General features: G+C 34.0%; 57 protein-coding genes, 4 tRNA genes, 2 other RNA genes and 6 pseudogenes (1 of these 69 running past the window's edge). 41 read left to right on the top strand and 28 right to left on the bottom strand.

Annotated elements, in window-relative coordinates; translation table 11 throughout:
- On the bottom strand, positions 1 to 995 hold the 5' end (the start) of the coding sequence (locus EJB00_RS00360; protein ID WP_135352777.1) for a response regulator. 1486 nt of this gene lie to the left of the window's left edge; the window shows 995 of its 2481 coding nt (coding positions 1–995); it begins with the start codon at positions 993 to 995; the stop codon falls past the left edge of the window.
- Between the two features lie 159 nt (positions 996 to 1154).
- On the opposite strand from EJB00_RS00360, the gene hemF reads away from it, so the two are divergent.
- The 9 genes from hemF (at position 1155) to sucD (ending at position 6739) form a co-directional block, all read left to right on the top strand.
- The gene (gene hemF, locus EJB00_RS00355; RefSeq protein WP_015588132.1) at positions 1155 to 1979 is read left to right on the top strand and encodes an oxygen-dependent coproporphyrinogen oxidase; all 825 of its coding nucleotides are present in this window, start codon (positions 1155 to 1157) and stop codon (positions 1977 to 1979) included.
- Positions 1980 to 2061: 82 nt separating this feature from the next.
- Positions 2062 to 2805 (top strand): hypothetical protein, encoded by a 744-nt coding sequence (locus EJB00_RS00345; RefSeq protein ID WP_225416280.1) that lies wholly within the window; start codon positions 2062 to 2064, stop codon positions 2803 to 2805.
- Between the two features lie 110 nt (positions 2806 to 2915).
- Positions 2916 to 3200 carry a hypothetical protein gene (locus EJB00_RS06255; protein ID WP_225416279.1) on the top strand — a complete coding sequence of 95 codons (285 nt, stop codon included), beginning with the start codon at positions 2916 to 2918 and terminating at the stop codon, positions 3198 to 3200.
- Positions 3201 to 3268: 68 nt separating this feature from the next.
- Positions 3269 to 3340 (top strand) — tRNA-Glu (locus EJB00_RS00340).
- Positions 3341 to 3372: 32 nt separating this feature from the next.
- Complete coding sequence (locus EJB00_RS00335) at positions 3373 to 4068, top strand: 16S rRNA (uracil(1498)-N(3))-methyltransferase (RefSeq protein WP_015588133.1); 696 nt, start codon at positions 3373 to 3375, stop codon at positions 4066 to 4068.
- Between the two features lie 122 nt (positions 4069 to 4190).
- Positions 4191 to 4264, top strand: a tRNA-Pro gene (locus tag EJB00_RS00330).
- A 198-nt stretch (positions 4265 to 4462) separates the two neighbouring features.
- Positions 4463 to 4663, top strand: coding sequence for a 30S ribosomal protein S21 (gene rpsU / locus EJB00_RS00325; protein WP_015588134.1), 201 nt, complete (start codon positions 4463 to 4465; stop codon positions 4661 to 4663).
- Positions 4664 to 4693: 30 nt separating this feature from the next.
- Positions 4694 to 5854 (top strand): ADP-forming succinate--CoA ligase subunit beta, encoded by a 1161-nt coding sequence (sucC, locus tag EJB00_RS00320; RefSeq protein ID WP_015588135.1) that lies wholly within the window; start codon positions 4694 to 4696, stop codon positions 5852 to 5854.
- 3 nt (positions 5855 to 5857) lie between these two features.
- Positions 5858 to 6739, top strand: a complete 882-nt coding sequence (gene sucD / locus EJB00_RS00315) for a succinate--CoA ligase subunit alpha (protein ID WP_015588136.1) — start codon at positions 5858 to 5860, stop codon at positions 6737 to 6739.
- Positions 6740 to 6745: 6 nt separating this feature from the next.
- Here sucD and dapF read toward each other — a convergent pair whose 3' ends face one another.
- Positions 6746 to 7540, bottom strand: coding sequence for a diaminopimelate epimerase (gene dapF / locus EJB00_RS00310; protein ID WP_010403976.1), 795 nt, complete (start codon positions 7538 to 7540; stop codon positions 6746 to 6748).
- Between the two features lie 105 nt (positions 7541 to 7645).
- Here dapF and EJB00_RS00305 point away from each other — a divergent pair, with 105 nt between their 5' ends.
- Positions 7646 to 8758, top strand: coding sequence for a glycoside hydrolase family 5 protein (locus EJB00_RS00305; RefSeq protein ID WP_135352776.1), 1113 nt, complete (start codon positions 7646 to 7648; stop codon positions 8756 to 8758).
- Here the strand turns inward: EJB00_RS00305 and EJB00_RS00300 are convergent.
- Positions 8734 to 9306, bottom strand: a complete 573-nt coding sequence (locus EJB00_RS00300) for a nitroreductase family protein (protein ID WP_015588138.1) — start codon at positions 9304 to 9306, stop codon at positions 8734 to 8736. The two genes, EJB00_RS00305 and EJB00_RS00300, sit on opposite strands and share 25 nt — an antisense overlap.
- A 96-nt stretch (positions 9307 to 9402) precedes the next feature.
- On the opposite strand from EJB00_RS00300, the gene EJB00_RS00295 reads away from it, so the two are divergent.
- From EJB00_RS00295 to petA, 6 genes are all read left to right on the top strand, one after another.
- On the top strand, positions 9403 to 9930 hold the full coding sequence (locus tag EJB00_RS00295; RefSeq protein ID WP_015588139.1) for a biotin transporter BioY: 528 nt from the start codon (positions 9403 to 9405) through the stop codon (positions 9928 to 9930).
- Positions 9927 to 10325, top strand: coding sequence for a DUF1284 domain-containing protein (locus EJB00_RS00290; protein ID WP_015588140.1), 399 nt, complete (start codon positions 9927 to 9929; stop codon positions 10323 to 10325). The genes EJB00_RS00295 and EJB00_RS00290 overlap by 4 nt, the downstream gene beginning before the upstream one ends.
- 68 nt (positions 10326 to 10393) lie before the next feature.
- Positions 10394 to 11260 carry a tetratricopeptide repeat protein gene (locus EJB00_RS00285; RefSeq protein ID WP_135352775.1) on the top strand — a complete coding sequence of 289 codons (867 nt, stop codon included), beginning with the start codon at positions 10394 to 10396 and terminating at the stop codon, positions 11258 to 11260.
- A gap of 64 nt (positions 11261 to 11324) precedes the next feature.
- Positions 11325 to 11397 (top strand) — tRNA-Val (locus tag EJB00_RS00280).
- A 51-nt stretch (positions 11398 to 11448) separates the two neighbouring features.
- Positions 11449 to 14151, top strand: a complete 2703-nt coding sequence (gene gyrA / locus EJB00_RS00275; protein ID WP_135352774.1) for a DNA topoisomerase (ATP-hydrolyzing) subunit A — start codon at positions 11449 to 11451, stop codon at positions 14149 to 14151.
- 94 nt (positions 14152 to 14245) lie between these two features.
- Positions 14246 to 14845, top strand: coding sequence for a ubiquinol-cytochrome c reductase iron-sulfur subunit (gene petA, locus EJB00_RS00270; protein ID WP_015588143.1), 600 nt, complete (start codon positions 14246 to 14248; stop codon positions 14843 to 14845).
- A 470-nt stretch (positions 14846 to 15315) separates the two neighbouring features.
- Here the strand turns inward: petA and EJB00_RS06645 are convergent.
- Positions 15316 to 16231, bottom strand: a pseudogene (locus tag EJB00_RS06645) (IS5 family transposase).
- Between the two features lie 647 nt (positions 16232 to 16878).
- Positions 16879 to 18309: a metalloprotease TldD gene (tldD, locus tag EJB00_RS00255; protein ID WP_015588144.1), complete on the bottom strand. Its 1431-nt coding sequence runs from the start codon at positions 18307 to 18309 to the stop codon at positions 16879 to 16881.
- 62 nt (positions 18310 to 18371) lie between these two features.
- On the opposite strand from tldD, the gene EJB00_RS00250 reads away from it, so the two are divergent.
- The 3 genes from EJB00_RS00250 (at position 18372) to EJB00_RS00235 (ending at position 20696) form a co-directional block, all read left to right on the top strand.
- Positions 18372 to 18456, top strand: a tRNA-Leu gene (locus tag EJB00_RS00250).
- A gap of 61 nt (positions 18457 to 18517) precedes the next feature.
- A complete protein-coding gene (locus tag EJB00_RS00245) occupies positions 18518 to 18991 on the top strand; it encodes a hypothetical protein (RefSeq protein ID WP_015588145.1) in 474 nt (157 codons plus the stop codon).
- A gap of 784 nt (positions 18992 to 19775) precedes the next feature.
- Positions 19776 to 20696, top strand: coding sequence for a molecular chaperone DnaJ (locus EJB00_RS00235; RefSeq protein ID WP_135352771.1), 921 nt, complete (start codon positions 19776 to 19778; stop codon positions 20694 to 20696).
- On the opposite strand, the gene EJB00_RS00230 is transcribed toward EJB00_RS00235, so the two are convergent.
- Together EJB00_RS00230 and EJB00_RS00225 are read right to left on the bottom strand one after the other, a co-directional pair.
- A complete protein-coding gene (locus tag EJB00_RS00230; RefSeq protein WP_015588147.1) occupies positions 20684 to 21982 on the bottom strand; it encodes a bifunctional folylpolyglutamate synthase/dihydrofolate synthase in 1299 nt (432 codons plus the stop codon). The two genes, EJB00_RS00235 and EJB00_RS00230, sit on opposite strands and share 13 nt — an antisense overlap.
- Positions 21979 to 22563, bottom strand: a complete 585-nt coding sequence (locus tag EJB00_RS00225; RefSeq protein ID WP_015588148.1) for an MlaC/ttg2D family ABC transporter substrate-binding protein — start codon at positions 22561 to 22563, stop codon at positions 21979 to 21981. Before EJB00_RS00225 ends, EJB00_RS00230 begins: the two co-directional genes overlap by 4 nt.
- Before the next feature lie 115 nt (positions 22564 to 22678).
- On the opposite strand from EJB00_RS00225, the gene ssrS reads away from it, so the two are divergent.
- From ssrS to EJB00_RS00210, 3 genes are all read left to right on the top strand, one after another.
- A non-coding RNA gene (ssrS, locus tag EJB00_RS00220) (6S RNA) lies at positions 22679 to 22840 on the top strand.
- 17 nt (positions 22841 to 22857) lie between these two features.
- A complete protein-coding gene (locus EJB00_RS00215; RefSeq protein WP_135352770.1) occupies positions 22858 to 23319 on the top strand; it encodes a type II toxin-antitoxin system RatA family toxin in 462 nt (153 codons plus the stop codon).
- A 53-nt stretch (positions 23320 to 23372) separates the two neighbouring features.
- Positions 23373 to 24065 carry a thioredoxin domain-containing protein gene (locus EJB00_RS00210; RefSeq protein WP_015588150.1) on the top strand — a complete coding sequence of 231 codons (693 nt, stop codon included), beginning with the start codon at positions 23373 to 23375 and terminating at the stop codon, positions 24063 to 24065.
- Between the two features lie 28 nt (positions 24066 to 24093).
- Here the strand turns inward: EJB00_RS00210 and EJB00_RS00205 are convergent, their stop codons facing one another.
- The gene (locus tag EJB00_RS00205; protein WP_015588151.1) at positions 24094 to 24372 is read right to left on the bottom strand and encodes a DUF2671 domain-containing protein; all 279 of its coding nucleotides are present in this window, start codon (positions 24370 to 24372) and stop codon (positions 24094 to 24096) included.
- Between the two features lie 250 nt (positions 24373 to 24622).
- Between EJB00_RS00205 and EJB00_RS00200 the strand changes: the two genes are divergently transcribed.
- On the top strand, positions 24623 to 25300 hold the full coding sequence (locus EJB00_RS00200; protein WP_006013497.1) for an O-methyltransferase: 678 nt from the start codon (positions 24623 to 24625) through the stop codon (positions 25298 to 25300).
- On the opposite strand, the gene EJB00_RS00195 is transcribed toward EJB00_RS00200, so the two are convergent.
- Both EJB00_RS00195 and EJB00_RS06580 read right to left on the bottom strand, forming a co-directional pair.
- Positions 25272 to 25925 carry a glutathione S-transferase family protein gene (locus EJB00_RS00195; protein ID WP_015588152.1) on the bottom strand — a complete coding sequence of 218 codons (654 nt, stop codon included), beginning with the start codon at positions 25923 to 25925 and terminating at the stop codon, positions 25272 to 25274. The two genes, EJB00_RS00200 and EJB00_RS00195, sit on opposite strands and share 29 nt — an antisense overlap.
- Before the next feature lie 203 nt (positions 25926 to 26128).
- Positions 26129 to 26251: pseudogene (locus tag EJB00_RS06580) on the bottom strand (WPE palindromic element domain-containing protein); the annotation flags it as partial.
- 109 nt (positions 26252 to 26360) lie between these two features.
- Between EJB00_RS06580 and ffs the strand changes: the two are divergent.
- The 7 genes from ffs (at position 26361) to dnaN (ending at position 32359) form a co-directional block, all read left to right on the top strand.
- An RNA gene (gene ffs, locus EJB00_RS00185) (signal recognition particle sRNA small type) lies at positions 26361 to 26459 on the top strand.
- A 15-nt stretch (positions 26460 to 26474) separates the two neighbouring features.
- Positions 26475 to 28058 carry a DNA polymerase III subunit gamma/tau gene (gene dnaX / locus EJB00_RS00180; protein WP_015588154.1) on the top strand — a complete coding sequence of 528 codons (1584 nt, stop codon included), beginning with the start codon at positions 26475 to 26477 and terminating at the stop codon, positions 28056 to 28058.
- Positions 28059 to 28079: 21 nt separating this feature from the next.
- Positions 28080 to 28394: a YbaB/EbfC family nucleoid-associated protein gene (locus tag EJB00_RS00175; RefSeq protein WP_006013488.1), complete on the top strand. Its 315-nt coding sequence runs from the start codon at positions 28080 to 28082 to the stop codon at positions 28392 to 28394.
- Between the two features lie 336 nt (positions 28395 to 28730).
- Entirely contained in the window at positions 28731 to 29417 is a 687-nt protein-coding gene (locus EJB00_RS00170) for a P44/Msp2 family outer membrane protein (protein WP_135352769.1), read from the top strand.
- Between the two features lie 283 nt (positions 29418 to 29700).
- Positions 29701 to 30594, top strand: coding sequence for an RNA polymerase factor sigma-32 (locus EJB00_RS00165; protein WP_015588157.1), 894 nt, complete (start codon positions 29701 to 29703; stop codon positions 30592 to 30594).
- Positions 30587 to 31084 carry an invasion associated locus B family protein gene (locus tag EJB00_RS00160; RefSeq protein WP_015588158.1) on the top strand — a complete coding sequence of 166 codons (498 nt, stop codon included), beginning with the start codon at positions 30587 to 30589 and terminating at the stop codon, positions 31082 to 31084. Before EJB00_RS00165 ends, EJB00_RS00160 begins: the two co-directional genes overlap by 8 nt.
- 111 nt (positions 31085 to 31195) lie before the next feature.
- Entirely contained in the window at positions 31196 to 32359 is a 1164-nt protein-coding gene (dnaN, locus tag EJB00_RS00155; protein ID WP_135352768.1) for a DNA polymerase III subunit beta, read from the top strand.
- 1 nt (position 32360) lies between these two features.
- On the opposite strand, the gene truA is transcribed toward dnaN, so the two are convergent.
- The gene (truA, locus tag EJB00_RS00150; RefSeq protein WP_015588160.1) at positions 32361 to 33098 is read right to left on the bottom strand and encodes a tRNA pseudouridine(38-40) synthase TruA; all 738 of its coding nucleotides are present in this window, start codon (positions 33096 to 33098) and stop codon (positions 32361 to 32363) included.
- Between the two features lie 119 nt (positions 33099 to 33217).
- Here truA and recA point away from each other — a divergent pair, with 119 nt between their 5' ends.
- Positions 33218 to 34285 (top strand): recombinase RecA, encoded by a 1068-nt coding sequence (gene recA / locus EJB00_RS00145; protein ID WP_015588161.1) that lies wholly within the window; start codon positions 33218 to 33220, stop codon positions 34283 to 34285.
- Positions 34286 to 34319: 34 nt separating this feature from the next.
- Here recA and pth read toward each other — a convergent pair whose 3' ends face one another.
- Together pth and EJB00_RS00135 are read right to left on the bottom strand one after the other, a co-directional pair.
- Positions 34320 to 34883, bottom strand: a complete 564-nt coding sequence (gene pth / locus EJB00_RS00140) for an aminoacyl-tRNA hydrolase (RefSeq protein WP_015588162.1) — start codon at positions 34881 to 34883, stop codon at positions 34320 to 34322.
- Positions 34883 to 35494 carry a 50S ribosomal protein L25/general stress protein Ctc gene (locus EJB00_RS00135; RefSeq protein ID WP_015588163.1) on the bottom strand — a complete coding sequence of 204 codons (612 nt, stop codon included), beginning with the start codon at positions 35492 to 35494 and terminating at the stop codon, positions 34883 to 34885. Before EJB00_RS00135 ends, pth begins: the two co-directional genes overlap by 1 nt.
- 142 nt (positions 35495 to 35636) lie before the next feature.
- Here EJB00_RS00135 and EJB00_RS00130 point away from each other — a divergent pair, with 142 nt between their 5' ends.
- Positions 35637 to 35936, top strand: a complete 300-nt coding sequence (locus EJB00_RS00130) for an ETC complex I subunit (protein WP_135352767.1) — start codon at positions 35637 to 35639, stop codon at positions 35934 to 35936.
- Positions 35937 to 36928: 992 nt separating this feature from the next.
- On the opposite strand, the gene rsmH is transcribed toward EJB00_RS00130, so the two are convergent.
- Positions 36929 to 37867, bottom strand: coding sequence for a 16S rRNA (cytosine(1402)-N(4))-methyltransferase RsmH (gene rsmH, locus EJB00_RS00120; RefSeq protein ID WP_135352766.1), 939 nt, complete (start codon positions 37865 to 37867; stop codon positions 36929 to 36931).
- Positions 37868 to 38072: 205 nt separating this feature from the next.
- On the opposite strand from rsmH, the gene EJB00_RS00115 reads away from it, so the two are divergent.
- A complete protein-coding gene (locus EJB00_RS00115; RefSeq protein ID WP_135352765.1) occupies positions 38073 to 39284 on the top strand; it encodes an MFS transporter in 1212 nt (403 codons plus the stop codon).
- Between the two features lie 30 nt (positions 39285 to 39314).
- On the opposite strand, the pseudogene map reads toward EJB00_RS00115, so the two are convergent.
- Positions 39315 to 40112, bottom strand: a pseudogene (gene map, locus EJB00_RS00110) (type I methionyl aminopeptidase); the annotation flags it as partial.
- 103 nt (positions 40113 to 40215) lie between these two features.
- Entirely contained in the window at positions 40216 to 41454 is a 1239-nt protein-coding gene (gene ftsA / locus EJB00_RS00105) for a cell division protein FtsA (protein ID WP_015588168.1), read from the bottom strand.
- 130 nt (positions 41455 to 41584) lie between these two features.
- On the opposite strand from ftsA, the gene def reads away from it, so the two are divergent.
- The 3 genes from def to EJB00_RS00090 all read left to right on the top strand — a co-directional run bounded on the left by def (position 41585) and on the right by EJB00_RS00090 (position 43870).
- Complete coding sequence (gene def, locus EJB00_RS00100; RefSeq protein ID WP_135352763.1) at positions 41585 to 42124, top strand: peptide deformylase; 540 nt, start codon at positions 41585 to 41587, stop codon at positions 42122 to 42124.
- Positions 42114 to 42896, top strand: coding sequence for a uracil-DNA glycosylase (locus EJB00_RS00095; protein ID WP_135352762.1), 783 nt, complete (start codon positions 42114 to 42116; stop codon positions 42894 to 42896). Before def ends, EJB00_RS00095 begins: the two co-directional genes overlap by 11 nt.
- Before the next feature lie 446 nt (positions 42897 to 43342).
- Entirely contained in the window at positions 43343 to 43870 is a 528-nt protein-coding gene (locus EJB00_RS00090) for a demethoxyubiquinone hydroxylase family protein (protein ID WP_015588171.1), read from the top strand.
- Positions 43871 to 44001: 131 nt separating this feature from the next.
- Here EJB00_RS00090 and EJB00_RS00085 read toward each other — a convergent pair whose 3' ends face one another.
- From EJB00_RS00085 to EJB00_RS00070, 4 genes and pseudogenes are all read right to left on the bottom strand, one after another.
- Complete coding sequence (locus EJB00_RS00085) at positions 44002 to 44232, bottom strand: hypothetical protein (protein WP_041581332.1); 231 nt, start codon at positions 44230 to 44232, stop codon at positions 44002 to 44004.
- A gap of 42 nt (positions 44233 to 44274) precedes the next feature.
- Positions 44275 to 45294 carry an IS110 family RNA-guided transposase gene (locus EJB00_RS00080; RefSeq protein WP_135352712.1) on the bottom strand — a complete coding sequence of 340 codons (1020 nt, stop codon included), beginning with the start codon at positions 45292 to 45294 and terminating at the stop codon, positions 44275 to 44277.
- A 268-nt stretch (positions 45295 to 45562) separates the two neighbouring features.
- Positions 45563 to 45802 (bottom strand): annotated as a pseudogene (locus tag EJB00_RS00075) (helix-turn-helix domain-containing protein); the annotation flags it as partial.
- A 116-nt stretch (positions 45803 to 45918) separates the two neighbouring features.
- A pseudogene (locus EJB00_RS00070) lies at positions 45919 to 46647 on the bottom strand (hypothetical protein); the annotation flags it as partial.
- 217 nt (positions 46648 to 46864) lie between these two features.
- Between EJB00_RS00070 and EJB00_RS00060 the strand changes: the two are divergent.
- On the top strand, positions 46865 to 47830 hold the full coding sequence (locus tag EJB00_RS00060) for an IS110 family RNA-guided transposase (protein ID WP_135352759.1): 966 nt from the start codon (positions 46865 to 46867) through the stop codon (positions 47828 to 47830).
- A gap of 134 nt (positions 47831 to 47964) precedes the next feature.
- Here the strand turns inward: EJB00_RS00060 and EJB00_RS06245 are convergent, their stop codons facing one another.
- From EJB00_RS06245 to EJB00_RS00040, 5 genes are all read right to left on the bottom strand, one after another.
- Complete coding sequence (locus EJB00_RS06245; RefSeq protein ID WP_179943657.1) at positions 47965 to 48135, bottom strand: hypothetical protein; 171 nt, start codon at positions 48133 to 48135, stop codon at positions 47965 to 47967.
- A 34-nt stretch (positions 48136 to 48169) separates the two neighbouring features.
- Positions 48170 to 48298 carry a hypothetical protein gene (locus EJB00_RS06505; RefSeq protein ID WP_255324778.1) on the bottom strand — a complete coding sequence of 43 codons (129 nt, stop codon included), beginning with the start codon at positions 48296 to 48298 and terminating at the stop codon, positions 48170 to 48172.
- Positions 48299 to 48543: 245 nt separating this feature from the next.
- On the bottom strand, positions 48544 to 48906 hold the full coding sequence (locus EJB00_RS00050) for a helix-turn-helix domain-containing protein (RefSeq protein ID WP_135353032.1): 363 nt from the start codon (positions 48904 to 48906) through the stop codon (positions 48544 to 48546).
- A 22-nt stretch (positions 48907 to 48928) separates the two neighbouring features.
- Positions 48929 to 49258: a helix-turn-helix domain-containing protein gene (locus EJB00_RS00045; RefSeq protein ID WP_015588088.1), complete on the bottom strand. Its 330-nt coding sequence runs from the start codon at positions 49256 to 49258 to the stop codon at positions 48929 to 48931.
- Between the two features lie 102 nt (positions 49259 to 49360).
- Entirely contained in the window at positions 49361 to 50020 is a 660-nt protein-coding gene (locus tag EJB00_RS00040) for a JAB domain-containing protein (protein WP_015588087.1), read from the bottom strand.
- A gap of 331 nt (positions 50021 to 50351) precedes the next feature.
- Between EJB00_RS00040 and EJB00_RS00035 the strand changes: the two genes are divergently transcribed.
- The gene (locus tag EJB00_RS00035) at positions 50352 to 51593 is read left to right on the top strand and encodes an IscS subfamily cysteine desulfurase (protein ID WP_015588086.1); all 1242 of its coding nucleotides are present in this window, start codon (positions 50352 to 50354) and stop codon (positions 51591 to 51593) included.
- 48 nt (positions 51594 to 51641) lie between these two features.
- Here EJB00_RS00035 and rodA read toward each other — a convergent pair whose 3' ends face one another.
- Positions 51642 to 52745 (bottom strand): rod shape-determining protein RodA, encoded by a 1104-nt coding sequence (rodA, locus tag EJB00_RS00030; protein ID WP_015588085.1) that lies wholly within the window; start codon positions 52743 to 52745, stop codon positions 51642 to 51644.
- A gap of 45 nt (positions 52746 to 52790) precedes the next feature.
- Entirely contained in the window at positions 52791 to 54239 is a 1449-nt protein-coding gene (locus EJB00_RS00025; RefSeq protein ID WP_015588084.1) for a proton-conducting transporter transmembrane domain-containing protein, read from the bottom strand.
- A gap of 64 nt (positions 54240 to 54303) precedes the next feature.
- Here EJB00_RS00025 and EJB00_RS00020 point away from each other — a divergent pair, with 64 nt between their 5' ends.
- From EJB00_RS00020 to EJB00_RS00010, 3 genes and pseudogenes are all read left to right on the top strand, one after another.
- Complete coding sequence (locus EJB00_RS00020) at positions 54304 to 54609, top strand: NADH-ubiquinone oxidoreductase subunit NDUFA12 family protein (protein ID WP_135353033.1); 306 nt, start codon at positions 54304 to 54306, stop codon at positions 54607 to 54609.
- 2 nt (positions 54610 to 54611) lie between these two features.
- Positions 54612 to 55067 (top strand): outer membrane lipid asymmetry maintenance protein MlaD, encoded by a 456-nt coding sequence (mlaD, locus tag EJB00_RS00015; RefSeq protein WP_135353034.1) that lies wholly within the window; start codon positions 54612 to 54614, stop codon positions 55065 to 55067.
- Positions 55068 to 55336: 269 nt separating this feature from the next.
- Positions 55337 to 56617 (top strand): annotated as a pseudogene (locus EJB00_RS00010) (IS4 family transposase).
- Positions 56618 to 56852: 235 nt separating this feature from the next.
- Here the strand turns inward: EJB00_RS00010 and EJB00_RS00005 are convergent.
- Positions 56853 to 57671 (bottom strand): transporter associated domain-containing protein, encoded by an 819-nt coding sequence (locus EJB00_RS00005; protein WP_015588081.1) that lies wholly within the window; start codon positions 57669 to 57671, stop codon positions 56853 to 56855.

Raw genomic sequence — 57671 nt, 5'->3', positions numbered from 1 at the left:
GACGAATTTGTAAAACAAGGGTGTAGTTGATAATCAACAATATTTGATTCAGTTGGTGTTATAAAGCCGTGTATATAGCTATGATTGTATTTATCACAAAATATAGCAGTACTCATATAAGCCTTAAATGGAGCACCGCTTATAGTAAAAAACATAATTTCATTTTTGGTTATTGTATCGTCATACTTAGATTGAGATATAAAATCATTGATTGAGCTACCTTTTTCCAATTTTTTTAGTTCAAACATGTCTAAAAATCTTTTATTTACAGATAAGATACCTCCTTTTGTATTTGCAACGTAAGTTGCTATATTGTGTTTCTCTATCAACTCTTCATATACCTGCTCTTTGTTTACCTGTGTTGCCTTTAGTACAAAATACCCATTCGGTCTTGCTATTGGGGCTAATGATAAATTTAAAGTCTTATTACTATTTATAGCAATTTGTGGATTATCCGGTATTGGTTCAGAGAGCAAAAGAAAGTTAGATATTCTACTCTTCTTGTTTAAGGAAATGCATACTTTTACAGAAGTGTTATTTCTTAACGCATGATAGAGTGATTTTCTGTCTTTTTCTGAAACATCTCCTGCTTCAAGAATTTTATCTAGCGTAACATCATCGTTTATGTGATCTTTAAACCTTTCGTAGAACCTCGCATCAGCATAAATAATACCCTCATCTTTATGTAAAATGAGACAAAACTCTGTATTATGATTCAGCGCATTTGCAAATATTGCATTTTGAAACTCTATGATATTAAGTAGATACTTGTAACGTTTTATATTATATACCACAAAGAGAGTCATTAGAGTACTAGTTAATAAATTAATCTCTATATTAACATGCTGACTATATACATTAGAAAAATAGAGTACTGATATTGCTATTGGAGGTAAGAACATAATGACTGCCATCACAATAATTGACATCCCATAATTTCTTAGTATGAAGTCAACTCTGTTCTCTTTTTTGTTATCTATGTATCTTTTACTCATTATTATTGCTTGGCATCCTTGCACATATAAAAATATTCTACTATATTGATTTAATTATTATAGATTTATTAACATCCTTGATGGGTAGTTACTATCCCAATCTAATTAAGTCCTGTAAATATAGAGTACAATAATATTAATAAGCCAACAGAAGGCATTATGGAAAAACAAAAGACACAAGCATTTGAATGGTTCTGCGCACTGAGGAACAAGATCACCGAATCTTTCTTATCAATTGAGGTACAGTCATTCACAGAACCAAAAATCGAAAAAAGAAAGTGGAACCGACCAGGTGGAGGAAGTGGTGAATCTACAATTATCTTTAGTAATATTTTTGAAAAAGTTGGAGTAAACGTTTCAAGAGTATACGGAAAGCTCGCAGACTCAGCCATTAATGAAATTCCTGGTGCAAGTGAAAGCAATGGAGAGTTTTGGGCAAGCGGTATATCTTTAGTGTCTCACATGCAATCTCCCCTTATCCCTGCAGCACATATGAACACAAGGCTGATATATACCTCAAAACAATGGTTTGGTGGAGGAATGGACTTTACTCCAATTTATAAAGATGAGGGAGATTGCAAATATATTCACGAATCAATTAAAGCAACTTGCGATGAGTTCAACATCGAATATTATCCGAAATTTAAAAAGCAATGTGATGATTACTTTTTTTTACAACATAGAAAAGAGCCACGTGGTATTGGTGGAATTTTTTATGACAATCTAACTTCTGGCAACTGGAAAAATGATTTTGAGTTCACAAAAGCAGTAGGTGAAGCCTTTTTAGAAATTTACTTACACATCATACACAAACATATGCAAAAATCTTGGACAAAAGAACAACGAGAAGAACAATTGATAAAACGTGGCAGATATGTGGAGTTCAATCTTCTTTATGATCGTGGTACAAGGTTTGGTTTAATGACTAATGGTAACCCCGATGCAATTATGATGTCGATGCCGCCTCTTGTTAAGTGGGTGTGAAAAGCGGTTATTAATATAAAATAAATCGTTATAGTTTAAAATTGTACCACAATGGTGAGCTTTTATATAGAGGGGTACAATCATGGGTATAGTAGATAGTTTTTTAATTAAATCCGCTAGAAATAGCAATATAAGAGGCGTGAGGCTAGCTTTAAATCTTCATAATATAGTAAACAGCTTTGAAAAACTCTTTTCTAGAATTAATCCTTTTAGGAACAAGGGGTCATTTGACTTGAATAATGATCAAACTTTAAATCGAGCTTTAGAGTATGCAGTAACAAATCTTGATCATAATGTAATGACGTTACTTATTAGTGCTGGAGCAAATATTAATGAAATAAATAATAGTATAGGAAATGTAATCCTTCAATACAAAATAGCATCAGAAGCTATGCAGTACGGAGATAAGGACAGTCTCAAAGATCGTAAAGAAAAATGTTGTTTAGTGCTTGGTGAGCTAATAAAAAAAGAAAGAAAAGAAATATTGGAGATTTTGAAACAAGCGGAAGGTTGTGACAAGCTTAAAGAGGAAGTAGAGCTAAAATTTAAGGCCAACTCACCTAAAAAACCTCCTAGAATTTTTGAGCATGATGATATTTTGCTTTTAAAAGAGCCCATTTATGCTGAGGTGTATGACGCTAAGGTTAGTAACTCATTAGAAGAGTTGAGCGTATCGGAAGAATCCATTTATGCTGAAGTATATGATTCACATAAAAGATCTACTGAAAATTTATCATTGAAAGATAGTGGTTATTCTAGTATATCAGGAGAACCTATTTATGAAGATGTAGATGATTTCTCAGAGCAAAAAAGTCCACTAGCTTAAATCATAAAGAGCAACCAGAGCCTATTTATGCTAAAGTAGATTTATCGAAAAAGAGATCAGAAAGACAAGCAAAACATATAAAAGGTAATTCTGGGACTTATCATGGATTAGTGCAGGATAAAGTAAATAATTTGCAAATAAAACTAAATGAGCAAAGTGCTAATAAGCCAGCGAGTCAGCAAATCAAGACCAAGGCTGGCTTTAACGTAAAAGAAATAAGGCAAAATTTTGAGCGTAGAGATTCTGGATACGATTCTGGCTATGATTCAGATACAAAAGTTGAACAAAAATTAGAATTAGGATCTAAAGCTCCTAAATCTGAGATAGGTTCAGTAAGCATTGAACATGGGGTAATAGGAGACTGTCGATATAAAATCACTGATATATCACTCTAACTGTGTGATTCAAAATAATTGAATTGACTTTATATGTATAATCGATATAACTCAGTTAGATTCAAGTCGACTCTTTCGTCTAGTGGTTAGGACACCACCCTTTCACGGTGGTAACACGGGTTCAAATCCCGTAAGAGTCACTCAAACAGAATGCAAATAACTAAAGTTTTGAATGAAAAAAATTAGGCTTTATGTTGAAGAAGCTTTATCACAAAATGTAAGTTTGGCGCTTCATCCACGACAAAGTCACTATATTTACAATGTAATGCGGCTTAAGAAGCATGATAACATCTATCTTTTTAATGGAAAGGATGGAGAATGGTTAGGAGAAGTGGTGAATATATCAAGTAAATCGACAAAAATTATAATAAAAGAACGCACTAAACAACAACAACATGAAAAAAATCTATATTTGTATTGTGCTCTGGTAAAAAGCGGCGCCTTAAGCAACATAGTAAGACAAGCAACTGAAATGGGAGTAACCTGCATTCAATTTATTTCAACAGAACGTACAGTAGTAAAAAACATTAACCTAAGTAGAGCGAAATTACAGGCAATTGAAGCTGCGGAACAATCGGGTAGGACAAGTATACCACAGATTTTTCTTCCTATTAATTTTTGTGAATTGTCCGATTCCCAGAATAAAAATTTTGTTTTGTGTGATGAAACAGGTGAAGGACAACCTCCTAATAAAGTTCTAAAAGGCAAGAAAAACGTTGCTATTATTGTTGGCCCCGAAGGTGGTTTTTCATCTTACGAACTTGATTCTGCCAATAAATTTTGTCAGAAACTGAGTCTAGGAAAAAGAATTTTGAGAGTTGATACTGCTGTAGTTGCTGCATTAACCTTCACCAATTGGTATAGCTAGATTTTTTAATATGGCTAGTGCAACTTGACACTCTATATAAAGAAATCTGCATTATATTTTTTCTAAAAGAAATAAATGAAACTTGCATTTTTCCGAACTATCGATACTCTTAGTAAAGAAGTCGGGGCGTAGCGCAGCCTGGTAGCGCATTTGGTTTGGGACCAAAGGGTCGGGAGTTCAAATCTCTCCGCCCCGAGATTAGAAAAATTACGAGAGCACTGTAACCTAAGAGCAATTTTTATCAGCAAGTAAATGATTGACAGCAGAATGAAGCTTTTTTCATATAAATCACTGCATATCATATTCTATCGCTCAAGTTTATAAAATAATTGACAATGTTAATTTTCTAATTTATAAATGGATTTTGAAGTGATTACCGAAGGAGGTATAGAGTTTGATTGAAGTATCAGTCCATTATGGTGATGTAGATAGAGCTCTTCCAGTGTTGAAAAAAATAATTCAAAAGGAAGGAAGAGGGCTAAAAATGAAAAAAAAATATCACGAAAAGAAATCAGAGAAAACAGCTAAAAAAAAAGCTGAAGCAAGGAAAAAGAGGTATCAGCAAGAATGCAGAAGACAGCGTTATGGTTGGTAGTTTTTACTAAGGTTAATAATTAGTTATCTTATGAATATTCACGAATATCAAGCAAAGGAAATTTTACACAAGTTTAATGTCCCGGTACCAAAGGGTTTTGTTGCTACATCTGCAGAAGGAGTAGAAACTCAAATAAATCAACTAAAATCTGACGTGTTTGTGGTTAAAGCTCAGATTCATGCAGGTGGTAGGGGTAAGGCTGGTGGCGTAAAGCTAGCAAAGTCAACTAAAGAAGCTCAACAACTTGTAAAGGACATGCTTGGCATAACTTTAGTTACTCATCAAACAGGGCCAAGCGGACAGCAGGTAAAGAGAGTATACATTGAAGAAGGTTCAAGCATTAAAAAAGAGTACTATTTGAGTCTAGTAGTCGATCCAAAGCTTAGCAGGCTAGTATTTATATTTTCTTCAGAAGGTGGAATGGATATCGAAGAAGTGGCAAAAAACTCTCCTACAAAGATTGTGAATTTTAATATTGACCCTGCTACTGGTTTTACAAGTCTTGATAACAATAAGCTTTGCAATAGCTTTAATCTGAGTTCAGAACAAATAGGAAAGGTAACGAATATTGCAAAAAATATATATGATGCGTTTATTACAACTGATGCGAGCCAGATAGAAATTAATCCACTAGTTGAAACGAATGCTGGAGATTTTATTGCACTTGATGCTAAAATTAATTTTGATGACAATGCTCTATACCGTCATTCAGAAATCGTGAGCCTACGTGATTACGATGAAGAAGTCAAAGAAGAAATAGAAGCTTCAAAGCATGGTCTCAGTTATATAAAAATGGATGGCAATATTGGTTGCATGGTGAACGGTGCAGGTCTTGCTATGGCAACAATGGATATAATAAAGTACTATGGAGCAGAGCCTGCTAACTTTCTAGATGTTGGTGGTGGAGCAAGTAAGGAAACTGTCACTGAAGCATTTAAAATTATATTATCTGATAGTAATGTACAAGGAATTTTGGTTAATATATTTGGTGGTATAATGCGTTGTGATATCATTGCGAATGGAATAGTTGAAGCTGCAAAAGAAATAGATATTAAGGTCCCTTTAGTGGTTAGATTATCAGGCACTAACTTCAAAGAAGGAAAAAGAATTTTAGAAGAGTCAGGGCTAAGTATTATTGCTGCAGACGAACTTGACGAGGCTGCACAGAAAATAGTACAAGAGGTGAAGTAGAGTATGTCTGTTTTAGTAAATAAAGATACAAGATTAATATGCCAGGGCTTTACTGGTGCACAAGGTACATTTCATTCAGAACAAGCAATTAGCTATGGAACCAAAATGGTTGGCGGTGTAACTCCTAGCAAGGGTGGAAGCACTCACCTTAATTTACCGATTTTTAATACCGTAGCAGAAGCTAAAGAAAAAACTGACGTGAATGCTACTGTGATATATGTACCTGCTAAATTTGCAGCTGATGCAATACTTGAGGCAATAGATGCAGAGATAGAATTAATAGTTTGCATCACAGAGGGCATTCCTATACTTGACATGGTAAAGGTAAAGCACGCTCTCGCTGGTTCAAACAGTCGATTGATTGGCCCAAACTGTCCAGGGGTTATTACACCCGAAGAATGCAAAATAGGAATTATGCCAGGACATATTCACAAACGTGGACATATAGGAATTATGTCTCGCTCTGGAACTTTAACTTATGAAGCGGTAGCACAAACAACCGCTGTTGGTCTTGGTCAGTCAACATGTATAGGAATTGGAGGGGATCCTGTTCATGGTATAACGTTTGTTGATTGTATGGAGTTGTTTTTAAAAGATGATGACACTCATGGTATTGTAGTTATTGGTGAAATAGGTGGAAACGAAGAAGAGGATGTATCACATTTTGTGAAAACAGAAAAAACTAAAAAGCCAATCGTTGGTTTTGTAGCAGGTCAAACAGCACCTCCAGGAAGACGTATGGGGCACGCTGGGGCTATTATCTCCTCTAGTGGCGGAAGTGCTGGTGCAAAGTTAGAGGTTATGCGCAGTGCTGGGATTGCGATTGCAGAAACCCCTGCTGTGATTGGTAAAAAGGTGTTAGAAGTAATGAGTGTCAGTGCCTAGCCTAGGTCATAAAAACCCTATATCCCCAGTCATCAGTATATTTTTTGACCACTCAATCAGTAACTGACCTCCTGGTAAATGTACTGAAGTTTGTTTAGTAGCCAAACACTTACGAAGTATAGATGCAACAAATGCTGCACAAGCCGCACTACCACATGAAGCAGTAATACCTGTTCCTCTTTCCCAAACTCTTAAGTTTATTTCTCCAGATTTTTCTATTTGTGCAATACTAACATTTGTTTTCTGAGGAAATAATTCGTGATTTTCTAGCTTTGGTCCTAAATTCTGCAATGGTATTTCGCTTATGTTATCAACAAAAAAAACTATATGAGGGTTACCAATATTTACTGCAACTGGCTCTTTCAGCATTTCAAGCTCTATAGGTAGATAAAGGGGATCGCATTCACAAGAAAGAGGAATTTCATTCCATTTAAGCAGTGGTTTACCCATATTGACCTTTATTGATTTATCACCTACTTTAAAACATTCTAAGATACGATTATTTATCAGCTCAATAGTGATATATTCAGTACCTTTTTCTAACATTATCAAATATCCAACACAGCGTGCTGCGTTTCCACACATTTCAGCTCGACTACCGTCAGCATTGTAGATATGCATAAAGCAGTTTGCAGCATTAGACATTGTTATAATTATCACTTGATCACAACTGCCTTGATCAGCAATTTGTCTATAATTCCAGTCTAAATTATTTGCTGAACGTGAGTCTATGATAACAAAACTATTGCCAGTACCGTGCATCTTTACAAACGGGATCTTGTCTGTTAGGTTACTTACCATTATAGCAAAATTATATAAGTGAAAATTTTTCTTCTAATTACAGCTGTTTTGTATTCTATAGTTTTCTGTAATGTGAGTGCTAAGTCAATACCGGAGAACAGCAAAATGCTCTTTTGGCAAACTGGAGTTAGAAAGGGGGCAAATGTTTTCAATAGAAAAGTTGATAGTGACTTAATCAAAGCAGCAAAGGAATACAAAATTGGTTTTATTCGTCTTGCTCCTGACAAATTTGAAACTACGCAACGTGACTTCCTCTTAGGCAATGCAGACAATTATCCGGGCCTGATTTCCAAAGACCTGAAAGTTCTGAAAGATATTTTAGATGCTTTTCATCAACAAAAAATACCAGTAGTATTAACGATGCTTAGCTTACCTGGATCTAGATGGAAGCAAAATAATAACGATAAAGATGATTTACGTTTATGGTCAGATCAAGCTTTTCAAAAACAAGCAGCAAAATTTTGGCAAGATCTTGCGAAAGAGCTTAAAGATCATCCTGCTATTGTTGGATATAATATCTTAAATGAACCACATCCAGAAAGGCTTTATAATACTGCAGATTCGGCTATTTATAACGTAGAACAAAGCAAAGTTCAGAAGAATCTATTTGGCTTTTATAGCAGCATGGTAAACAGTGTCCGCCAAGTTGACTCAGAGACCCCAATAATACTTGATAGCAGCAGTTATGCTGACTCTAATACTTTTAACAAATTTGAACCAGTTAGTGATAAAAATGTTCTTTATTCATTTCATATATATGAGCCCTTTACTTATACAAACTTAAAATTAAACCAAGGTAACTTTGCCTACCCTGGACATGTTCAATCTTTTGATGCAAAAAAAGTAGAGTATTGGGATAAAGATAAGTTAAAATCATATATAGAACCTGTAAAAATTTTCCAAAAGAGGTATAATATACCAGATTATAAGATCCTTGCTGGAGAGTTTGGCGGGCACCGCTGCTCAAAAGGATTAGAGCACTATTTTCGAGATCTTGCTTCTATTTTTAATGAATATAATTGGCATTTTGCTGTTTATGGCTTTCGAGAAGATATATGGGATGGTATGGACTATGAACTTGGAAGTAAGAAATTATCGTGGAAAGATTGGCAAGCAATTGAAGAGGGTAGGATGAAAAAAAATTATTTGCCAAATAATTCAATTTTTAAGATATTAAGAGAAGAATGGTCAAGTCAGCTCGCTGGCCATTCGTCATAAAAGAATATTTCTTTTATTGATCTTCTTTGTTTTTCTTTGACTTCAGCACCCTCTTTTTCGTAACCAACTGCTATCACTGACATTACATTAAAATCATCAGGTATATTGAATCTCTTAACTATTTTATCTCTATCAAATCCACCCATTTGATGAGCCATTAAGTTCATAGCTGCAGCCTGCAGCATAAGTGCATAATTTGCTGCACCAGTATCATGCTTAGCCCAAAAATTTTCTCCTTTACCTTGTTTGCGGAAGTTCTTAGCGCTTAGAGATATAATTAGTATTTGTGCATCTTTTGCCCACTTTTGATTAGATTCATCAAGGCAATCGAGCAATTTTTTCCATATGCTTTGATTGTTCTGTTTGTTGCATATCACATATCGCCAAGGTTCATCACCAAAACACGAGGATGTTAGCCTTACAGCTTCTATTAAAATATCCATTTCTTTCTGAGATATTGCTCTTGTATTATCGTATGAACGTCCGCTGTGTCTTGCTTTCATCAACGATAATAGATCTTGTTTACTCATCATTTTTAAATAGTGCATAAATAATTCATTGTAGCGCAATATAAGCAAAATTTAAATTGCAAAACTTCTTATACACATATATTACATTTAGTAAGTTATTTTTATTGGGAAGATATGTTTATAACACAATCAAGCAGTAGGTCAACACTGGCTGAAATATTGTCTTGCGTTTTACTTTTATTCTTGATGGCTCAAATAAGCATACCATTGCAGCCTGTGCCTATCACATTGCAAACTTTAGGATTAATGCTTGTTGGGCTTAAATTTAACCGCAGAACAGCATTCTATTCTGTGCTTACATATCTATCACTTGGTGCAGCAGGATTTCCTGTTTTTGCGAATTTTTCTGGTGGTCATCACATTTTTCTCGGGCCAACAGGTGGATATTTGATTGGCTGTTTAGTTGCTGTTATAGTAATGAGCAGAGTAAATGAATTACTGAACTCTAAATATCAATCATTTATGTGTAATTCTTTAAGTTGTCTGGCGGGTACAGTCGTAATCTTTATTTGTGGTATTAGTTGGCTTACTATTTACGTGGGTCTGAAACAAGCAATAATGGTAGGTGTTTTACCATTCATCCTTCCTGGTTTGGTAAAAATTTTTCTACTTGTAGCAGCTTTGCAGTATTTGAAAAAGTGATAAGGTTTCGTCCTCATCATTTTATGTGCACTCTTGCATTTCAAGGGTATGGATATTCTCAGAGCTTTGTAGAAAATTATGAAAAGATAGCAAGTAAAGTAATTAGTGATCCTAATACTAAAATCGAAGTAGTTGATAATCTTGACACTATTTGTAGTGTTTGCCCAAACCAGACTAAACAAGGTAAATGTACCACACAAGCTAAAGTTTTAGAGCTAGATAGAAGGCATATGGAAATTTTAGGAATAAAAATTGGCGAGATTTTGACCTGGAGTGAAGCAGTAAAAAGAATTAGAAAGAAAATGTCTTTAGAGAAATTTGACTACGCATGTGAGGAGTGTAATTGGCAACCATATGGAATGTGTAGAAGTGCTCTTTTAACTCATTCTAAATAGTATCTGCCAATTAATAATATCTTTATTATTATATTAGATAAGTAATTTAGCATTTATGAATTTGTAATGTGTTACGTATAGTTCAAAGAAATAAGATTTACTGGTTACGCGCTGCAGCCAATGCCACAACACTAGGATCTATGTTTATCTGCATGCTAATTTGCGTTGTGATTTTATGGAGGTCTTCTGTTACCTATGCTAGCGAAAATTTAGAGATACAGAAGGTCTTTGATAGTGTTGTCAAGCATATAAAAGCTGATAAAAAATATAAAGATCTTGATGTTATCGAGAGAAAAAGTGACAAATTTAATATCAAAATTTCGCAGAATTCTGGCAAGAATTTTGACATATACTCTATTTTAAAAAAAGCAAAAGATTCCTTTGAGTTAGGAGATAGTGAAACAGCTACTTCTCTCCTCAATCAGATTATCGCAAAATTTCCTTATCGTGAAAGTGCTTTAATTGGACTAGGGAATATCTATTACGCTAACAAAGAATTTAAAAAAGCTGTAGAGATTTACACAAGACTGTTAAAAGAATATCCTAGCAACCCTTATGTATTAAAGAATTTTCTGACGATAATCTCACAATATGATCCTAATTTAGCATTGAGTGAAATGTTGAAATTGTATGATACACTCAGAAATAGCGCCCCTTTATCAGCAAATTTAGGTTTGATCTATATGAAAAAAGGGGATTACGTAAAAGCTAAAGAATATATGAAAGCAGCAATTTCTTTAGATCAAAACAATATTTTTTATACTTATAATTTAGCTGTTATTCTAGATAAGCTCTCAGATTTTAAAAATGCCACAGCATGTTATTCAAAGTTGTTGAACATGTCAAAAAATGCAAGTGAAAGAATACCTTTATACAAGGTAGCAGCAAGACTAAAATTTATACAACTCCATAGTGTGCACCCAGCGATTCCATAAGAGTTGCTTGTATCGCTATTTTTGTTTACAACAACAACATTGAACTATAGAATTATATCTAGAGGGGCAATTAGCTCAGCTGGTAGAGCATCTCGTTTACACCGAGGAGGTCGGCAGTTCAAGTCTGTCATTGCCCATTAGCCTAGTTGAATATTAATATTACAATTATTTCAATCAAAGTATAGAAAATGCAAGACAACATAGTACCAGTTTCAATAGTGAAAGAGCTAGAGGATTCTTATCTCTCCTACGCAATGAGTGTGATCATAAGTCGAGCTATACCTGATGTGCGAGATGGATTTAAACCTGTTCATAGGCGCATATTATACGCAATGTCGAGGGCTGGGTTCGATGCCGGTAAACCGTATAAAAAAGCAGCTCGTATAGTCGGGGATGTAATGGGAAAATATCACCCACATGGTGACATGGCTATCTATGACTCCTTGGTCAGGATGGCTCAAGATTTTTCTCTTCTTTTACCACTTATTGATGGGCAAGGTAACTTTGGTTCGATAGATGGAGATCCGCCAGCTTCAATGCGATATACAGAAGCAAGGCTCCACAGAGTGTCGCATTTTTTACTAAATGATATTGACGAAGATACAGTTGATTTTAGGCCAAACTATGATGGAAATGAAACAGAGCCTGTTGTACTGCCTGCAGAATTTCCGAATCTATTGGTAAATGGTGCAAGCGGTGTTGCAGTTGGTATGGCAACCAATATTCCTTCTCACAACCTTGGAGAAATAATAGATGCTTGTATGTTATATATAGATAATCCTGAAGTTACTTTGGATGAGTTACTTGAAGTGATGCCAGGACCGGATTTCCCAACTGGGGGAACGATTCTTGGAAGGTCTGGAATAAGGTCAGCATTTGCAACGGGTCGTGGATCAATTGTTGTGCAAGGCAAGACTCACATGGAAGACCTGCCACAAGATAGGCAAGCAATAGTGATTGATGAAATACCTTACCAGGTAAATAAAGTAAAATTAATTGAGAAGATAGGTGAGCTTGTAAAAGAAAAAAGAATTGATGGCATAACAGAAATTAGGGATGAATCTGATAAGTCTGGTATTAGGGTAGTAATTGACCTCAGAAGAAATGCTGAAGCAAGTTTTATACTTAATCAAATATTGGGACTAACTCCACTAAGAAGTAGTTTTAGTGTTAACACTTTAGTCCTCAACAACAACAGGCCTGCTTTGATGTCGTTGAAAGAAATTATAGCTGCTTTTATTGATTTTAGAAAAGAAGTATTAATCAGGAGAACAGAGTTTCGTCTAAGAAAAACGAGGGAAAAAGCTCATATATATATAGGGCTCTACATTGCGGTTTTGAGCATAGATGAAGTGATAAAAATCATCCGTGGTGCAAAAGATCCTGCGGAAGCAAGTAGAGAACTTTTAAATAAAGAATGGAAAACTTCAGCTGAGATAAGCACAATTATTGGATTAATCTCAGACAGCACGAGCTTTTTGAAAGACGGAGTGTATAGATTAACTGAGCTGCAAACGAAAGCTATTCTTGACATGAAATTGCAACGTTTAACAGGCCTTGAAAAAGACAAATTAGAAGCTGAGCTAAGTTCAATGATTAACCTGATAAAAGAATATATCGCTTTTCTTGGCTCAGTAGAGAAGTTGATGAAAGAAATAAAAAACAATCTACAAGAAATAAAGAACAGATTTACTGTGCCGCGAAAAACTTCAATAGAAGAATCAGATATGGACATCGAAGCTGAAGATCTAATTCCACAAGAGGATATGGTAGTGACCGTAACTATGAATGGTTACATCAAACGTGTGAAACTCTCTCATTATAAAACCCAGCATCGTGGTGGAAAGGGAAAGCTAGGACAGGGATTAAAAGAGGAGGACGTAATTACAAAATTATTTGTTGGAAATACCCACACTAGTCTTTTATTCTTTTCTAATACTGGTCGAGTTTACAGATTAAAGGTTTATAAACTGCCTCTTGCAGAACCAACTGCACGTGGAAGAGCGCTTGTTAATATATTTCCGCTTAGTGATGGTGAAACAATAACTAACATTATGCCGCTTCCAAGTGAGAATGACGAAAATCAAAATATAGTTTTTGTTACTGCTCATGGGAACATAAGGCGTAACTCTTTAGCGGATTTTCACTATATTCCAAGCAATGGAAAAATAGCAATAAAGCTCGACGAAGGGGATAAGTTAATATCAGTTAAAGTATGTAGCGAAATTGATCATGTTCTACTTTCAACAACACTTGGAAAAAGCATCAGATTTGTTGTAAGCGATGTGCGTCAATTTAAGAGTCGTAATTCAGATGGCGTAAGAGGTATCAAACTTGCAAAAAATGACAGTGTGATATCCATGACCATACTAAACGGCATAGGTATTGCAACAGAAACAAAAGAGCTTTACTTAAGAGTTCCGCTTGCAAAAAGGATGGAAGCTGTAACCAACAACTCAATTGATTCTAAATTGGAAAAAACTTTGAATGATTTAGGAATAGATAACAAACTGTTCTTAAAACTTGCAATGAATGAGGAGTTCATATTAACTATTACTGAAAATGGCTTTGGTAAAAGAACTTCTGCGTACGAGTATAGGGTAACAAATAGAGGTGGTGTTGGTATTACAAATATCCTTACTACCGACAGAAACGGTAATGTTGTTGCTAGCTTTCCAGTTGAACAGGGTGATAATATCATGCTTATTACAGATAAAGGAAAGTTAATTCGTATTTCAGTAAATGATATCAGAATTGCAGGACGTAGCACTCAAGGAGTCACTCTGTTTAAAACAGAGAGTAGAGAAAAGGTAGTGTCAGTAGCGAAAATTGAGGATCCTGATTCCACTGAAGATAGTATTTCCGAAATTGAAAACTCTGTTTCTTCTTAACTGTATAGCAAAGGTTAAGCAAATAGTGCAAATTTCTATTGATTAATCTATAGTATTTAAATTAAAATATATGTCTATGTTCAAGTAGAGATTGATGGATAAGAAGTTAACTAAAAATAAAAAATCATTGACAAATGAGAAGAATAAAAAAACATCTCTTGTTAAAGATTTTGCCAAAAATAAGAGTAGAAGAGATTTTATCACATTAACTACGTGTGCCATGGCAGGTATAGGAGCTGCAAGCGGTCTTTGGCCATTGGTTAAGTCTATGAATCCTTCTGCTGAGGTTTTAGCGATTTCTACGGTTGAGGTTAATCTATCTGATATTCAAGAAGGACAAGGAAAAAAGGTAAAATGGCAAGGTAAGCCAGTATTTATCCGCAAGCGCACAAAACAAGAGATTGAGGCTGCAAGAGACATAGATGTAGAAAATTTGAGAGATCCTGAATCAGATGAAAAAAGAGTATACAAAGGGAAAGATGAATGGTTAATTATGATTGGAATATGCACCCATCTTGGATGTATACCAGTTGATCACGCTACAAAAGACGGCAACGGTTGGTTCTGCCCTTGTCACGGTTCATATTATGACACATCAGGCCGAGTAATTGGCGGTCCTGCACCAAAAAACATGGCTATACCTGACTACTTTTTTCCAAGTGAAAATATTGTAGTAATTGGCAAGAAGGCTTAACGGATTTTCATAATTAAAGTAATAAAAGTATATTGCATTTCAAGAAGCACACTGACTTCATAGGCAAAGCTCTTGAAGTCTATCAAGCTAATTTTATACTATGCACATATTCGGGTGATAATTAAGAAATTTGCCTGCCAAATCTTCAGAGTTGACAGCTAAATTTAAAACTTGTTCCTTTGCGTCAGAAAAATTCTGACTAACTTGCTTAAAATTATTTTCTAACTCTTCGAGGATGGAGCTGAAATTAAAAAAACTTTTCTGCATTTCATCAAGATTTTGAGTTATATAGCTTAATACATAAAGATAGAGACAAGAGGGGAAGAGATATGGTAAAGCAAGAAAAAGCTGAAAGTGAGGGAATAAATGGAGTCACCATATCAATATGAATTAAGGGAAAGAGTGATTTCAGTGGAATCGGGATGGCTTTGTTGCATCGCTTATCGGATAGTGGGTAAAGCATAATAAATTCATGAAACTACCTCAAACTTAGCCATGCCAATATCAGTAAATTTATTGAGTAAGTAACATTTTATTAGCAACTCTTTTTCTCGATTTACTTCAGATCTATTTCTAAAACTAAACCCAAATATTTGCTTTAATCTTGAAAAAAATCCTTCAATATATGACCTTTTTCCATAAACCGCTTCCTTCTTCCACTCTTTCACACCGTCTTTACCACATAATCTAATGGCAGCATTCCTTTCAACCATATAATCCAATTTTGTATGCTCCGCTGCACGATTTTTCGGTAAAATTTTTGTCTTTATATCATATTTTTGCACAATGTATAAAGCTTGCGCCTATCATAGGGGCTCTGTCTGCATATAATGCTTTTATAGCATGCTGAAAGCTGAGCAAGTCGCAAGCACCATAATGGTCGGAGTAGGCACCATTGCTATATTGTGCAGCTATAGCTTTTTTACTATTTATACTCAATATTACGTGTAGCTTTCTTACCTGTTTATAACTGCGATACTTCGCTATTTTCCTTACTGTGACCAGGGGTATTATCTGATACTTGTACTGTCTATGGTAATTTCAATATCTTCCATATTGTTTTTGTCAACTCTGCAATCATTGATCTTAATATTGAGCTTTTTAAACCTTCTTGAAGCCTGCGAATAGCTAATGACTGCTAACTACTTGCTGCAAATATCCTTTTATAAACCCTACCGTTTGTCTTAAGCCAATTCTAAAGAGACTAGCGACTATATGCACTAAAATCACAACTTTATTACTATAAATATAATTTCCACCTCGCATTTTGGAGCTATTTTCGTACCAATTTTCTATTGCCTCATTAATAAAATGAAAAATATTTCCTCTTTCTTGCAGAAATCTGTTATATTCATGGCAGTTACTGACCTTCATTTTAGTTGGCATATTTTTCTTTCGTAGGTTAAATGCCTGTTTTATAGTGAATTTCGTCAGTAACTGCCAGTTCTTTTTATCTGAGCTATGCAACAAAGCCAATCGGGAGTCGCAATAGTAAAAGTGAAAGAAATCTTCAAAGTAGAACTATCCCCCAAAGCTGCACATGGACATAGAATATCCTTTATCAGGGATGGACGTAAACATTGAAGCTTCCCCTAGAGCTGGATATAGATATAAAGTCATTTATACCATTCCCTATATTCGAGAAAAATATCACATGCCAAGAACCTTGTCAAAATTATATAATCTATCTCTAGAGCAGGTTATTGAGAATGTCAATCCACATAAAAGAGCCAGGTATTCCTAACACCACTAAACTCACAAATTCATTTGCTAGAGTTTATAAGTTCTTGTTTATAATAATTTTATTATATCGTAAAACGATCTATATCGGCCTATTTAAACAGTATTTTACTTTTCTTAAGGATTTTTTAAAGATCACCTATTGAATTCTATGATATTATTTTTTGTGAGATTGTTATACACGTTATGGCAAGGAAGGCAGAGAGATTTGTTAAGTAGTTTTTGCATCTATATGAGCTACTTGAATAATGGTTATAATATTTGTACAATTGTACAGCATGAGCTGAGTTCGCTTAGCCCTTATCTAAACATTCAGTTCCACCAACAGTTATTGCATCGACCTTGAGTGTTGGCTGACCAACTCCAACAGGCACATTTTGTCCGTCTTTTGAGCACGTACCAACACCAGGATCTAACTTTAGATCATTACCAATCATTGATACTTTTTTCAACACTGTTGGACCGTCACCAATGAGTGTTGCCCCTTTAACTGGCTGTATAATTTTACCATTTTCTATTAGATAAGCTTCCGAAGATGAGAAAACAAATTTTCCTGATGTTATATCAACCTGTCCACCACCAAAATTTACTGCATATAGACCTTTCTTTACACTAGATATTATTTCCTCTGGTGTATGTTTTCCTGGCAGCATATAGGTGTTTGTCATGCGTGGCATGGTAACTTCTTTGTAACTTTCTCTTCTACCATTACCAGTTGGGCTTACACCCATGAGTTTAGCGTTCATATGATCCTGCATGTATCCTTTGAGAATTCCATCTTCTATCAGCACATTATAGCCAGGTGAAGTACCCTCATCATCTATGCTAATAGAACCACGCAAATTAGGTAGAGTTCCATCATCAACTACAGTAATGTTACTGGCTGCCACTTGTTTACCCATAGAATTTGAAAATGCCGAGATTCCTTTACGGTTAAAATCGCCCTCAAGTCCATGACCTACAGCTTCATGTAATAGTACTCCAGGCCAACCTGGACCTAGAACAACCGTCATTTCTCCAGCCGGAGCTGGAATTGCCTCAAGATTTACCAGCGCTTGCTCTAACGCTTGGTTTGCAACTTCTTTCCACTTCTTCTCAGAAACAAATTTACTATAAGAGTCTCTTCCACCGTGCCCTGCAGAACCTCTCTCAGCTCGGCCATTTTTCTCTACGATGACTAGCACATTAAAACGTACCAAAGGCCTAATATCGCTTAACCTGTGATCATCTTTTATTATTTGTACAGCTTGCCATTCTCCATTTAGAGTTATTTTTACCTGCTTCACGCAGTTATTCTTCGACCTTACATACTCATTAATCTCATTGAGCAGTTTAATTTTTGAGTTCAGGTCCATTTCATTTATGGGATTAATCGTTGAATACAGGCTTTTTGCCTTCTCATTTAAGTTTACTGAATTTGTTTTGCTTAAAGATGCTGAACTTTTTACCATAGAAGCAGCGTTACTAATTTCTTTTTCGCTAATCTCAGAAGAGCAAACAAAAGACGTACTATCTTCACAAAAAGACCTTAGACCAAATCCTCTTCTGATATTCAAATCCACATGTTTTAATATATTATCATCAAAAATTAGGGATTCTGATTGGCAAAACTCTAAAAATAGCTCACCACCATCACTATTGCTCAAAGCGTTGTTGACTATTTTATATACATTATTAATATTAACATTGTTCTGAGCAAAAAATATTTGATCTAGATTTGGCATTACCTTTGAGCTAAAAACTATTTGAGTATATTATTTTATTTTAACATAGTAAATCACAAAAAGCCCGGGTGGCGGAATTGGTAGACGCGCTAGCTTCAGGTGCTAGTAACTTTTCAAGTTGTGGAAGTTCAAGTCTTCTCTCGGGCACTCTATATTGATTTTTGAGTCAATTAATGCTATGATGTAATATATATTTACTGCTAAGTTTATGAGTTATGAGAAAGAGGGGCTTGTTTACAGAAAAAAAATACGAACTTATTCAAAACGCTTAGTTACTGCACTATCTATTGCTTCTTTGAGTGGGTACATAGCAGCATTAGCTTTGAATATTTCTGTCTTAAGCTTGTATTTTACTATTGTCAGCACTATACTCAGTGCACTTTCATTTGCTTTAAATATATGGTCATTAACTGATTATTTTAGGCAGCGTGACCTTAACAAGCAACTCGATACTTCTTGGCAAAGGAAATTAATGAAGATCTGTCTTGATATCGCATCCAGCGTTTCATTTTTAATAGGAGGAATTACATCTATATTACCTCTTGAATTTCCTATTATTCCTTTCATTTCTACTGCTTTTTTTATTCTAGGCTGTACCTTTATGGCAACCAATTTCGTTCGAACTATGATTAGTCAGTCGCAAATAGATGAAACTAAAACCCCAAAGCTAGTGAACAATTAAATCTGCAATAGCTCCCTGATTATTACATGTTAATAAATTAGCTTATTTAACTTGACAAATTACGCCATCCCCCTTACTATGATAGCAAGAGTATTTATCCTTGTTTTTAATCTCCGCGGATTTAACAGCAAAATTCAGTAAAAAACTCAGATATTTATTGGCAAATTACATAAAAATTATAGCGGCTGCATGTCTTTTAATTTTTTCTACATTCAGCCAAATCGCGCTTAAAATAAGCGTTAGCACATTATTACAACGCCAATTTAAATTATTATAGGGTCAAAACTCGCCATACGGGGGTTCTTTTGTCTTTTTTTTACTTAGTAAATTTCTTAATATTTGTAGCTAAAGTAGTTCAGCGTGGGACACACAACCGCACTAACGTTTGTTTTTGAAGGTACTATTTATATAGTAGATGGTCACTGGAATCCAGCTTTTTCATAATCATCAAAACATTGATTACTTTTATACTCGTAAATTTAACTGGATCCCAGTGTCAGCTACTTGGATGACATCAAAGAGAGGGTACTGGGATTACACAAAAAGGGCTACTTAAGTGACAAGATAGATAGAACTGGCATGAACTGGATTTGAGTAACTCAAATGACCAATGAAAACTGTAACCCTAAACATTATTATGCACTAAATGATAATTTTCATACACTTGTCATGGCAGTCGTGAAAGAAATAATTCATACAATAAGCATGAATGAAAGAATTGACATAATTTAGAATTTTATATATTATAAAGTATTAATAGTTAGTTAATTTATTAGGTGGAGATATGGGATATAAGTTAAGAAAAAGAGAATACGATTATAATGAAAGTTTATTCAAAGAGATAGGCATTCAAGTACAAGAAGTAGAAGGTCGTAACTTCTTAGAAATATCTAATATAATAGCAAAAAATTATAGAAGGTTATCAATAAAGTGTTACCCAGATAAAACAGGAGGTAGCGATGAAAAAATACAAGCCCTTAACAGAAATAAAGCAGCACTTTTGCAATATATTAAACCACTAAGTGGAAAGAATAAGGGATTAATCATTCCTGAGGAATGGAAAAGGTATTTACAATCAATTCAGCAAGGTCAGAATGATAAGCGTGCAGAGTATTATGCTGTTTTTACTCGGGTAAATATCCTACTGCTCATCTCGTCATTAGTGTCGTATATTTACTTGGCGGTTAAGCTATATAAGGCTGCTAATTTTACTGATGCACCTGGCATTTTGTTTAGTGCGACTCTAATAACATTTGTTACAACTTTTTTCTTATCTGTTTATTTGATAGCTTCTTTATTGAAAAAAGCTATGGATTTGCAAAATCCTCAATGGGAACAAGGTGAAAATTTAGATCAAGAAGAGCTAAAAGATGAAATATCCAAAAGTAAAGCATTTAAATATCTAATTCTTACTTCCCAAATTTCAAATTATCTTCCTTCTATTTTATTAGTAGCAGGTTTGGTGTTACAGTGTCAATCTAGTTGCGTAGACAGTAAAATACTCATTGGATTTGCTACAGTACTAGGTTGTAGTTTATTATTACGCTTAGCAAGTGAAATCTACGAGAGGAAAGTTGTAGATCTTATAAAAACTGAAGGAATAGGTGACGAACAAAATGTACCTATAGGAGCATCAACCGAAAAGCCAAGCAGCATTGTAAATCCTGATGGTGCTTTTAACGTCTCGGCTCATCAAGTAGGTTGATTATTCTCCATACTCAAATCTCTGGCTAAAAATAACGAGCCACAGATTAGTATGGTTTTGACGTTTTGTATAGAAGCTTTTAGTATGTGATTTGATATAGCATCTCTGATTGATTCACATTCAATAGCATTTACTCCTATCTTATTAGCTCCTTCTCTGATTAAATCTGTACTTGTTGCTTTAGGTTCAGATTTAACACAAACGGCGCATAGTAGTTTGATGTATGGCTTTAAGTGCTCTAAGAACTCTGCAACGTTTCTGTTACGAGTAACACCAAAGATCATATAGATACCTTCAGCAAAATTGTCTCTTACCCACTTAGCTAACACTTTGGCACCATCATTGTTGTGCGCGCCATCTAGAAATAATTGCCAATCTTTTGGTAATAAAGAAATTAAATTACCTTCTTTTATGGACTCTAGCCGCGCAGGCCAATAAGTGCTCTGTAAACCTGAAGCAATGTCCTCTTCTCCAATATTAAATCCATACTTCCCACTCAAAATGCTACATGCTGCAATTGCGTTTCCTGAATTGATTATTTGATGATCTCCTTTTAAAGATGGCAAAGAAAATTCTATTGATTGAATAGTCGATTGAAAGACCATCCTGTTATTCTGTTTTTCGCAATTCCATTCAAGTCCTCCTCTATACAGAGGAGATTTCTTATTTATTGCATGATGTTCTAATGTGTTCGTTATAGATTTTTCTTGTGGTGCTATTACGCAAGGAACATTAGGTTTCATTATTCCAGCCTTTTCACCTGCTATGGTTTCTACGGTAGGACCAAGATATTCTGTATGGTCAAGTGCAATGGAAGTGATGATCGTTAGGATCGGATTATCTATAACATTTGTTGCATCAAGCCTTCCACCCATACCCACCTCCACTAAAGTAATATCCGCTTTATGACGAGCAAAAGCTAAGAAAGCTGCAATTGTTGTGGCCTCAAATAGAGTGATAGGTTGTTCCGCAACTGCTATACGGCATTCTTCCAGTGAGTTATGTAATTCACTATCATCGACATCATTGCCTGCAACAACTATTCTCTCATTAAAATTCACTAAATGTGGAGAAGTGTACGTATGAACTTTATACCCTGCTGCTTGCATTATATATCTTATAAATGATAGTGTTGATCCTTTGCCATTAGTGCCAGCTATGTGAATTATTGGCGGTATTTTTTTCTCGGGATTACCCAATTTATTTAGAAAACTTTTTATGCGATCAAGAGAAAAATCCTTTGGCCTACTGCCAATCAGCTTAGGCCAATGAGGCATGTATATCATAAATTATTGTTACGTTTTAATTCATCTATTACACTTGCCATGCCATTCGTGTCGATCTTTTCACTAAATTGAGAACGTTGATTAATAGCGATACTTATCCCACTCATTACAACGTCACTTATTAAGAAAGAGCTATCACTCTTAGTAACTTTAAAGTCAATACTTGTAAATTCCTCATCACCATAAGAAAGTCTTGTACCAATTAAACAAGTTTCATCATCAACTACCTTTGAGCTCATTATAATCATTTCACTATTATTTATGTATTTATACAAAATTTTAGTGCACAAACGCGCGAGATATACTTCATATTCTTTTAGAAACTCTTCTTTTTCTTTTTGAGTAGATAAATTCCAATATTTCCCTATTACAAATCGAGATATTTCTTTGAGGTTAACATTATTCTGAATGATCTTCCGAAGCTTTTCGTGTATATGTTCTGAATTTTTTCTATTCCCTTTCATAGACGTATTATCTACTTGCTGCTTCATGGCAAGCACAAAAGTTCTGTGACCTATACAACTCGCGTAAGCACTTGAGGATATTAAAATAAAAATGGTTAAGAGCTTAATAACATTCATAAGATGTATTTATTAGCTATGATACTTAAAATGCAAAATTTAACAAAGGCAAAATAATAGTCGCTAGCTCTAACATACCTATAGACATACTCTATATAAATAATCTATAATTAATAGGGGTCTATGCTATACGTTATGAGTTAAGTTAAATTTCCCGAGCGATAATTTCTGATCAAGGGGATTGCCTCTGTTAATTTCATTGAAATTAGTATGTGATACCCACCTTAACTTTAGGTCTCAGGAATCTACTAAGACTGACGGTAGATGTGGATCCCATTTTTATTATTCAGATTTATGTTACATCAATATAAAGAACAAGGTGTTTTTTTCTGTTCATCTCGTGAGATATTTCAAGTTGTAATTGACGTTGAGGAATATCCTGATTTTGTTCCTTGGTGCAAAGCTGTTTATATAAAAGAAAAAACTGATAGCCAAATGATTGTGGATCTCCTTGCAGCTTTTCATGGCATTAAAGGAAGTTACACATCAGAAGTGACCTCCCTTGCTCCAAATGGAATAAATGAAAGTTGGATAAAAGCTGTGTCCTCAAATGGAATATTTAAACATTTATACAACGAATGGAAATTCACTCCTATGAGCAAAAATAAAACTATGGTAGAGTTCTATATAGAGTTTGAGTTTAAATCCAATTTGTTTTCTACTTTATTAAACTCGGTGTATAAATATGCACAAAATAAAACAATTACTGCATTCAAAGACAGACTAGAAAGCCTTGCTAAACAAAAGTTATCTTGACATCACTTATATAAATGCATAAATTCTTTAATAAGTTAAGTATTTTCATTGTAATGATTTTTAGATTATTGTTCTTACTTATTTTTATAAGTGTTAGTTCTTATGCAGCTATTGAACAAAACTTACCCAACACTCAAAAAACTGATGAAATAACACCAAAAGAACTACTGTCCCTATTGCCTGATGATAAATTATTAGGAGATCGAAAAGCGCCAATTTTAGTGATAGAATACGCCTCGCTCACTTGTTATCACTGTTCTCTTTTTCATAAGAAAGTTTTTCCTAAAATCAAAGAGAAGTACATAGATACAGGTAAGATGTTATACATATTCCGTCATTTTCCTCTAGATTACAGAGGATTAAAAGCTGCAATGCTAAGTTATTGCTATGAAAAAGAAGAGGACTATTTTAATTTTAACAAAGCTGTGTTTAATGCAATAGACTCATGGAACTACTCTAATTTTAGTGATTTAACTATACTACAAAAAATTGCTGCACTAAGCAATTTGAAGCAAGATGTATTTAACAAATGCATTAATGATAAAAAGATGATGGACAAAATTATAAATGATAAATCACTTGCAATTAATAAACTTGATATCACAGCTACTCCTGTATTCATCATCAAGCTTAACGATGACAAATCATATGTAGAGAATGGTAAAATCAAACATGAAGGATATAGAGAGCTGGAATACTTCACTAATGTAATAGATGAGTTATATGGAAAAGCTATAGTGAAGTAATAACACTGTAGCTTACCATATAAAAACCCTATGCTGAATCATTATTTTTTGATACTGTTTGTTGCTTTTTACGCTCAAACTCTCTTTTTTTACTGTGCCAAGCATAATAATACATAGCAATTTTATTCTCTATTAATACTATCGTTCCATCATAAAATTGGACCATATCCATAACTTTTTTCTGAGCTTCGTTAAAGCGTTCTTTGTACTTCTCGCGATAAGCTGGATTGTGCAGTAATTTCACTCCTTCATTATTATTAGATTTCTTGCTTAACGTTTCAATTTCGTTAGCAATGTTATAAGACATATAACCCCCTCTAATTGATTATAAAAATTACATTTTAAGAGAGATGTAAATAAACGATCCCTTAATTCTAGTATAACAATTGGTTATTATACTAGTTAACCATAGTAAAATATATAATAATCTTTGTCACTTAAAATTTTACTTTATAAAATAACAACTTAAAATAAAAAATTTTATTATTCTTAACTCTATTGTTATATTTATAAATCTTATATAGATTAAACCTCCTTAGTTTATATTATAAAACTTAATGCGTCATAACTTTAGCAGAAAATCGTTGTACATAAGAAGCTTATTTGCAAAAGAGTATAAAAAAATAGAAGAACATTGTACTCTTGATAAGAAACAACGTATTCAAATCACTCCTGAAGAAGGAAAATTATTAAATTTATTTATCAAAATCCATAAAGTTAAAAGCATAGTTGAAATTGGCACTTTATATGGTTATTCGTCAATTTGTATGGTAAAAGCTTTACCGAAAGATGGTCATATATATACAATAGAAAATAATCCTCAACACTCAAGAATAGCAAAAAAAAATTTTAGTGCTTTTAATCTAAGTGATAAAATTACTCTAATAGAAGGTGATGCACTGGAAAAAATTAATGAATTATCAGCAAAGGCACCATTTGACATGATATTCATCGATGCTGACAAAAGTAGTTATCCTAAGTATTTAGATTGGGCAGAGTCATACATTAAACAAGATGGGCTAATCGTTGCAGATAACACTCTATTATTTGATACAGTATTTTTAGAATCTCCTCCAAAAGAAGTATCAGAAAAGTCATGGCATGCTATGAGAGAGTTTAACGATAGATTGTCAGATGAAAAAAAATATTTCTCCATATTGATTCCTACTGACGAAGGAATGACTGTAGCTTTAAAACTAACGCAAGTTAAAAATCAAGGTCAGCGTAATGTCTAGGGGGAGTTAAGCCAAAAACTCTCTCTAATAATATTTCGCGAAAACAAGGCCTTGATTTAACAATGGAGTACCATTCTTTTAAAATCTTACTTTTTTCCCATGGGAAACTATTTACGTAGTCTATTATAGAAATATGTGATGCTAAAGTAATATCGGCTAAAGTGAACTTATCGGTTGCAAGCCAAACGTTCTTGTTAATTAAGTGTTCGATGTATTCCATATGGTAAGGCAGGTTATGCTGAGCTGCATGAAGAAATCTAGAGTCAGGGCTGCGGTTAGTAATTACTTTTTCATTCATAATATACTTAGTAACTTCATTGTAAAATTTGCTATCGAACCAATTGATTAAAGCGCGTATTTTAGACTTAATAATAGTGGATGAACCAAGTAATTTGACGTCGCTATTGTAAGTCTCTTCTATATATTCACAAATGGCATTACTATCCGCTATTACAAAATTATTATCTATTAATACTGGTACTTGTCCGATTGGATTGATCTCCATGAATTCATTCCGCTTTTCCCATGGATTTTCATATACCAAATCACAACTCAGCTTTTTTTCCTTGAGAAGAGCTCTAACTTTTCGTGAAAACGGACAAAGAGGAAAATGATATAAAATCATAATATTCCTCTTTTGTTATTCCAATGCCTATATGTTGTCATTCCAGTACGTGACATTGGAATCCAGCTTATTTCATTATGGACATTACTTTTAACATATACTCCTAGAATCCATTGTCCATTGTATAATTTCCAAATATTTTTATACTTGGATCCCAGTACAACTGTACGAACATTGTAGTTTGAGAGCAATCCCCACCGGAAGGGTGTCATTTCAGTGATTGAAACTGGAATCCAGTTCTTATTATACAACAGCCTAATGTATTCATTTAAAATTAAGTTTTCTGGATCCCAGTGTCTGGGCACTGGGATGACAGAAGAAGAGTATTTTAGGTAACAGCTGTTTATTCCAAAGTAATGTTGCAAAAAGTCTAACATATAAATTATAAGATTAATATAGAATATACCTTGCTAAAAAAAAAAAAAAGTATAACCTTTTATAAGGTATGCAGGCAAAAATTCTGTAACTTGGTCAGGTCAGAAATGAAGCAACCATATCAGAATCTTTTTGGGTTGCATACCTATTTGTACTATTTGTTTTATCTAGGCTATGAACATAGCATTAAAATATCGTCCTAGTAGCTTTAAAGATTTAGTAGGTCAAGATATATTGGTGCGTATACTAGAAAATGCTTTTACTCTCAACAAAATTCCACAATCTATACTGCTTTCTGGTAGCAGTGGAATTGGTAAAACTACCACTGCAAGAATAATAGCTTTATGTTTGAATTGCTCATTGGGACCAACTTTTGAACCTTGTGGATCATGTACAAGTTGTCTGGCAATAAAAAATTCAAGCCATCCAGATGTAGTTGAAATCGATGCGGCAAGTCACACTAGTGTTGAGGATGTTAGAGCGATCTTGGGAGATATTTGCTATTTACCAATAAGTTCTAAATTTAAAGTTTACATTATAGATGAAGTACACATGTTATCCAGTAATGCATTTAATGCATTACTTAAAACTCTAGAAGAACCACCATCTAGTGTAAAGTTTATTCTAGCAACTACAGAAATAAAAAAGATACCAATAACTGTTATTGCACGTTGTCAAAGGTTTGACTTACATAACATTCCTTCAGCTAAGATAATGGAGCGTTTAAATGATATTGCACAAAAAGAAAATTATTTTCTTGAAAAAGAAGCATCGGAATTAATTGCGCACCACTGTAGCAATTCAATGCGTAACGCTTTATTTTTGATGAATCAAGCAGTGCTATATAGCAAAGATGGTACAATATCCACTCAAAGTGTTACAGACATACTTGGTCTAGTAGATAGAAACGTTATATTTGATCTACTGGAAGCAGTATTAGATAGTGATTTACAGAAGGCTTTGTTAGTATTCGACAATGTGGTAAAAACAGCAAATCCGCTCAATATTTTTGAAGATCTACTGCAAACAATCCAGTTAATATGCCGTTTTTTAATTACAAAAGAGATTGATACAGAATATGAGAAGAGCAGAGTAAAAGATTTGAGTGCAAAAAAGTCTTTAATATTTTTTTCGAGATTGTGGAAGGTGCTGCTTAAGGGTATTCAAGATATAAAGGTTTCAACATGCAATGAAATTGCCGCTGAAATGATATTAATTAGCCTTTGTTATCTTTCTGATTTGCCTTCTCCGGAACAGGTGATCAAAAAAATTCTTTCACAGAATGTAGAGCAAGGAAATAGAAAGGGCAGACCTGGTGCACCTTCCCCCTCTGTCATCCAAATAGCTGACTACTCGGATCCAAAAAAATATGTGGAAAAACCCCACTCTGTCATCCCAGTGCGTGACACTGGGATCCATGTGAAAAATAAACAACAAAATTACGATTTTGATAAGATTTTGCAACTATTAAGGCGGAGTAACCAAATTTATCTTTACAAACAACTGTGTAGTAATCTACAATTAATAGATTGTAAATTTGGGTATTTAAAATTAAAAGCTGTATCTAACTTGAACAGTAATTTTTGTAATGACTTGAAAAGTTACTTAAATCAAGCTACTAATCAGGAGTGGGTTATTATAGTTGATACGAGTTATATGAATAGGGAAGTGAGTAATTTAAATTATGCACCTGCAGTTAAGGATATATTAAATACGTTTAAAGGTGCAAAGGTAGTTAATATAGAAAATAAGGAGTAGGTTGTGGATTTCAGTCAAATAATGAAGCAAGCGCAAGAAATGCAAAAAAAGCTTGCGGAAGCCCAAGAAAAATATATTGGAAAAGAGTTTCAAGGTATTTCTGGTGGTGGCAAAGTTTCTGTATTAGTGGAAGTTATAAAAATAGGTGGCTATAAAGCTAAAAAGGTAAACATAGACTTAGAGCTTATGAGAAATGAAGAAAAAGACATAGTAGAAGATTTAGTGACAGCAGCGTTTAATGATGCCATTAAAAAAGCAGAAGAAGATATGGCAAATGCAACCTCTGATCTTGCAGGTATGATGGGGTTACCACCTGGATTTAAACTTCCTTTTTAAATTTATTACTGAAGTTTGCCTTAATGCAGTAACTAAGTGTTTTCCTTTTATACTAGTACTTCCATGAAGTACATTCATATTACTGCATGAATATGAAGCAATTCACAATGATGAATGCAGATCAGAAGATAAAAAGACATTAGTGAAATAGGTGTCAGAAGATCAAGAGTAAAAAAAGTAGAGTAACTCTATTTATTAATTAATAAAATCTTTGTATTTTCCTAAAAGTTAGTTAAGATACAGAAGGTTTTGTGTTATTAAGTTAGCACTTGACTTAACTTTAGTTATTATTTAGACTGCTAAAGTGGAATTTTAATTTTTTTAACGAGGGCAATTATGCATTATAAAAAGTTTTTTTCGGCAGCTGCTTTAGTGACGTTGCTAAGCCTATCAAACTCTGCTTTTTCATCAGACCCTATTGGTCCAATAAGTGATGAAGAAACTAGCTACTATGTTCGTTTGCAATATAATGGTGAAGTTTTACCTTTTAAAACAAGAATTGACGGCATTGAATATAAAAAAGGAACCGAAGTTCATGATCCTTTAAAAGCATCTTTTATGGCTGGTGGTGCTGCATTTGGTTATAAAATGGACGATATCAGGGTTGATGTTGAGGGACTTTACTCACAACTAAACAAAAACGACGTTAGTGGTGCAACATTTACTCCAACAACTGTTGCAAACAGTGTGGCAGCATTTTCAGGATTGGTTAACGTTTATTACGATATAGCGATTGAAGATATGCCTATCACTCCATACGTTGGTGTTGGTGTTGGTGCAGCATATATCAGCAATCCTTCAGAAGCTAGTGCAGTTAAAGATCAAAAAGAATTTGGTTTTGCTTATCAAGCAAAAGCTGGTGTTAGTTATGATGTAACCCCAGAAATCAAGCTTTATGCTGGTGCTCGTTATTTTGGTTCTTATGGTGCTAGTTTTAATAAAGAAGCAGTATCAGCTACTAAAGAGATCAATGTCCTTTACAGCGCTGTTGGTGCAGAAGCTGGAGTAGCGTTTAATTTCTAGTCTGTTTCAGTCTTGTCATCCCAGTGAGTTTTTCTTGTCATTCAAGTAGCATGACACTGGGATCTAGAAAAAAGAAATGTGGATTCCAGTGTTTGAGCACTGGAATAACACATTATTTATTTAATGTAGTTTTTATCGTTACACGCTAGCAATTTTAATGCTACATTTAGGTAGCTGTTGTTAAGATCTCAACTAGATATAAAGTTATGCTTTTTTAATTAAAGCTTGAGTTTTTTGCTGAAAATCAATATATTATATACATGGAGTTTTAATTTAAGTTGTTATGTTGGCCCCAGTAGCAAATTTATGTGTTAATAGTAGCACTAATCTCATGCAATATATTGCTGAAGTGCGAAAATTTCCTATGCTTTCCCAAGAAGAGGAAGTGCGATTAGCAAAAAATTGGCAAGAATACCAGGATATTTCTTCTGCTCACAGGTTGATTACTAGCCATTTGAATTTGGTAGTAAAAATTGCAATGAAATTTAAGAATTACGGTCTATTGTTGATGGACCTGGTCATGGAAGGAAATATGGGTTTAATGCATGCAGTGAAAAAGTTCAATCCCGATTTAGGGTTTCGTTTTTCAACTTATGCAGTATGGTGGATTGAAGCTTCAATGAAAGACTTTATATTAAAATCTTGGTCGCTTGTAAAAATAGGTACAACGCAAGCACAAAGGAGATTGTTTTTTAGTTTACGTAAAATAAAAAAAAGAATTTTACAATACACAAACAGAGAAACTTTGAGTAACGAAGAAATAAAAGCAATATCAAATGAGCTTTCTGTATCTGAAGAAGATGTTGTACAAATGAACTATCGTTTGGCTTGTAAGGATCAGTCGTTAAATAATTGTATAAAAATAGGTGATGATTCTAAAAAGGAGCTACAAGACATGATTCCATGTAATTCAATTAGCCAAGAAGTGACTTATCAGAATCATGAAGAGAAAACATTAAAAGAAAAAATTTTAAGCAATGCACTGGCAAGTCTTAACGAAAGATCAAGGGACATTTTTATTAACAGATATTTGTCTGAGAATACTCAAACTTTGGATGAGCTTAGCAAAAAATATTGTGTTTCAAGAGAAAGAATAAGACAGTTGGCTGAGCAAGCGATGAGTAAGGTAAAACAACATATAAAATCAGAGAGTTTGAAATTTGGTTTGCATGCGTAGTCTTTTCGTATTTCTAATATTTTTTTCAATAGGCACTATTGCATCGATTAGTAACGTGCAACTGAGTGAAAAATATAAAGATTGGCTTGTGTATACTGCATTGGAAGATGGTGAAAAAGTGTGTTACATTGTATCCTACCCTAAGAAAAAAAGTGAACACTATACAGCAGATCGCAAGCCGTATGTAATGGTCAGTTACGTTGATAAAAAAGCAGATGAAGTAAGCGTCACTTCTGGCTTTCAGTATAATAATGAGCCTGTAGTTCTCAATGTTGACAAGAAAGCTGAATATCAATTACCGGTAATACAGAGAAATTTTGCGTGGTCAGAAAATACAAAAACAGACCAAGATTTAATTCTAAAAATGAAGCAGGGATTATCAATGGTAGTTAATGGAAAAGTAAAAACAGCAAATGTTGATGATACTTATTCCTTGCTTGGATTTCAAAAAGCGTACCAAAAAATGCATGATTTATGCCATACAAAGTAGATTATTGATCGCTAAAGTATAAGATAGGCTATTTTATCTCTCAGATAAAAATATGAATAGCACTTTACATAGAATATGAATATCATTTAAAATATACTTTTGAGAATTGGTATGTCAGAAATTGTGGATGAAAGGCAAGCGGTAGTTGCAGATAAAAAGCAAGCTATATGTGAGCAAATGCGTTTTAGCGTTGGCCGCCCAAGTCTTTTAAATACGCTATCCAGAGTGAGCGGGGTGGTTGAAAGACGAAACGCGATAGATGTTTTAGCGTGTATAAATATCAAAGCACAACATGGCAGCATAAAGCTAAAGGCTACCGATCTTGACATTTCAATATTTGCCTCACTTGCTGCAAATGTATCAGCAGAAGGAGAAGTAAAAATCTCAGCACATACTTTACATGACATAGTGAAGAAGTTGCCAACTGATTTGGATGTCCATTTCGAAATGAATAATCAAGGAAAATTATTGATATCCTGTGGAAATGCAAATTTTTCTTTACCGAACGTAGTTTCAAATAACTTTCCTGTCCTTGAAGAAGGTGATCATCAATACGATTTCACTCTACTAAGTGCAGATTTGGTAGACTTATTGACTAAAACGAAGTTTGCTGTGTCGCTAGATGATACAAGGTATAATTTAAATGGGATATATCTGCATACAGACGAGCAATTTCTGTACTGTGTTGCAACTGATGGCCATCGTTTATCACGTATAAAAAGGCCTAAACCTGAAGATATCAGCGGTGAATTTGGGGTGATTATTCCACGTAAAACTATCATGGAACTGTTGAAAGTATTGGGTGATTGTAATGAGATTAATATAAAGCTTTCAGATAGAAAAATCAAATTTACATGTGGTGAATATGTTCTAATATCAAAATTGATAGATGGGACTTTTCCAGATTACAAAGCTGTTATCCCGACGTCTCAAGATAAACAAATGATTGTTGAGAGTAGTAAGCTTGCTAGTGTTATAGACCGAGTTTCCGTTGTTGTGTCCGATAAAATAAAATCAATTAAATTTTCATTGCAAGAGAATTTATTAACTCTACATTCAAATTCCCAAGAGTGCAGTGATGCGACTGAGTCTATAGAGGTGGATTACGATGGAGCTCTTATGGAAGTAGGATTTAATTCTCGTTATTTGCTTGATGCTTTATCTTGTATAAAAAACAAATGTAAGGTCAGCTTATCAGATGGTAATAGTGCTACAATTATCACTGATGAAGATGATCCAAGTGCACTATACATAGTGATGCCAATGAGGACTTAAGCTAGTAATCTATCTTTATTAAGTATAAGCCGTAAGGCGGTGCTGTGATTCCAGCGGCGTTTCTTTTGCATTGACTTAATATATTTAACATTTCTTGTGGATTAGTTCTATTTTTTCCAAATTCAACTAAAGTGCCAACAATAATCCTCACTTGGTTATGTAAAAAGGAAATCGCAGATATTTTGATGTATATATGACTTTCACTTTGTACTATATCAATGTCATCGATTGTTCTTACTGGATTTGTGGCTTGACAGTCTTTTGAGCAGAAACTTGAAAGATTATGTTTTCCAAGCAGGTGTTTGGCAGCTTCACGCATGATATTTACGTCGAGTGGATTAAACACTTGCCACACATAACCAGTTTCCAGAGCTGTGGGAGCATAGCGATTAATTATTCTATATTCATAATATCTTTTTTTTGCTGAGAAGCGTGCATGAAATGCATCATCTACAAGTTCTGCACCAAGCACAACTATAGGAATCGCTTTTAAGTGGTAATTTATTCCATTTCTTATTCTATAAAGCTCAAATTGCCTTTCCATATCAAAATGGGCAACTTGCTCTAAAGCATGAACCCCTGCGTCAGTCCTGCCACCACAATGCAAAGAGACTCTCTCGCCACTGAAGTTAAATATAGCGTTTTCTATAGTCTCTTGAATTGAGTTAGCAGAGTGTTGTTGTTTCTGCCAGCCAAAAAAACTACTACCATTGTATTCTATCGTTATTTTGTATCGCACTACAAAGTCTATCTATCTTAATATAATTTAGTTCACTAACGTTCTTCGTTATTAAAAAACCCTTGGCAGATTGTTTGCGTTCAATTACCATGGAAGTTATATAAGTTAATAAATGATCCATGGCAAACAACTCAGAAGAAAGAAATAATGATAAGCAAAAAGCACTAGATAATGCAATAAGCCAAATTGAAAAAGCATTCGGTAAAGGTGCAATAATGAAGCTGAAGCAAAATCCTGTAGAAAAAATAGACACAATATCTACAGGGTCGATTGCACTTGATTCAGCTCTGGGTGTTGGGGGATTGCCAAAGGGACGTATAATTGAGATATTTGGCCCTGAGAGTTCTGGTAAAACTACCCTTGCTTTGCATGTAATTGCTGAAGCACAGAAAAAAGGAGGATTATGTGCATTTATCGATGCGGAGCACGCACTGGATGTTATATATGCTCGTAAACTTGGAGTAAACACCGATGATTTGGTGATTTCACAACCAGACACTGGGGAACAAGCGTTACATATCGTTGAGTATTTAGTATGTTCTGGTGCAGTTGATGTGATAGTTATTGACTCTGTTGCAGCATTAACTCCAAGAGCTGAAATTGAAGGAGATATGGGCGATCAGCACATGGGACTACAAGCAAGACTTCTAAGTCATGGGCTCAGGAAGCTCACCTCTGCAGTTTCAAAAGCAAACTGTATATTGATATTCATTAACCAAATTCGCATGAAAATAGGAGTAGTATATGGAAATCCTGAAACTACCACTGGTGGGAATGCGTTGAAATTCTATACTTCTATAAGACTTGATATAAGAAAAATTGGTGCAATAAAGGATAAAGAGAATATTACGGGTAATGAAACGAGAGTTAAAGTTGTAAAAAATAAAGTTGCTCCTCCATTTAGAGAAGCAAAATTTGATATAATGTACAATGAAGGCATATCAAAACTTGGGGAAATAATAGATATAGGAGCAAAACTTAATGTGCTTGAAAAGGCAGGTGCTTATTATTCATATAACAATACGCGTCTTGGGCAAGGAAAGGAAAATGTAAAAAATTATCTCAAGACAAACAAAGAAATTGCAAATGAAATAGAAGGAAAAATCAGAGATTTATTTAAAAATCACGATGATTCTATTGCAATAGAAGAGGAACGCGAACAACTTCTAGAAGAATCAGTATTCTAATCTAGATTAGTTTGTATTGAGCAGTATTCGTTTGCTATACTAAAGTTTCACTCTCAATTGAGTTGATAAAAGCTACGTTATCTCCTTGCAGCATTAAGTGTATATTTTTTGCTATTTTTTCCACTAAGAGGATAACATTATCAAAATTTTCAAATTTTGATAATACATAATCTGCTAAGCTTTTCTGACCTTCAGGTCTACCCACTCCAAATCTCAAACGCCAATAATCGTTACCAATAAAGCTATCTATAGACTTCAGTCCATTATGTCCGGCTGAGCTACCGCCTTTTTTTATTTTTATTCTTCCGAATTTTAAGTCAGCATCATCATGTATGACAACAATGTTGTCTAGCGATAATTTGTAAAAATTTTTTATTTTTGCAACAGGAATGCCTGAATTATTCATAAACGAATAAGGCTTTATCAGTATGGTTTTATTATTATTAATTATGCCTGAGGTTATCAAGTAATCAGCTTTCTTAGAAAATGACTGAAAATTCCAATACTTGCAAATTGCATCAATAACTATGAAGCCAATATTATGATGAGTTAACTCATATTGACTACCAGGATTACCAAGCCCAGCTATTAAATGCACTACTCCTCTGTTTTTGTTTGAGACTCTTCAACATCACTATCAGCAGCAGAAATTGTCACAATGGTGAAATTTTCTTCCTCATGAGCTACAAACTTAACACCTTCTGGTAATTTTATATCATTGATATGTATAGACTGACCGATCATTTTGCCAGACAAATCAATTTCTATGACTTGAGGTATTTTCTCAGGAGAGCATTTGACAGTAATAGAACGACACAAAACATTAAGCACTCCACCTAATTTGATTCCTGGTGATTTACTTTCATTGATGAATGATAAAGGTATATCTATTTTAATTTCACTACCTTTATCAACAAATTGAAAATCAACATGTTGCACAGTATCTTTTACTACATGCCATTGAATATCACGAACAAGAGCATATTCTTTTTTCCCTGAAATATCTAGTTCTATTAAATGTGCAGAAAGAGCACCTGATTTATATTGTTTAGTAAATTCCTTTGCAGACAATGTCAAATTTACGTTATCATGCCCTTTACCATATATAACTGCAGGTATACTTCCCTTCTCCCTCAGAGCCTGCATCGCTTTCTTTTTTTTTACATCACGTAACTCTGCATTAATTGTTACCATTTCTTGCCGTGCCATTGATTACTCCTATTCAGCTAATCCTTTTTATATAATTTAATAATATAACATAAAAATATTTATTTCAAACTTCATTCTTTCACACTAATTTTTTGTGGAAAAATTTATTTAGATATATACTTAAGATTACGTAGTAAGGACTATGAGTATTGACGATCAAGTAGTTTTTAAGATTTATAAGCCAACAAAAACTGCAACACAATCTGGTTTGGGTAATACAAAATTCTGGCACCTAAAAATTGAGCCTTGTTCTTACTATATTGAACCTTTGATGGGGTGGTTTGGATCAAAAGATCCCCAAAAACAGATTGTATTAAAGTTTGATTCTCTTGAAAAAGCAATATCTTACGCAAAGAAACACAACACAAAGTACACAATTGAAATGCCAAAAGATGTTAAAAGACTGCCAAAATCTTATGCAAATAATTTTATACTAAAGTAAATTTTATTGTAGTATGTTTACCTAAAAGCTTAAATCTAAGAACATATCTTGAAAGGACTTAAGTGGTTAAGCATATATTAAAGAGTTCTTGCAGTAAGGAGAGCACGCTCATACGTCAAGCAAATAATGTTTACCTAAAATTCTTTGACATTCGCAGCTTTCTTGGCAATCATATCCCATTTTCAGTAAACAGTGATTCTTCTATATATTAGAAAAATTTTTATTTTAATTAGCGTTAAACAATAGGCGCCTATTGGTTTTTAGCTAAAGTAAAAGTCAAATATCTGGAATTCTGGACATAAAATCCTCCTGTGTAAAAAAGATTAGAAAAAAATGCAGTGCACATACGACAGAGATTAAGTATACGTGTATACACTGAAGAAGACACACTACATTTTTAATGAATTTGATTGTTTAATAGAAAAAATCTGCAGACAAAGATAGATTTTGAGCTCTTAAAATATCTCTAACTGTAATTATAATCAGATTTGAAATATGCGCAAGCAATTTTTCATGTTAATATTTCAAATTAGGCCTCTTGCATAACTATATTAAAGGTTAGCACTCCCTCATTATATATTTTATTGCATTAATAATTGTTATCTCCCCTTGTGCAACATTTGGCCTTGTCACTGACATCACTCGTTACCCTCCTATTTTTTGCTTACCTCATCTTATTTTTTTCCCTTTCAAGATAGGTTCTAATTGTTATTCTGGGTTTTAAGTTGTGCTAACACACTACAGAGAGTCGAATTTGGCTAGCTAGTATCAAAGGGTTATTTTTTAGGTATTTCTCCGTAAGACTGCAAGTTTTTTTAGATTACTCAAATAACTCCATTCTGCTTGTAGAACTTTTATGTTGCTTTGTACTAAATCAATTTTACGTTTTATTTGTGTTAGCTATTTATTTAGTGATTGGACATATAATTTTACCTTAAATAATCCTACAATACTAAGAAAAAACACAATTATTGAAATGATACAGAAGGTCCTCATGATAGCCTTTGTATAGCTCTGAGTTTTGCTGAACGCGCGCGTGGATTTACATTTATTTCTTCTGAACTTGCTTTGATCACTTTTTTATTTAAAAGGGAGAATGTTTTAGTAGATCCTGGTTCACATAAATCTTTAAAAACAGTTTTGACTATACGATCTTCTAAAGAATGAAAAGTAACTACAATTAATTTGCCGTTCTCACTTAAAATCTCAGATGCAGCTTTAATACCCTTTTCAAGCTCTCCTAGCTCATCATTTACCCATATTCTGATTGCCTGAAATGTCCTAGTTGCAGGGTCAATCTTGCTTTTTCCACGAAACACTACAGAACGTACAATATCCGCAAGTTCAAATGTAGTTTTGATAATTTTCTTCTTCCGCGCATTTACTATCGCTCTTGCGATTCTGCGGGAATGACGCTCACCCCCATAATTATATATAGTGTTCGCAATCTCTTCTTCACGTAAAGCGTTAACAAATGTCGAAGCATTCATATGAGAATAGTTATCCATGCTCATGTTAAGTGGGCCATCACGTAGAAATGAGAATCCTCTATCTCCATTATCAAGCTGCATAGATGAAACTCCAACGTCGAAAACTATTCCATCCACTCCACTTGATGTCATTCCAGCGCGTGACCAGTTATCTTTTTTCTGGATCCCAGCTGGGATGACAGAAGATTTATTCAGTATACTTTTAATATTACTAAATTTCTCAATAAATAGATTTATTCTATCAGGGTATTTAACGTTCAGATCATCATAAAATTTGGTAACTGTTTCATCCCTATCAATTGCATACACTTTGCAATCAGCGGATTCCAATATTGCTTTGCTATATCCTCCAGCTCCAAACGTGGCATCCACATATATACCACCACTGTGTGGTGACAATTGCAGTAGCATCTCTTTTAACAAAACTGGAATATGTGTCATATCAAGAGACTTTGTGCACTTAAATTAAAATAACTTTCTCGCCAAAAAATATATGGAAATATATAGGTATAGTATAAGAATATTTAAATATAATCAACGATATAAAAATTTAATAAGATAATATTATTAATATAACATTTACATGATTCACGTTTGAAAAAGTAAGTAATATTACTATAATATCAAACAAATTACGGAAGATTTTGTGCGACAAATAACAAAAGTAATACTATCAAGTTTAATTTGTAACACTTTGTTGTGGTATGATCACATGCTTTTCAGCCATCTAATAAGCATAATCGGAGATGTGTTTTTTCCATCAGACGACAAATTAGTCAGCATACTTAAAGCTTTTGGAGTGTTTGCAGCGGGTTTCTTAATAAGACCAATTGGTGCTGCTATATTTGGCCACATTGGCGATAAATATGGAAGAAGGATTGCTCTATTTCTCTCTATCATATTGATGACTCTATCAACCGTACTTATTGCATTTGTTCCAGGGTATCAGAACATTGGGGTACTCGCATCAGTACTGGTGGTATGTTTAAGATTATTGCAGGGTATATCTCTTGGAGGAGAGGCAGGAAATGCCCCATTTTTAATAGAGCATGCTCCTAAAAATAAAAGAGGATTCTTTGGCAGTATTGAAGTATTGAGCGCAATTCTTGGCTCAATATTAAGTCTTATAGTGGTGCTTATATGCAAAAAAGTATCCGATTTTGAATCTTGGGGATGGAGATTGCCTTTTATTTTCAGTTTTGTAATAGGATTAATCAGTATATATATGAGATATATACTCGATGAAAGCCCAGAATATAAAAAGCAGGAAAAGCCACATGAATTACCGTTAAAAGAACTGTTAAATGGCTATAAAAAACCTTTTCTAATATCAATTGGAGTTGACATAGTTGAGAATGCATCTCTTTACATATATTTAGTGTTTTTTAATCTACTTGCATCAACAATAAACACTCACTTTAATCACGCAGTAGAAATATTGAATCAGGTTGCACTTGGAGGATTGACTATACTATTTGCAATACTTTCTGATAAGGTAGGGAGAGAAAGAGTCATGAAATTTGCATTTGTGACTTTTATAGTAGTAAGTTATCCAGTTTTTTCAATGATACTAAGTGGTAATAATTTGCTCACCATAATGGCGCACGTTCTTTTTATAATCCCAATAGCTGCTTCTCTTGGTCCTGTTAGCGCGTTTATGTGTGAATTATTCCCAATAAAGGTACGATACAGTGGATTTGGTTTATCAAGAAATATAGCTTCGGGATTTTTTGGTGGTCTTGCACCATTTATATGCACAACTATTATCAAAGTTACAGGACAAGGAACTTTAGCAAGTTTTTACATGATTTTCTGTGCACTAATTGGGTTAGTTGCTATATCACAAGTTAAGAGTTAGATTTTTTCAAAAACCAAGTGTTTAAAAAATCTAATCATAAGGTGGAAAATGCCAATTTTTAGGTGATAGTGTAAATATTTCAACTCCATCTTTTGTGACTCCAAGCGTATGCTCAAATTGTGCAGAAAGTGAAAGATCACGTGTTGTCACTGTCCAGCCATCTAGCTTGCTGAGCAGAGTTTCATGTTTTCCAGCATTGATCATTGGTTCTACCGTAAAAAACATGCCTTCTTTTAAGATAAGATCCTCACCTTCATCATAAAAATGTACAACATTTGGTGGAGCATGAAAAACCTTTCCTATGCCATGTCCACAATAATTGCGTACGATAGAATATCCAAAATCTTCAATATATTTTTCTATAGCAAATCCTATTTCATTTAACTTATTGCCAGGCTTAACTTGTTTTATCGCTTCCATTAGCACATTGTAGGCAGCATTACACAAACGCTTTGCTTTTATTGAGGGTTTACCAGTCCAAAACATGCGACTTGTATCACCATACCAGCCATTTAAAATTACTGTAACGTCAATATTTAAAATATCTCCATCTTTAAGAGGTTTATCATCAGGAATACCATGACATACAACAGCATTTTTCGAAGTACAAATTGATTTCGGATATCCCTTATAATTCAGTGGTGCTGGAATTGCACCTGCATTGATTATAAAATCATGACATAGATCATTTAATTCATTAGTTGTTAAGCCTACTTTGACGTATGGTGCAATAAAATCAAGGGTTTCAGCTGCAAGCCTGCCAGCTTTACGCATAAAGTCAAAATCTTCTTGTGAATGTATAGTGATGTTCATGTTTCTTACGTTTTTATTGTAATTTTCTGCTTCTCTTACGGATACATCAGTGTAATAATACTATAAAAATAAGCTCCTAGATCAAGCCATTTGTATATTAAGAGATAAAGACAAAAATCTAGACTGTGACTTTTGATTTAACCCAATGGTATAACTTACTTATTTTGCCATCGTGATCAAGCATTCCAGAATTATTTCTATAAAAGGTGTCAACTATTAGCTTTATAGAGCCTAAAGCAGCAGAAAATACAGGATTTTTGTCGTATTCGCCATCAAGACCACTACACGACTCAGGATACCCAATACGGACCTGTTTATTAAATATATGGCTAGCAATCTCTTTAATGCTTGCCAAATAGCTAGTACCACCTGTGATGACTACTTTGTTGATTAGATTTTTCTGCTCCTGAAATTGGTCTCTTATCAGTTCAAGTATTTCCTCAATCCTTGGTCTTATGATGTTAACAAGTTCAGATTTGAGCACTTGAGTCGATTCATCGCTTTCGTTACTTTGCACTGTGATGTATTCATTCTCATCTATTGAAGTTATGATAGTGCTACCGTATAGTATTTTTATGCGTTCAGCATGCTCTATACTTGTGCATAATCCATAAGCTATATCTCGGGTAATGTGAATGCCACCAATTGGAATGCTGCTTGTGTACACAAGTTTTCCTCTCTTAAAAATTCCAATTGCAGTGCATCCACCTCCTATGTCAACAACGGCAGTTCCTAGCTCTTTTTCATCTTTACTTAGACAGGCAAGGCCTGCAGAATATGCAGAAGCAACACAACCAGCCATACTTATCCCACTATTATTAGTTATACAATTTTCGATATTGGTAAGCGCTGGACGCGAAGCAGTGACAACATTAACATCAGCAGACAATCTTTTTCCATATAATCCACTGACCTCCTTTATGTCAGTCATATCATCTAAGTGATATTTAAGTGGTATATTGTGAATTATAACATTTTCTTCGATATATTTCTCAAATGTCTGAAAGACTACACGTTTTATGTCTCGGTCTAAAATTTCGTGATTAGCTGCAATTATTTCGTTATGTACGTTAAAAGAAGAAATCCCACATCCAGCCACATTCACATATATCTGGTCTATAGTCTCTTCTGATACTTGTTCAGCTAAACCTACAGTTGATGAAATAGAGTAACTTGCATGCTTTGCATCAGTTATTGATCCACCACTTATACCTTCTGCACTTTTATAACCCGTTCCTATTATTTTATAGCTAAGATTGCTATTAATCTTAACAATTAGACAAATAATCTTTGTTGTGCCTATATCTAAAACAGCAAAGATATTTCTTTTTGGCTTTACTATTACCGCAGAATACATTGATTGACCTTATTACACAATTTCATTTAAATTGCAGCTCCCTTCAATAATTTATATTTCTATTATAAATGTAGCAACATTTTAATATACCTAGACAAAAAGAAAAATAAAACACAGAATTACAATTTTTATGTCTAAGTTACCAATTGTAATTGCCCCTGACGAAAGATTAACTACACGCGCCAGTGAAGTAACAGATATAACCGATAAAATTAAAGAATTAGTAAATGACATGTTCGAAACTATGTACGATGCAGAAGGTCTTGGTCTTGCTGCAGTACAAGTTGGAGTGCTGAAGAGAATTTTTGTCATGGACGTTCAGCCAGAAAAGGCTGGAGATGAGCTAGTAGGGTATGATTCAGTTGGCAAGTTTTGTATGATTAACCCTGAAATTAAGGAATTATCTGATGAACAAGTCATTATGAGTGAAGGATGTCTTTCAATTCCGGAGCAAAGCCATGAAATCAAGCGTCCAAAATATTTAACTGTAAAATATAAAAACTTAAATAACGAAGAACAGACGCTAAAAGCTAGTGGTTGGCTTGCAAGGTGTATTCAGCATGAATTGGATCACTTAAATGGTATATTATACATTAGACATTTATCTAGGTTGAAGTATGATTTGGCTATGAAAAAAGCACAAAAGGTTAAGAGGCACTATGAGCAATGAAGATCTAGAATTGTTGAAGTTCTATCATGAAGTGGGAGTTGATTGCACACTAACTGAAAGTGAAGAGGAAAAAAAAATGGAAAATGAGAGAGCTGCACAATCTTCTGTCATCGAGCAGAAAAAAGAACAACAAACCATGTTCCCAAGTGACTGGATCATTGAAGCAAGGAAGCTTGCAAGTGAATGTAGTAGTGTAGACGAACTAAGAAGTGCAGTTAAGTCATTTGAGGGTTGTGAAATAAAAAAAACTGCAACTAATACTGTTTTTTCTGATGGTAATCCGAATGCAAAAATCATGCTTATTGGTGAAGCACCAGGAGCAAATGAAGACCTGAAAGGCATACCATTTTGTGGTGCAAGCGGAATGCTGCTCGATAAGATGCTCGGTGCAATTAGTCTGGACCGCACTAAGGTGTATATAAGCAATGCGGTATTTTGGCGTCCACCTGGTAACAGAAAGCCAACTGATCTGGAGCTTGATATGTGCAGACCATTTGTTGAGAAGCACATTGCTCTTATTTTACCGCAAATTCTGATTTTTGTCGGAGGAATTGCATGTTATAGCCTTCTTGATAACACAAAGACTATATCGAACTTGCGTGGCAGATTTCATACTTATACTAACCAATATTTATCTCATTCAATTACTACAGCCGCTATATTTCATCCAGCCTATCTACTTCGTCAACCAGCACAAAAACGCTTAGCTTGGGAAGATTTGAAGAAGATTAGGGAGTATCTTGATAACACCAATAACTACACGGATGTTTAGCTTACTACTCGTTATCATCTTAGTACCGGCTAATTGAATTAAATATTGAAAAATCTACTAAACAGAGAAAAAGGCAAAAGAAAATCTATCAGCTACTACCTATTTTTTTAATTGGCGTTTTTTATTGTGTTAAATCCTTTGATAAGCGCATTTTGGCTTATGTGGGTAAAAGTTTTATAAAGACATAGAGTGCACATAGTGCAAAAAATTAAACATCAAGTATATTGAGCTTTTTGTCGTTTTATCTGCACAGACTGAAGATAAATAATATATCTTCACCCTTATTTTAAGGAGAATGGCGGAGTCCGTCAAGTAACTCTTGCTGTTGCTATAGCTGCTTGAGTTCCTGTAATCACAATGTTGGTGCAATGCACGCATGGAATTTTATTTACTCTATAATATGTTGGTTTATAGTAGTACTAATGCAGAAATAAAGGGAGGAGACATTGGAAAGCAATATAAAAAAATTGAAAGGAAATTTTTTAGAACAAGCAATTAGAGTAAATCATGCTGGCGAATATGGAGCCATTTGTATTTATTCTGGTCAAAAATTTATTCTTAAAAAATCTTCCATAATTGACAAAATAATTGAAATGGAGGAGCAGGAAAAAAAACATTTCCACTATTTTAATGAGAAAATCAAGGAGCAAAGAGTTCGTCCTACTGTTTTGTTGCCAATTTGGCGTGCTTTAGGGGTGTCACTTGGTGTTGTAACTGCTATGATGGGTAAAAAAGCCGCTATGGCTTGCACTGCTGCAGTTGAAGAAGTGATCGGAGAGCACTACAAGGAGCAAGTCTTACATTTAGAATATGGGGAATTAAGAGAAACCATAAGTAAGTTTCGTGATGAGGAGTTAGAACACAGAGATATTGCAATTCAGCACAATGCCGAAAGCGCACTTGGCTACAACGTTTTATCTTTGTTCATAAAAACAAGCTGCAAAGCTGCTATTTACCTCTCTAAATTGATTTAATCAATCACTATTTGACAACCAACCACAGTTGCCTTTAGTTCTTGTGCTAATTGCTGCCCCATATCCTCTACTCCAATCGAATGCGTATGAATGTTTATAATTAATTTCTTAATTATTATCCTAAAAATACATTAATTTAATTCCCTATTAGAGTTTTCTTGTTGTTGTAAACATGTTTGCATAAGACTAGTAGATGGAACGTTTTTAATAGTCTGAGTTAACTCCTCAGGAATATTTTCAAAACTCTTGCCCATAACTTCTAAAACACTTTTCCCCTGTATAAGACAATTCCCTCCAAAGCTTGATTTGTTTTCTAACTTGCTAAACCTTATTTTGCTTTTCTCATCAATTTCTACTACCATTTTGTTACCATCTTTCCGTAGATAAATACTAATCTCCTATGATTATTGTCCAATAGAAATTTCAAATTTTGTAAAATCTTTAAAAACCCAGTTATTTTTAAGAGTGTAGAAAATAGTTATAAGAAATTTTCTAGCAGTAGCAGTTATAGCCTTAGCAGAACCACGCTTCTTTTTTATATGTTCATAAAAGCTTTTCAAGTAAGGACTGTAACGTACAGCAATCCAAGTACATTGAACTAAAGAAGTACGCGCTATTTTTGACCCTCGTTTGGTAATTCTTCCAATTGTACATTGCTGATTAGATTGAGAAACTCTTGGTACAACTCCAAAATATGCAGTAAGTTTCTCAGGTCTACGGAAATCATTAATGTCTCCAATTGTTACAATAAAAACAGCTGCAGAAATTGGACCTATTCCCTTTATGCTGATAAGATTGCTGAACCCAGGAAGTTGTTTAGCGAAAGCTATAATTTCCTTTTCAAGCTTTTTAAGGCTTTCTCGGATAGCTTCTAAATGATAGCTAATCACTTCAATTTCAACTTTTTCTAAAGGATCCCAATTATGCTTTTGAGTAGCACGTTCAAATCCTACTTTAGTTGTAAGTACTTCTTTTTTAATTTTTATTCCATGGTAATTAAAAAGACCATGAACTTTATTGATTAAAGATACCCGTGACTTTACTAACTGATCTCTCGTTTGAAGAAGAGAAGCTAACTGCTGGCATTGTTTGTTTTTGCACCTTGCCTCAGGCAACATATCTTTGCTGAGAAAGAAAGCAATAGCTCGTGCATCATGCTTATCTGTTTTGTTCACAGAGCGACGAACAACTTCAAACTGCCCAGGAGCAATTATTACTATGCATTTAACGTAAGGTGAAACTGCATCATAAAAGAAACAGCTATTACCTGTTGCTTCTATGGCTACTTCATCTGTTTCTTGAAGATCTTTGGTGAAATTATCCAAGTCTTTTAAGCGAAACGTTTGAATATGCTCAGGTTTCCCTTCCTGTAAGTAACAAGCAGTAAAACTATTGGTATGTAAATCAACTCCAATGTGACGCATATTTTTTCCTCCAATTGCATATTTCAATATATCAGAGTAGAATATTGCCAGTTGTTCCAAACTCCTATACGAGGTCATCACATCACATTTTGTGAGCCTCACGATGATTTTCGGTGGCAGGGGCAGTTAATCTCTCCTACGAAGTCTTCTTTCTATTCTTCATATAAGAGCAGAAAGTGCTTCAGAAAAATATCCAACCTGCCACCTAGTCCACTCTGAGAAGTTATTATCTTCTCTTGCTTACAACCAAGCAATACTTATTCATACCATCTCCCCCATCTTCAAGACAGCTTTTTGATACAGGAATAAGATCAGTAATACTGATTGATAGTACCTCAGCTATAGCATACAACCTTTCAATTGAAATTCTACGGTTCCCTTTTTCATATTGCAGTATTACCCAGTACTTTACACCAAGTTTCTCTGCTAAATCTTTCTGAGTGTACCCTCGCTCTAACCTCCAATTTTTTACTTTTTGCCCTACTTCATAGTCTAAACTTCTTTCCACAAAAAGAACCTTGCGTATAATATTTTCTACTATATCTCAATTTTGTTAAGGCTCCAGATATAATGGTAGATTCTGAAACCTTAAAGTTAACCCATAAAATGAAGAAAGAAGGTTGGTTAAAGCCCTCTAAAGGTTTCTTTACTACCTCCACATACCCTATTTACCCACGAAGACAATACTTCATCATTGCTAACCTCTTTTATAGCATACTTTTCACTCCATATGCCACATCTAGTGAAATTACCTTTCTCTACTGCTTCTTTAACTTTCATTCTACCAAAAAGGCAGTTTTTTCCAATTTCTTCGCCTCTTTTTTGTAACTCAGCCCACATTTCCTTATTTGCTACTCTAACCTGCACCTGATCTGCCTCTTGGTACAATATAATATTTAGCTTACCAACGCTTGTAGGAAATTCTAACATGACAGAGCTACCATCTGAAATATCAGTATAGTTTCTTATACCTCCCTTCTCACTTTTAACTTCAACTGCATTATTGCCAATTTTTAAAATATTACTTCCTAACTCTCTGTTTGCTTTCAGTACTTTGGCAACTTCTACCTTGCTGTCCTCAGAGAATTCCACAAAAAACGTCCTATTATCTATTTCTAGATCTATTAAAGCTCCTTCCTGAACAGCACTTTCACCAGCTTTTCCTAGTTCTTCTAGTTGCTTATCTATCTGTGGCTGAATTTTTGGTTGTAGCTCATTATAGATTTCACCTATCAGTTTATTCTGCAATAAAGTATCATGAAACTCTGCACCGCTTAGCATTAATTTACGTATTAGCTTTTTTCGATCACTTTTTTCTAACCTGTGAAAATGTGTACCTAATACTACATATTCTTATATGTTAAAAACAAGTCTTTATAAATGTCACGAAATGGCGGTATAAAGACACGCAGAGAGGAGGAACCGTACATACTCTTGGTCATAAGGACCGTTTTGCAGCAAGGTTCTCCTCTCTGGTTTATTATACTGAAAGTTCCGAACAACTGGTTGAGCTTTTAGGCTCGTATATAAGGGTGGAAAATGCAGTATACACATTATTTATGGAGGGATTATGAATTTATCAAATATTATTACTGGCATTGATATTAGCAAAAATAAACTAGATATCCATATTCATCCACTTGGACATCATAAAGTATTTGAAAATAACGTTCAAGCTATTGATCAAATAATCGACTTTTTGCGTTTACATAACGTAACCAAAGTTGGACTTGAAGCAACTGGTGGGTACGAAAAATTATGTGCTTATACTTTATTAAGCCATGGTTTTGAAGTATATGTCATTCAACCAAGATGGGTGAGAGATTATGCAAAAAGCCTTGGTATTGCTACTAAAACTGATAAAATAGACTGTAGCATCATCTCACGTTATGTTAGTAATACAGACATGCGTGTCACTCCTTTAAAAGTTAGTAGTATTGACTGTTTGAAGCAAAAATTATCTCGCAGGAATCAACTAGTAGAAATAGCAAAAATACAAAAAACCCAAGCTCATCAAGTAACCGATTTATCTATAATCAAACAAATGGAAGAGCTACTTGCAGTTTTACAAAATCAAATTCAAGTCTTAGAAGATGAGGTAATGGAATTAGTCGATAAAAATCAAGAGCTTAAAAAAAAGTATATGTCAATAACTAGTATACCTGGTATAGGTGCAATAACAGCTATTACTTTTATTTGTTATCTACCCGAGCTTGGAACTCTCCAACATAAAGAAATATCCAGCCTTTCCGGAGTTGCACCTTTTAATCGAGATAGTGGTTTTAGTAAGGGAAAAAGGTGTATTCAGGGTGGTAGATCACAAATTAGAAAGGTTTTACATATGTGCATTCTTAGTGCGCAAAGGTACAATTCTTATATAAAAATCTTCTTTGATAGGCTATACAATCAATATAAAAAACCATATAAAGTTGCTTCTACTGCTGCAATGAGAAAATTACTTATCCTTGCTAACTCTTTAGTAAGAGACGGTAGACTGTTTACTGAGGAGTATAGCCCTAAAACTGTTTCTATATAGTAATAGCATAGCTGTGAATAAGTACGCCCACACAAATTTTAAGTACTTATTCACAGCTACATCAATTTTTCTATTGACTTTTAACACAACTGCTACAATATTCTCTTTGCAATTTGTACTTAATTACAATTGGCTTAATTTCTAGCAACTCTGCCTTCTACTTCATCTTCTAAAGTAACCTTACCTCCACATACACAAATCGTACCAATTGTGCAGCTCACTACCTTGTCTGTAGCTATTAATTCACGCTTATGTGCCTTATGTCCTCTCCTGGTCTTTATCACTTTTCTTTTTTGCTTCCTCACGGTATATATCTCATGCTGGTAGCAGCGATGAATTTTAAGCTCCAAATTTGTCTTTTAATTCAACTATTTGTGTTCCCAGGCTATCATTTTCTCTGATTAGCACTATTTTTTCCTTGAGATTAGCGTTTTCTGCTACAACCTTTTCTTGCAGCACTGTTGTCATTTACCCATTCCATATATAGCTTCCTATTTCTTTACACTTTTATACTTACTTTGTAAACTACCTTATCTCTGTGAACGGTTGCAATTATTTTAGAAAAGTTTATAAATTACTAACTTAATATATAAAATAGTTTTTTTTCATCTTCTTTTTTCCTTATTCTACTTTTCCTTAACTTGACGCAATGGTTTATTGAAAACTTCTTCATGTTATGAAAATATCCAGGTATTTGTACTTTAAAACCTGTATTATTTGTGAGCAAGAGCCTTTATCACTAAATGAACAATGTCACACAAAATTTCATCCTTAATTTTCCTGTATTCCCTCACTAGCCTCGATATTTCTTCGCTACCTACATCACTATGAAAGGCCTTATCATGCAAATCTTCAGAGGCTTTGGTAAAAAAATATGACATATCAACTGATAGTGCTTCTGCCAATTTATATAACCTATCAACTATAAGTCTAACTTCTCCAGTTTCATATCCTTGTATATGCTGAAATGAAATTCCAAGCTTTTTTCCCAAATCTCTTTGACTAAAACCACACATTAGCCTTCTTTTCCTTATTCTTTCCCCTATTTGTTTATTGATAGGATGTTGTATAGTCATTTTACGTATCAGGTAATATTAACTATGTATTATCACTTTGAGAAAAAGATTTTACCAATATATAAACTGCACTACGTAACCTTTTGCTCTTAATTTTGTTATATCCTTTGACTAGTTTTAGTATTTCTTCATCATAAGCTTCATGTGAGTCAGTATGCATACCAGTAAAGAAATCAGCAACATCAATTGATAGGGCTTTTGCTAAGTCATATAGCCTACTGGCTAAAATGCAATTTGAACCATTTTCGTACCTTTGTATCTGTCTATATGAAACACCTATTCTTTTTCCTAATTCAGTTTGTGTCAAACCACAGTATAACCTAAGTTCCTTTATTTTTTTACCTAATTCCACCTTTTACTACTAATTCTAGCTGTTCAAGCTTATATTGAATTTTTTAATTTATGAAGTGAAAAAAAGAAGGAAAGCTAGAGAACTTTCCTTCCGGGTTACAGATTACAATAAGCCACTGTCATAAAAACTAAAGTGGCTCTTCTGTGTTACGATTATATGATCTATCAATTTCATTCCTACATTTTCGCAGGTTGCAGCTAATGTGAGTGTGTTATCCTCATCCTCCTTTGATGGTTCTATATCTCCGCTTGGATGATTATGTGAAATTGCAACAGATGATGCGTCAATCAGTAATCCCTGTTTTATTATTGCCCTCACATATAGAGGTACTCTATCTATAGTTCCACAATCTTGAATATACTCATATATTAAATGACCACTTCGATCTAAGTATACCACTCGTAAGCTTTCTTTTCGTGACTGCCCTATTGCTGCTTTAAAGTATTTTAATAGCTCTTCTCTATTATCAAGAATCGACAGCTTTTTTAACTTACCTTTCAATATCCTATCAAAAATCTCTTTCAGACAAAAGATATTTGCTATTGCTCCATCATTCATTCCTGTAACATTTTTTAGTTCATGAAAGTCAGCATTAATTACCCTTCCTAAACTACTAAAGAGCTCAATTAGCCTTTTTGCCACTTCTCTTCCTTCTGCATATTCAGATAGAGTACGTTCCAGTAGCTCATGGTCAAGTAAAGACCTGCCTCTACTTGATAAAATGCGAGTTTCCAATTTTTCTTTTCTCTCACTATTATTCATAAAAACCTCCAAGATCAACATTATATACAAATTCAGCGCCAGCTTTCTGACGCAGTAGTTCTCGAGGAATAACCCTTTTTGAACTCTAAATTTGCAATGTTGTCCTTGTTGCTTTAACAAATGGACAGCAAGAAGATGCTAGCGCTATTAGGTTTGCCTAGTGCGTATTCGATCTACCAGTGTCAAACACTGATCATAGGGAATGACATTACAGGGACACTGGAATAACGTAGAAGATAGCGCTAACAACTTTCATTTAGGCAAGATATATCTTGAAAAAATTAAGCTTTAGTGCTACTAAATGTTGTAACTTCTATGCTGAAACCTGACTATGAATGTGGAAAAAATACGCAATGCTAAAATAAAATTACCAATATTTCTTGATTATCAATCTACTACTAAAGTAGATCCTCGTGTTTTGGAGTTAATGATACCTTATTTTGGTGAGTTCAGTAATGCACACTCTCGTAGCCATTCATTTGGTTGGACAGCTGAGGAAGCAGTAGAAAAAGCAAGGAAGCACATTGCTGACTTGGTGAACGCAGACAGCAAAGAAATCGTCTTTACCTCGGGTGCAACCGAATCAAATAACATGGCTATCAAAGGTGTTGCTCATTTTTATAAGAATAAGGGAAATCATATAATAACTGTCTGCACGGAGCATAAGTGCGTTTTAGATTCTTGTCGACATCTGGAAAATGAAGGCTTTAAAGTTACATATTTGTCCGTTAAGCAAAACGGAATTATAGATTTGTTGAAACTTGAGGAGGCAATCACTGATAAAACAATTCTGATTTCAGTGATGATGGCAAATAATGAAATCGGAGTAATGCAACCTGTCAAAGAAATTGGTGCAATGTGTAGAAAGCATAATATATTTTTTCATACAGACGCTGCCCAAAGTTTTGGAAAAGTTTCAATAGACGTAAATGAAATGAACATTGATCTTATGAGCCTTTCTAGCCATAAAATTTATGGACCTATGGGAATAGGTGCGTTATATGTCCGTAGAAAAAATCCTCGTGTTAGGTTGACGCCACTAATTAGTGGTGGTGGACAGGAGAGAGGCATGCGCTCTGGAACAGTTCCTACTACCCTTGCAGTTGGTTTTGGTGAAGCAGCACGTATCGCTAAAGAAGAAATGGAAATAGAAGCAAGCAAATTAGAAGAGTTGAGAGATATTTTGTACAACAAAATAAAAGAGGCATTTCCTGATGTTGTTTTAAATGGTGACTACGAAAATAGGATTCCAGGTAACCTTAACTTAAGTTTTCCTTATGTTGAGGGTGAGTCTCTTATCATGGCAATCAAGGATTTAGCAGTAAGCTCTGGTTCTGCATGCACATCTGCATCCCTTGAGCCTTCTTATGTCATAAGATCACTAAACAATGGCCACGATCTTGAGCATTCATCAATTAGATTTGGCCTTGGCCGATTTACAACTAAAGATGAAGTTCTATATGCAGCAGATCTTGTTACTAAAAATGTTGGACGGCTAAGAGAGATGAGCCCACTTTTGGAAATGGTACAAGAGGGAATAGATTTAAGCACCGTAAAATGGGATTCTCATTGAAGAATAAGACGTTAACCATTAGCAGAGTGATGGTTGTCTAAGCTCTTTCTATGGGTGAAATCGGAAACTTAGCTTTAAGTCCTTTGTAGATGCCACGGAACTAAGTAGCAATCCTATACATATTAAGCTCGCAGCAGTTGTGCTTCCGCCATAGGATAGAAATGGAAGTGGGTCACCTATTATAGGTAAGAAGCCTATTGTCATTCCAATGTTTATAAAGAAATGAGCACTAAAAAAGGCAAAAACCCCGATAGATATTAACTTAGAAAAGTAATTTTTTGACCTGTAAGCAATGGAGAATATTATAGCAAGCAATGTGGTATAGAGTAAAATCAAAGTCATGCTGCCTAAAAAACCCCATTCCTCACTCAGTACCGCAAAAGCAAAATCTGTGCGTTTCTCTGGCAAAAATCCAAGTTGAGTTTGACTTCCATTAATAAATCCCTTACCAAACAAACCTCCTGAACCAATAGCTATTTGAGATTGCTGTGCATTATAACCTATTCCAAGTGGATCTACTGATGAATCCAAAAATGATAATATCCTTTGCTTGTGATAAGGGCGCAAAAAAGGCCAAATAGCTGGTATTGCGAAAATGCCAAGAGTTCCAAAAATTATCAAATGAGGTCTCTCCATTATTGCTGTGAATATGATTGATGCTCCTATAAACAATATTATTACAGCTGTTCCTAAATTAGGTTGCTTCAATACAAGGAATACAGGTAAGAAAATAATTATAAGTGGCTTAAATAAGCTTTGAAATTTCATCATTTTATACACACTTTGTTTATTAAAATAACAAGCAAGTGCAAGTATTAAGCCCACTTTTACAAATTCTGATGGTTGTAAACTAATTGACCCAATTCTTATCCATCTCGTTGCACCCATTATATGCGAGCCAAAAAAATTTACTGCTAACAGCGCAATTACTGCTGCTATGTAAAAAAAATAAGCGTGCTTCAAATAAAAATCTAGCTCTATAAATGACATAGCTATAGCAAGCAAAAGGAAGAAAGAGAATATGACCAATTGGTGAATTGCAAATGGAGCCCACTTTCCTCCAGCAGAAGAATATTGCACAACAATGCCAACGCAAAACAGAGCTATTACGTTAATGACTAATAATAAGTGAATCTTCTTCAGCTTATCCACAGCAAAAACTTTACAGACTTTGAGATACAATAAAACATAAGAAAATCAAAAAGCAAATTTATTAATTACCAACCGAATTGGACTACTATATATCCCAGTTATTACCGTTAAAATTGCCATAAATAATAAACAAAAGAGCATAAGCAATGGTACCTCATTAAATGTCATTCCAGCGTTTGATGCTGTACTGTTTTCAAAATACATTTTCTCAACCATTTTCCAAATGTATACTAATGCAGAAAAAGAGCTAACAGCAAAAACCATCAGAGAGACCCATGCATGAGATTCAAGAATTGCTTGCATCATATACCACTTACTTACAAAGCCATTTGTCAAGGGTACACCGATTAATGCTAAACTAAGTAGAGTAAATGCGAGTGTTGTATAGGGCATTGACTTTTTTAGTCCTGATAAATTTTCTATTTTTGTCATACCAACCTTATAAGAAATACACCCTGCAACCATGAATAAAGACGTTTTTATCATGCTATGATTTACTATGTGAAGAACTGCTAAAAACAAACCTGATTTTGAATTTAAACCCAGCATTAAAAGTATATAGCCAATCTGACTGATACTGGAGTGAGCAAACAGTCTTTTTATATCTTTTTCGATTATTGCAGATATTGATCCAAATACAATAGCGCAAAGTGCGAGGATAATTATCACATTATGCAGTGGTAAGAAAAAATTTTGCTGAAAAACAGTGTAAAAGATTCTGATAAAAACATATATCATCACTTTGGTTACTGTACCTGAAAAGAATACGCTAACGAAGCTAGGTGCTTCACTATATGCGTTAACCAGCCATCTGCTGAGTGGAAATAGTGCCATTTTGATTGAGAGACCAACAAAAATGAATAATGTACCAAGTCTTATGATGTTATTATCGTATAATGGTACTATTCTTTCAGCCATGTCAGACATGTTGAGCGTTCCGGTCATAGAGTATAAAAGGCCGATGCCAAACAAGTAAAATGTTGCTCCTACAGTACCACTAATGAGGTATTCAAATGCTGCTATCAGGGCTTTTTTGTCCCTTCCCATTGAAACTAATACATAAGAAGAAAGAGATGAAATTTCCAAAAAAACATAAAGATTGAATATGTCGTTTGTTACTAGAATTCCGAGTAGTCCGCTTAAGCACAGTAGAAATAGAGAGTAAAAACCAGTGATCTTGTTTTTGCTAATTTCTTTTTCGTTAATATAAAAGCTATAAAGCACGCTAATCAGCGCTATAAAATTCACCAAAGTTAGAATCAAAGAGTTCAATATGTCGATTCTCAATTCTATTCCGTATGGAGGAGCCCAATCTCCAAGATAATAAGTTATAATTTCACCATTGTATGTTTTCACTAGCAACGTTAATGAAATAAAGAAAATAGCTGCCGTTGTAAAAAAAGAGATAAACCAGGACACCCTATGTTTCCTGGTAAGAAAGCAGAACATCGACGCAATTATTGGTATAATAACTTGTAGAATTGGTAATTGCATTAAACTGTTGTTAATACATCGTTAAAGTATTAGTATATATAATACTTTTTGTTTTAATACCTTTATGTTATCCAAAATTTATAATGTAGTAACAAACTTATTAAGGAGAAAAGGTAAACTTATAGGTAGGGATGAAAACGGAAATTCTTACTATGAGTCAAATAAAGGAAAAAGATGGGTAATATATGGTAATGTTTCTGACCCCACAACAATTCCTCCAGAATGTTATATATGGCTGCATAATACTAATAATGAAATACCAATTAACAATAACAAAAGAAAAACTCCTAATTTAACGGGTACAAAAGATGCATACTACCCAAAGCAAAAGGTGAAAAACTACTATGAAAGCTGGAATCCTAATAATTAAAGATGCGAAGGTCAAATATACTTGAAATAATTGCTGGATCATTTGTATTAATTTTCACTATTTTTCTTGTCTTCTTCGCTATTAATAAGCTATCTTACATAAAGAGAAACTATAAGGATTGCTATAAAATACATGGCCTTTTTACTGATGCTAACGGTGTAGGGGTTGGTGATAGTGTCAAGATCTCTGGTGTAGAAATCGGAAGCATAACTGGTGTATCGCTTGACAAAGCTACCTACATAGCACGAATCGATATGTGCATAAGCAGAGACATAAAGTTGCCAATTGATAGCTCAGCTCTAATCACTAGCAGCGGGGTTGTTGGTAGTAAATTTGTTAATATATCACCTGGTGCAGATCCTAAATTAATTTCACACGGTGGTAAAATAGAGCATACTCAAGCTGGAGCAAATATGGGTGGAATAGTGGATAAAATTATTGGCATGTTTACAAAGTGAGAATAAGAACACATAAGCCAACTTGGCCTATGTACAATCAAGGGATTTTTCTATCAATAGCTTGAAGTTGTTCAGCGTTTGAATTATCAAGATTTCTGCTAGGTTTTACATTCCTAATAATCTTAACAAATGCTTGTACTTTCAGTATAGGAGTGTTTTTTCTTACGTACTTAGGGAAGTGTTAAATAAACCATACGTGTCAAGTTAAGGAAATAAAGGTATGAAAGAGATAGAATAATAAGGTATAAGTTCTCCCAGAAGTACTTTTAGTGAGAGAATCAATGAATAAAGTAACTAGATTATCAAAAAAGCTCAAAGAATTTTTTAATGAAAAAGCAGACAAAATCTCAATTACAACAAGGTTTATAAAAAGAAAGAGAAAGCTAAAAGGTTCATCGTTCGTAAAAGCCATGGTCTTGGGTAATATAGGGGTTGATAATTGTAGCGTAGAAACAATGTGTCAATTACTAAACGAGGACTCGATAGATATAACAAAACAAGGTTTGGATTTTAGATTTACTGAAGAAGCAGTGGAATTTATGAAAAGGATGTATAATGAATCTGTGGTTCCCTTTAAAAATATCTTGCAAGTTGATTGCAAAATCTTACAGCTATTTAATAGTGTTAAATTATTGGACAGTAGCTATACTACTCTACCTAACAGTATGGAAGAGATGTATAAAGGTTATGGTACTAGCTACAGTGGCTACGAAAGTAATACTAAGTCTGGAATAAAGTTACAATTAGTTTTCGACTACATGAATCAGATAATAGACCAACTTAATTTAACGGAGGGAATAAGATCCGGGATATAGGAAACATTTAAGTAATATATTAAGCAATGATTTGCTAATATCTGATCTGGGTTATTTTGTCCCAAGCTCTTTTAAACAAATCAATGAAATAGGAGCTTATTTCATAAGTCGTTGATACCAATATATATGATATAGAAACAAATCAAAAAATAGAGTTACTGGAATGTTTAGAGATTTTTAGAAAACGAGGTATTATTAGGAAAAGAAGTAAAAATTAGAGTAAGAATATAAACTAACTGAATATGGCCAGAAGAAGGAAAGCTAATAGATTAGCAAGATCGCAGGATCCTCTAAAAGAAATCAAAAATTATTGAACTGGTATAACTAATGTTCCAGAAAATAAAATTAGTGCTGAGCAAGTATTACAGAGTAAGGTGGCAAATTGAGTTATTATTTAAATTGTATAAAAGCCATATCAGAGTTGATAAGCTAAAAGGAAAGCCATGCAGAGTATTATGTGAACTATATGCTAATTTGTGCGCAATTCTTATATTTTACGGCATAGTTGGTTGCACAGAAGTGAAAAAGAATACAGAACTTAGCTTAACAAAGGCATTTATTGAGCTAAAAAGGCGGGTTAGAGAGTTATTTTTAGCACTAAAGAATAAAGTTAATAGTTTGAAAGTTTTTCTTAAAAATCTTACCATAACTTGGTCTCGATTTTCATTAAAAGACAAATACAGAAAAACTAGAGTATCTACCTTAACTTCCCTGAATTTACTTACAATCTCTTAACTTGAAGCGTATGGTTTATTTAACACTCCCTTTTTGAGGGTTACAGATCGCTAAAAATATTTAAACAACTAATTTTTATAACTTTGTACCAATAAAACTATTCCCACCTTAATTATCAAACAGTAACGTATAGAACTACAAACTTTTGTATATTAAGAAATTGTTTAAATTACATACCTGGCTACTATGCATCCTACTTCCAAGATAAAGTACCTTTCACTAAAAAATATTGAATTTAATTTTTGCAATCACTTAAGTCTAGTATTATTTTGTTAATGTATCGTTCATTTGCATCCTTGATGATAAATTTTATACCATTTTTATATCTTATAACTTCATCTACAGAAGGTACCTTACCAGCAATTGAAAGAACCAAACCACTAAGTGTGGCATAATGCTCTTCAGAGTCACACAACTCTATTTTTAGATTTTCCTCTATATCCTTTATAAGGGCCCTTGCCGATATTTCAAACTTATTTTGAGATAATTCAGTAATGGTGTGTTCTGAATTTACCTCATTCTCGTTATCAATATTTGGTATCAATTCTTCTATAAGATCATTTATCGAAATTAAACCATCAGTTCCGCCATATTCATCCAGTACAATAGCTAAATATGACTTGGAAGATTTCATTCTAACAAAAAGATTTGTTGCTTTCATTGAGGCTGGGACAAATATTACATTTTGTATAATATTTTTCAGATTAAAATCTTTATTCTTATTGAAAATGATATCTTTTACGTAAAAAAAGCCTATTACGTTGTCAAAGTTATTCTTATAAGTTGGTATCTTAGCATGGTAAGTGTTTTTCACCTTCTTTATTACCTCATCCTTGCTCGATTCAATGTCTACTGCACATATCTCCTTACGTGGAGTCATTATATCCATGATACTACAATCACGGAATTTTAATAGACTATTAAGTATGTCAAGACCTGACAGATCACCCATTAATGCCTCAGTCGCACATTTTTTTAACACAGAAGTTTTGTTGAAGAGAAAGAGAAAAATTCTGTATGCTATTTTTTCTACTAAAGTTCTTTTTTTACTCAA

This window comes from Wolbachia endosymbiont of Drosophila mauritiana (assembly GCF_004795975.1).
GTDB lineage: Bacteria > Pseudomonadota > Alphaproteobacteria > Rickettsiales > Anaplasmataceae > Wolbachia.
Note: the sequence above shows the minus strand (reverse complement) of the source record. Positions and strands in the feature narration are given on the sequence as shown.

Excerpts from the sequence above, each read along its gene's own strand:
- hemF (WP_015588132.1), top strand. The coding sequence starts at position 1,155 with ATGGAAAAACAAAAGACACAAGCATTTGAATGGTTCTGCGCACTGAGG.
- EJB00_RS00345 (WP_225416280.1), top strand. The coding sequence starts at position 2,062 with ATGGGTATAGTAGATAGTTTTTTAATTAAATCCGCTAGAAATAGCAAT.
- EJB00_RS00335 (WP_015588133.1), top strand. The coding sequence starts at position 3,373 with ATGAAAAAAATTAGGCTTTATGTTGAAGAAGCTTTATCACAAAATGTA.
- sucC (WP_015588135.1), top strand. The coding sequence starts at position 4,694 with ATGAATATTCACGAATATCAAGCAAAGGAAATTTTACACAAGTTTAAT.
- sucD (WP_015588136.1), top strand. The coding sequence starts at position 5,858 with ATGTCTGTTTTAGTAAATAAAGATACAAGATTAATATGCCAGGGCTTT.
- dapF (WP_010403976.1), bottom strand. The coding sequence starts at position 7,540 with ATGGTAAGTAACCTAACAGACAAGATCCCGTTTGTAAAGATGCACGGT.
- EJB00_RS00305 (WP_135352776.1), top strand. The coding sequence starts at position 7,646 with ATGCTCTTTTGGCAAACTGGAGTTAGAAAGGGGGCAAATGTTTTCAAT.
- EJB00_RS00300 (WP_015588138.1), bottom strand. The coding sequence starts at position 9,306 with ATGCACTATTTAAAAATGATGAGTAAACAAGATCTATTATCGTTGATG.
- EJB00_RS00295 (WP_015588139.1), top strand. The coding sequence starts at position 9,403 with ATGTTTATAACACAATCAAGCAGTAGGTCAACACTGGCTGAAATATTG.
- gyrA (WP_135352774.1), top strand. The coding sequence starts at position 11,449 with ATGCAAGACAACATAGTACCAGTTTCAATAGTGAAAGAGCTAGAGGAT.
- petA (WP_015588143.1), top strand. The coding sequence starts at position 14,246 with ATGGATAAGAAGTTAACTAAAAATAAAAAATCATTGACAAATGAGAAG.
- tldD (WP_015588144.1), bottom strand. The coding sequence starts at position 18,309 with ATGCCAAATCTAGATCAAATATTTTTTGCTCAGAACAATGTTAATATT.
- EJB00_RS00245 (WP_015588145.1), top strand. The coding sequence starts at position 18,518 with ATGAGTTATGAGAAAGAGGGGCTTGTTTACAGAAAAAAAATACGAACT.
- EJB00_RS00235 (WP_135352771.1), top strand. The coding sequence starts at position 19,776 with ATGGGATATAAGTTAAGAAAAAGAGAATACGATTATAATGAAAGTTTA.
- EJB00_RS00230 (WP_015588147.1), bottom strand. The coding sequence starts at position 21,982 with ATGATATACATGCCTCATTGGCCTAAGCTGATTGGCAGTAGGCCAAAG.
- EJB00_RS00225 (WP_015588148.1), bottom strand. The coding sequence starts at position 22,563 with ATGAATGTTATTAAGCTCTTAACCATTTTTATTTTAATATCCTCAAGT.
- EJB00_RS00215 (WP_135352770.1), top strand. The coding sequence starts at position 22,858 with ATGTTACATCAATATAAAGAACAAGGTGTTTTTTTCTGTTCATCTCGT.
- EJB00_RS00210 (WP_015588150.1), top strand. The coding sequence starts at position 23,373 with ATGATTTTTAGATTATTGTTCTTACTTATTTTTATAAGTGTTAGTTCT.
- EJB00_RS00205 (WP_015588151.1), bottom strand. The coding sequence starts at position 24,372 with ATGTCTTATAACATTGCTAACGAAATTGAAACGTTAAGCAAGAAATCT.
- EJB00_RS00200 (WP_006013497.1), top strand. The coding sequence starts at position 24,623 with ATGCGTCATAACTTTAGCAGAAAATCGTTGTACATAAGAAGCTTATTT.
- EJB00_RS00195 (WP_015588152.1), bottom strand. The coding sequence starts at position 25,925 with ATGATTTTATATCATTTTCCTCTTTGTCCGTTTTCACGAAAAGTTAGA.
- dnaX (WP_015588154.1), top strand. The coding sequence starts at position 26,475 with ATGAACATAGCATTAAAATATCGTCCTAGTAGCTTTAAAGATTTAGTA.
- EJB00_RS00175 (WP_006013488.1), top strand. The coding sequence starts at position 28,080 with ATGAAGCAAGCGCAAGAAATGCAAAAAAAGCTTGCGGAAGCCCAAGAA.
- EJB00_RS00170 (WP_135352769.1), top strand. The coding sequence starts at position 28,731 with ATGCATTATAAAAAGTTTTTTTCGGCAGCTGCTTTAGTGACGTTGCTA.
- EJB00_RS00165 (WP_015588157.1), top strand. The coding sequence starts at position 29,701 with ATGTTGGCCCCAGTAGCAAATTTATGTGTTAATAGTAGCACTAATCTC.
- EJB00_RS00160 (WP_015588158.1), top strand. The coding sequence starts at position 30,587 with ATGCGTAGTCTTTTCGTATTTCTAATATTTTTTTCAATAGGCACTATT.
- dnaN (WP_135352768.1), top strand. The coding sequence starts at position 31,196 with ATGTCAGAAATTGTGGATGAAAGGCAAGCGGTAGTTGCAGATAAAAAG.
- recA (WP_015588161.1), top strand. The coding sequence starts at position 33,218 with ATGGCAAACAACTCAGAAGAAAGAAATAATGATAAGCAAAAAGCACTA.
- EJB00_RS00135 (WP_015588163.1), bottom strand. The coding sequence starts at position 35,494 with ATGGCACGGCAAGAAATGGTAACAATTAATGCAGAGTTACGTGATGTA.
- EJB00_RS00130 (WP_135352767.1), top strand. The coding sequence starts at position 35,637 with ATGAGTATTGACGATCAAGTAGTTTTTAAGATTTATAAGCCAACAAAA.
- rsmH (WP_135352766.1), bottom strand. The coding sequence starts at position 37,867 with ATGACACATATTCCAGTTTTGTTAAAAGAGATGCTACTGCAATTGTCA.
- ftsA (WP_015588168.1), bottom strand. The coding sequence starts at position 41,454 with ATGTATTCTGCGGTAATAGTAAAGCCAAAAAGAAATATCTTTGCTGTT.
- def (WP_135352763.1), top strand. The coding sequence starts at position 41,585 with ATGTCTAAGTTACCAATTGTAATTGCCCCTGACGAAAGATTAACTACA.
- EJB00_RS00095 (WP_135352762.1), top strand. The coding sequence starts at position 42,114 with ATGAGCAATGAAGATCTAGAATTGTTGAAGTTCTATCATGAAGTGGGA.
- EJB00_RS00085 (WP_041581332.1), bottom strand. The coding sequence starts at position 44,232 with ATGGTAGTAGAAATTGATGAGAAAAGCAAAATAAGGTTTAGCAAGTTA.
- EJB00_RS00080 (WP_135352712.1), bottom strand. The coding sequence starts at position 45,294 with ATGCGTCACATTGGAGTTGATTTACATACCAATAGTTTTACTGCTTGT.
- EJB00_RS00060 (WP_135352759.1), top strand. The coding sequence starts at position 46,865 with ATGAATTTATCAAATATTATTACTGGCATTGATATTAGCAAAAATAAA.
- EJB00_RS06505 (WP_255324778.1), bottom strand. The coding sequence starts at position 48,298 with ATGACAACAGTGCTGCAAGAAAAGGTTGTAGCAGAAAACGCTAATCTC.
- EJB00_RS00050 (WP_135353032.1), bottom strand. The coding sequence starts at position 48,906 with ATGACTATACAACATCCTATCAATAAACAAATAGGGGAAAGAATAAGG.
- EJB00_RS00040 (WP_015588087.1), bottom strand. The coding sequence starts at position 50,020 with ATGAATAATAGTGAGAGAAAAGAAAAATTGGAAACTCGCATTTTATCA.
- EJB00_RS00035 (WP_015588086.1), top strand. The coding sequence starts at position 50,352 with ATGAATGTGGAAAAAATACGCAATGCTAAAATAAAATTACCAATATTT.
- EJB00_RS00025 (WP_015588084.1), bottom strand. The coding sequence starts at position 54,239 with ATGCAATTACCAATTCTACAAGTTATTATACCAATAATTGCGTCGATG.
- EJB00_RS00020 (WP_135353033.1), top strand. The coding sequence starts at position 54,304 with ATGTTATCCAAAATTTATAATGTAGTAACAAACTTATTAAGGAGAAAA.
- mlaD (WP_135353034.1), top strand. The coding sequence starts at position 54,612 with ATGCGAAGGTCAAATATACTTGAAATAATTGCTGGATCATTTGTATTA.